The organism is Roseateles sp. P1_C1_2, assembly GCF_056406535.1.
On record NZ_JBFUAB010000004.1, the window covers coordinates 107,925 to 164,062 of the forward strand.

General features: G+C 69.7%; 48 protein-coding genes (2 of these 48 cut by a window edge). 26 read left to right on the plus strand and 22 right to left on the minus strand.

Features of this window, described 5'->3' with window-relative positions:
* The 3 genes from AC1D2H_RS05140 to AC1D2H_RS05150 form a co-directional block, all read right to left on the minus strand.
* On the minus strand, positions 1-756 hold the 5' portion of the coding sequence (locus AC1D2H_RS05140) for an ABC transporter ATP-binding protein (RefSeq protein WP_478010136.1). Its footprint begins 132 nt before the window's first position; 756 of the gene's 888 nt are visible here — the first part of the coding sequence; its start codon is at positions 754-756; the stop codon falls past the left edge of the window.
* Entirely contained in the window at positions 753-1,142 is a 390-nt protein-coding gene (locus tag AC1D2H_RS05145; protein WP_477927787.1) for a GntR family transcriptional regulator, read from the minus strand. Before AC1D2H_RS05145 ends, AC1D2H_RS05140 begins: the two co-directional genes overlap by 4 nt.
* Positions 1,143-1,243: 101 nt before the next feature.
* Positions 1,244-2,446 (minus strand): HD-GYP domain-containing protein, encoded by a 1,203-nt coding sequence (locus AC1D2H_RS05150; protein WP_478010137.1) that lies wholly within the window; start codon positions 2,444-2,446, stop codon positions 1,244-1,246.
* A 437-nt stretch (positions 2,447-2,883) separates the two neighbouring features.
* Here AC1D2H_RS05150 and metH point away from each other — a divergent pair, with 437 nt between their 5' ends.
* The 3 genes from metH (at position 2,884) to AC1D2H_RS05165 (ending at position 6,747) form a co-directional block, all read left to right on the plus strand.
* Positions 2,884-5,589, plus strand: coding sequence for a methionine synthase (metH, locus tag AC1D2H_RS05155; RefSeq protein ID WP_478010138.1), 2,706 nt, complete (start codon positions 2,884-2,886; stop codon positions 5,587-5,589).
* Positions 5,590-5,682: 93 nt separating this feature from the next.
* Positions 5,683-6,252: a glycine zipper 2TM domain-containing protein gene (locus AC1D2H_RS05160; RefSeq protein WP_477927792.1), complete on the plus strand. Its 570-nt coding sequence runs from the start codon at positions 5,683-5,685 to the stop codon at positions 6,250-6,252.
* Between the two features lie 45 nt (positions 6,253-6,297).
* Positions 6,298-6,747, plus strand: a complete 450-nt coding sequence (locus tag AC1D2H_RS05165) for a glycine zipper 2TM domain-containing protein (protein ID WP_477927794.1) — start codon at positions 6,298-6,300, stop codon at positions 6,745-6,747.
* A gap of 4 nt (positions 6,748-6,751) precedes the next feature.
* Here AC1D2H_RS05165 and AC1D2H_RS05170 read toward each other — a convergent pair whose 3' ends face one another.
* Genes AC1D2H_RS05170 through AC1D2H_RS05195 form a run of 6 tightly spaced genes read right to left on the minus strand, consistent with a single transcriptional unit; the run spans position 6,752 to position 14,756 of the window.
* On the minus strand, positions 6,752-9,097 hold the full coding sequence (locus AC1D2H_RS05170) for a PAS domain-containing protein (RefSeq protein WP_478010139.1): 2,346 nt from the start codon (positions 9,095-9,097) through the stop codon (positions 6,752-6,754).
* 12 nt (positions 9,098-9,109) lie between these two features.
* Complete coding sequence (locus tag AC1D2H_RS05175; protein ID WP_478010140.1) at positions 9,110-10,087, minus strand: ABC transporter substrate-binding protein; 978 nt, start codon at positions 10,085-10,087, stop codon at positions 9,110-9,112.
* A gap of 7 nt (positions 10,088-10,094) precedes the next feature.
* The gene (locus tag AC1D2H_RS05180) at positions 10,095-11,069 is read right to left on the minus strand and encodes an ABC transporter substrate-binding protein (protein WP_478010141.1); all 975 of its coding nucleotides are present in this window, start codon (positions 11,067-11,069) and stop codon (positions 10,095-10,097) included.
* A gap of 2 nt (positions 11,070-11,071) precedes the next feature.
* Positions 11,072-12,586, minus strand: coding sequence for a YifB family Mg chelatase-like AAA ATPase (locus AC1D2H_RS05185; protein ID WP_478010142.1), 1,515 nt, complete (start codon positions 12,584-12,586; stop codon positions 11,072-11,074).
* Complete coding sequence (locus tag AC1D2H_RS05190) at positions 12,586-14,091, minus strand: S1 family peptidase (protein ID WP_478010143.1); 1,506 nt, start codon at positions 14,089-14,091, stop codon at positions 12,586-12,588. The genes AC1D2H_RS05185 and AC1D2H_RS05190 overlap by 1 nt, the downstream gene beginning before the upstream one ends.
* Entirely contained in the window at positions 14,088-14,756 is a 669-nt protein-coding gene (locus AC1D2H_RS05195) for a hypothetical protein (RefSeq protein ID WP_478010144.1), read from the minus strand. The genes AC1D2H_RS05190 and AC1D2H_RS05195 overlap by 4 nt, the downstream gene beginning before the upstream one ends.
* A gap of 250 nt (positions 14,757-15,006) precedes the next feature.
* Here AC1D2H_RS05195 and AC1D2H_RS05200 point away from each other — a divergent pair, with 250 nt between their 5' ends.
* From AC1D2H_RS05200 to AC1D2H_RS05235, 8 genes are all read left to right on the plus strand, one after another.
* Positions 15,007-15,738 carry a TorF family putative porin gene (locus AC1D2H_RS05200; protein WP_477927807.1) on the plus strand — a complete coding sequence of 244 codons (732 nt, stop codon included), beginning with the start codon at positions 15,007-15,009 and terminating at the stop codon, positions 15,736-15,738.
* A 15-nt stretch (positions 15,739-15,753) separates the two neighbouring features.
* On the plus strand, positions 15,754-16,092 hold the full coding sequence (gene glnK / locus AC1D2H_RS05205) for a P-II family nitrogen regulator (protein ID WP_056192325.1): 339 nt from the start codon (positions 15,754-15,756) through the stop codon (positions 16,090-16,092).
* 33 nt (positions 16,093-16,125) lie between these two features.
* The gene (gene amt / locus AC1D2H_RS05210; protein WP_478010145.1) at positions 16,126-17,658 is read left to right on the plus strand and encodes an ammonium transporter; all 1,533 of its coding nucleotides are present in this window, start codon (positions 16,126-16,128) and stop codon (positions 17,656-17,658) included.
* 81 nt (positions 17,659-17,739) lie between these two features.
* Positions 17,740-18,864, plus strand: a complete 1,125-nt coding sequence (locus tag AC1D2H_RS05215) for a GGDEF domain-containing protein (RefSeq protein ID WP_477927810.1) — start codon at positions 17,740-17,742, stop codon at positions 18,862-18,864.
* 55 nt (positions 18,865-18,919) lie between these two features.
* Positions 18,920-20,185, plus strand: coding sequence for a glutamate--cysteine ligase (gene gshA, locus AC1D2H_RS05220; RefSeq protein ID WP_477927812.1), 1,266 nt, complete (start codon positions 18,920-18,922; stop codon positions 20,183-20,185).
* 61 nt (positions 20,186-20,246) lie between these two features.
* The gene (locus tag AC1D2H_RS05225) at positions 20,247-22,253 is read left to right on the plus strand and encodes a M13 family metallopeptidase (protein WP_478010146.1); all 2,007 of its coding nucleotides are present in this window, start codon (positions 20,247-20,249) and stop codon (positions 22,251-22,253) included.
* Between the two features lie 159 nt (positions 22,254-22,412).
* Entirely contained in the window at positions 22,413-24,296 is a 1,884-nt protein-coding gene (locus AC1D2H_RS05230; RefSeq protein ID WP_478010147.1) for a potassium transporter Kup, read from the plus strand.
* Positions 24,293-25,615, plus strand: a complete 1,323-nt coding sequence (locus AC1D2H_RS05235) for an APC family permease (RefSeq protein ID WP_478010148.1) — start codon at positions 24,293-24,295, stop codon at positions 25,613-25,615. Before AC1D2H_RS05230 ends, AC1D2H_RS05235 begins: the two co-directional genes overlap by 4 nt.
* Here AC1D2H_RS05235 and AC1D2H_RS05240 read toward each other — a convergent pair.
* Positions 25,612-26,385 carry a class II glutamine amidotransferase gene (locus AC1D2H_RS05240; RefSeq protein ID WP_478010149.1) on the minus strand — a complete coding sequence of 258 codons (774 nt, stop codon included), beginning with the start codon at positions 26,383-26,385 and terminating at the stop codon, positions 25,612-25,614. The genes AC1D2H_RS05235 and AC1D2H_RS05240 overlap by 4 nt on opposite strands.
* Before the next feature lie 42 nt (positions 26,386-26,427).
* On the opposite strand from AC1D2H_RS05240, the gene AC1D2H_RS05245 reads away from it, so the two are divergent.
* From AC1D2H_RS05245 to AC1D2H_RS05265, 5 genes are all read left to right on the plus strand, one after another.
* The gene (locus AC1D2H_RS05245) at positions 26,428-27,606 is read left to right on the plus strand and encodes a benzoate/H(+) symporter BenE family transporter (RefSeq protein ID WP_478010150.1); all 1,179 of its coding nucleotides are present in this window, start codon (positions 26,428-26,430) and stop codon (positions 27,604-27,606) included.
* 149 nt (positions 27,607-27,755) lie between these two features.
* Complete coding sequence (locus AC1D2H_RS05250) at positions 27,756-28,709, plus strand: DUF535 family protein (protein ID WP_477927824.1); 954 nt, start codon at positions 27,756-27,758, stop codon at positions 28,707-28,709.
* Between the two features lie 49 nt (positions 28,710-28,758).
* Entirely contained in the window at positions 28,759-29,718 is a 960-nt protein-coding gene (gene gshB / locus AC1D2H_RS05255; RefSeq protein WP_478010151.1) for a glutathione synthase, read from the plus strand.
* A complete protein-coding gene (locus AC1D2H_RS05260; RefSeq protein ID WP_478010152.1) occupies positions 29,715-31,400 on the plus strand; it encodes a DUF885 domain-containing protein in 1,686 nt (561 codons plus the stop codon). Before gshB ends, AC1D2H_RS05260 begins: the two co-directional genes overlap by 4 nt.
* A 58-nt stretch (positions 31,401-31,458) precedes the next feature.
* Positions 31,459-31,914, plus strand: coding sequence for a DUF4124 domain-containing protein (locus tag AC1D2H_RS05265; protein WP_478010153.1), 456 nt, complete (start codon positions 31,459-31,461; stop codon positions 31,912-31,914).
* A gap of 14 nt (positions 31,915-31,928) precedes the next feature.
* On the opposite strand, the gene AC1D2H_RS05270 is transcribed toward AC1D2H_RS05265, so the two are convergent.
* Together AC1D2H_RS05270 and AC1D2H_RS05275 are read right to left on the minus strand one after the other, a co-directional pair.
* Positions 31,929-33,857, minus strand: a complete 1,929-nt coding sequence (locus AC1D2H_RS05270) for a hypothetical protein (protein ID WP_478010154.1) — start codon at positions 33,855-33,857, stop codon at positions 31,929-31,931.
* A 33-nt stretch (positions 33,858-33,890) separates the two neighbouring features.
* Positions 33,891-35,105 (minus strand): flavin-dependent oxidoreductase, encoded by a 1,215-nt coding sequence (locus tag AC1D2H_RS05275; RefSeq protein WP_478010155.1) that lies wholly within the window; start codon positions 35,103-35,105, stop codon positions 33,891-33,893.
* A gap of 55 nt (positions 35,106-35,160) precedes the next feature.
* On the opposite strand from AC1D2H_RS05275, the gene AC1D2H_RS05280 reads away from it, so the two are divergent.
* The 5 genes from AC1D2H_RS05280 to AC1D2H_RS05300 all read left to right on the plus strand — a co-directional run bounded on the left by AC1D2H_RS05280 (position 35,161) and on the right by AC1D2H_RS05300 (position 42,480).
* The gene (locus tag AC1D2H_RS05280) at positions 35,161-35,694 is read left to right on the plus strand and encodes a MarR family winged helix-turn-helix transcriptional regulator (protein ID WP_477927836.1); all 534 of its coding nucleotides are present in this window, start codon (positions 35,161-35,163) and stop codon (positions 35,692-35,694) included.
* Entirely contained in the window at positions 35,691-36,653 is a 963-nt protein-coding gene (locus tag AC1D2H_RS05285; RefSeq protein ID WP_478010156.1) for a Bug family tripartite tricarboxylate transporter substrate binding protein, read from the plus strand. Before AC1D2H_RS05280 ends, AC1D2H_RS05285 begins: the two co-directional genes overlap by 4 nt.
* A gap of 28 nt (positions 36,654-36,681) precedes the next feature.
* Positions 36,682-39,090 (plus strand): tetratricopeptide repeat protein, encoded by a 2,409-nt coding sequence (locus AC1D2H_RS05290; RefSeq protein WP_478010157.1) that lies wholly within the window; start codon positions 36,682-36,684, stop codon positions 39,088-39,090.
* Positions 39,087-41,216, plus strand: a complete 2,130-nt coding sequence (locus AC1D2H_RS05295) for an FUSC family protein (protein WP_478010158.1) — start codon at positions 39,087-39,089, stop codon at positions 41,214-41,216. The genes AC1D2H_RS05290 and AC1D2H_RS05295 overlap by 4 nt, the downstream gene beginning before the upstream one ends.
* Before the next feature lie 163 nt (positions 41,217-41,379).
* Complete coding sequence (locus AC1D2H_RS05300; protein WP_478010237.1) at positions 41,380-42,480, plus strand: S-(hydroxymethyl)glutathione dehydrogenase/class III alcohol dehydrogenase; 1,101 nt, start codon at positions 41,380-41,382, stop codon at positions 42,478-42,480.
* A gap of 538 nt (positions 42,481-43,018) precedes the next feature.
* On the opposite strand, the gene AC1D2H_RS05305 is transcribed toward AC1D2H_RS05300, so the two are convergent.
* Together AC1D2H_RS05305 and AC1D2H_RS05310 are read right to left on the minus strand one after the other, a co-directional pair.
* Positions 43,019-43,327, minus strand: a complete 309-nt coding sequence (locus AC1D2H_RS05305; RefSeq protein ID WP_478010159.1) for a DUF1272 domain-containing protein — start codon at positions 43,325-43,327, stop codon at positions 43,019-43,021.
* Positions 43,328-43,329: 2 nt separating this feature from the next.
* A complete protein-coding gene (locus AC1D2H_RS05310) occupies positions 43,330-44,010 on the minus strand; it encodes a glutathione S-transferase (protein ID WP_478010160.1) in 681 nt (226 codons plus the stop codon).
* A 163-nt stretch (positions 44,011-44,173) separates the two neighbouring features.
* Here AC1D2H_RS05310 and AC1D2H_RS05315 point away from each other — a divergent pair, with 163 nt between their 5' ends.
* A complete protein-coding gene (locus tag AC1D2H_RS05315) occupies positions 44,174-44,806 on the plus strand; it encodes a hypothetical protein (protein ID WP_478010161.1) in 633 nt (210 codons plus the stop codon).
* 64 nt (positions 44,807-44,870) lie between these two features.
* Here the strand turns inward: AC1D2H_RS05315 and AC1D2H_RS05320 are convergent, their stop codons facing one another.
* Both AC1D2H_RS05320 and AC1D2H_RS05325 read right to left on the minus strand, forming a co-directional pair.
* Positions 44,871-45,824, minus strand: coding sequence for a complex I NDUFA9 subunit family protein (locus AC1D2H_RS05320; RefSeq protein WP_478010162.1), 954 nt, complete (start codon positions 45,822-45,824; stop codon positions 44,871-44,873).
* The gene (locus AC1D2H_RS05325) at positions 45,821-47,803 is read right to left on the minus strand and encodes a lytic transglycosylase domain-containing protein (protein ID WP_478010163.1); all 1,983 of its coding nucleotides are present in this window, start codon (positions 47,801-47,803) and stop codon (positions 45,821-45,823) included. The genes AC1D2H_RS05320 and AC1D2H_RS05325 overlap by 4 nt, the downstream gene beginning before the upstream one ends.
* A 340-nt stretch (positions 47,804-48,143) precedes the next feature.
* Here AC1D2H_RS05325 and AC1D2H_RS05330 point away from each other — a divergent pair, with 340 nt between their 5' ends.
* On the plus strand, positions 48,144-48,617 hold the full coding sequence (locus AC1D2H_RS05330) for a PEP-CTERM sorting domain-containing protein (RefSeq protein ID WP_478010164.1): 474 nt from the start codon (positions 48,144-48,146) through the stop codon (positions 48,615-48,617).
* On the opposite strand, the gene AC1D2H_RS05335 is transcribed toward AC1D2H_RS05330, so the two are convergent.
* The gene (locus AC1D2H_RS05335) at positions 48,618-50,255 is read right to left on the minus strand and encodes an alpha/beta hydrolase (protein WP_478010165.1); all 1,638 of its coding nucleotides are present in this window, start codon (positions 50,253-50,255) and stop codon (positions 48,618-48,620) included. It lies immediately after the preceding gene.
* A gap of 123 nt (positions 50,256-50,378) precedes the next feature.
* Here AC1D2H_RS05335 and AC1D2H_RS05340 point away from each other — a divergent pair, with 123 nt between their 5' ends.
* Together AC1D2H_RS05340 and AC1D2H_RS05345 are read left to right on the plus strand one after the other, a co-directional pair.
* The gene (locus AC1D2H_RS05340; RefSeq protein ID WP_477927856.1) at positions 50,379-50,921 is read left to right on the plus strand and encodes a 5-formyltetrahydrofolate cyclo-ligase; all 543 of its coding nucleotides are present in this window, start codon (positions 50,379-50,381) and stop codon (positions 50,919-50,921) included.
* A 15-nt stretch (positions 50,922-50,936) separates the two neighbouring features.
* Positions 50,937-52,604, plus strand: a complete 1,668-nt coding sequence (locus AC1D2H_RS05345) for a cation:proton antiporter (protein ID WP_477927858.1) — start codon at positions 50,937-50,939, stop codon at positions 52,602-52,604.
* Here AC1D2H_RS05345 and AC1D2H_RS05350 read toward each other — a convergent pair.
* The 4 genes from AC1D2H_RS05350 to AC1D2H_RS05365 all read right to left on the minus strand — a co-directional run bounded on the left by AC1D2H_RS05350 (position 52,601) and on the right by AC1D2H_RS05365 (position 55,680).
* On the minus strand, positions 52,601-53,245 hold the full coding sequence (locus AC1D2H_RS05350) for a LysE family translocator (protein WP_478010166.1): 645 nt from the start codon (positions 53,243-53,245) through the stop codon (positions 52,601-52,603). The genes AC1D2H_RS05345 and AC1D2H_RS05350 overlap by 4 nt on opposite strands.
* A gap of 172 nt (positions 53,246-53,417) precedes the next feature.
* Positions 53,418-53,948 carry a DUF4199 domain-containing protein gene (locus tag AC1D2H_RS05355; RefSeq protein ID WP_478010167.1) on the minus strand — a complete coding sequence of 177 codons (531 nt, stop codon included), beginning with the start codon at positions 53,946-53,948 and terminating at the stop codon, positions 53,418-53,420.
* A 95-nt stretch (positions 53,949-54,043) separates the two neighbouring features.
* Positions 54,044-54,730, minus strand: coding sequence for a helix-turn-helix transcriptional regulator (locus AC1D2H_RS05360; RefSeq protein WP_478010168.1), 687 nt, complete (start codon positions 54,728-54,730; stop codon positions 54,044-54,046).
* Between the two features lie 2 nt (positions 54,731-54,732).
* Complete coding sequence (locus tag AC1D2H_RS05365) at positions 54,733-55,680, minus strand: LysR substrate-binding domain-containing protein (RefSeq protein ID WP_478010169.1); 948 nt, start codon at positions 55,678-55,680, stop codon at positions 54,733-54,735.
* Between the two features lie 90 nt (positions 55,681-55,770).
* On the opposite strand from AC1D2H_RS05365, the gene AC1D2H_RS05370 reads away from it, so the two are divergent.
* Positions 55,771-56,067, plus strand: coding sequence for a DUF2917 domain-containing protein (locus tag AC1D2H_RS05370; protein ID WP_477927869.1), 297 nt, complete (start codon positions 55,771-55,773; stop codon positions 56,065-56,067).
* Here the strand turns inward: AC1D2H_RS05370 and AC1D2H_RS05375 are convergent.
* Positions 56,017-56,138: the 3' portion of a TfoX/Sxy family protein gene (locus AC1D2H_RS05375; protein ID WP_478010170.1), read on the minus strand. The gene runs 406 nt beyond the window's last position; 122 of the gene's 528 nt are visible here — the last part of the coding sequence; the start codon falls outside the window, past its right edge — the gene reads right to left on this strand; the stop codon is at positions 56,017-56,019. The genes AC1D2H_RS05370 and AC1D2H_RS05375 overlap by 51 nt on opposite strands.

Genomic DNA, 56,138 nt, shown 5'->3' on the forward strand with positions numbered 1-56,138 from the left:
CGTGATGTTGGGACCGTCGACGTCGCGGTGGACGATCTCCGGCAGCTTCCAGTCCGGCAAACCGTCGGGCAACCTCAGCCGCAGCGTGCGCCAGCGTTCGAGGTAGTCCTCCTTGTTGTTCGACGCGACGACGCGGCCGCGGTCGATGAAGGTGATGCGGTCGGAGATGCGCTCGACGTCCAGCGTGTTGTGCGACGAGAACAGGATGGAGCGGCTGTCGTCGCGCAGCACGTCCATGAACTCGGTCAGCAGTTCGTGCCTTGCGACGGGGTCCATGCCCGAGGTGGGTTCGTCCAGCACCAGCAGGCGCGGGCGGCGAGCCAGGGCCAGCAGCAGCAGGGCCTTGGCCTGCTCGCCGGTGGACAGGTGCTTGGCCATCTGCCCCGCGTGCAGGCCGAAGCGCTTCAGCAGCCTGGCGGCATAGGCCGCGTCCCAGCCGGGGTAGAGGGACGCGACAAAGTCCATATGCCAGGCCAGCGTCGCCTGCGGCAGCAGCTTCATGTCGTCGCTGACGAAGCCGACGTCGGCCTTGGCCACGGCCTGCTGGCGTGGCATCTCCTGGCCGAGCAGGCGGATGCTGCCGGCGTCGGGCGTCAGCAGGCCCATCAGCAGCCGGATGGTGGTGCTCTTGCCGGCGCCGTTGGGGCCGACGAGGCCCATGATCTGGCCCTGCTCGAGGTCGAGGGACACGTCCTCCAGCGTGAAGAAGCGGAACGCCTTGCGCACGCCCTTCATGTCGATGGCTTTCGCGCTCATTGCGTGGGCTCCTGGGTGTTCAGCGCATCGCGCAGTCGGGCTATGAGGTCGGGCTCGGGCATGGCCAGCGAACGGGCGATCTCGCTGGCTGCGGCGAGGTGGGTGTCGAGCTGGGCCAGGCGCATGTCCTTGGCCAGTCCCTGCGCATCCGCCACGAAGGAGCCCTTGCCGTGGCGGGTGACGATGACGCCTTCGGACTCCAGGTCCAGGTAGGCGCGCTTCACGGTGATGACGCTGACGCGCAGGTCGGCGGCCAGCGCCCGGATGGAGGGCAGCTCCTGCCCCGCCGGCCAGTCGCCCGCGGCGACGCGCTGACGGATCTGCTCGACGATCTGCAGATACATCGGCCGGGCGTCCGTCTGGGAGATGAAGAGACTGCTGTGCATAATGTGTATACACAGAATATATGCACAGTCGGGCGAAAGCAAGCGTCTGAATGAAAAGAGCGGCCCGAGGGCCGCCCTTGCTGCGCGAAATCAACCGCCGGTTAAAGCTTCAACAGCGCTTCCAGATTCACCCGCAGCTTGAACTCCGCCGGCGCCAGGCTGGCCGTGATGGCCTGGGCCGCCAGGCGCGTGTCGCGCGGCACCGGGTTGCTCAGTGGGCTGCCGCTCTTGCCGATCAGCGCGGCCACCAGCGGCTCGTTGGCGCTGAAGCCGCGCTTGAAGACCAGGCCGACCTCGCCATTGGCCAGGCGCACGATGCTGCCGGGCGGGTAGAGGCCGACGGTCTTGATCAGGGCCGCGCCAGCCTCGTCGGGCTGGCCGAGTTCATCGAGGAAGACGGCGCGCGCCGCCGCGGCGCCGCTCATGGCCGCGCGGCTGCGGCGGGGCGACAGCCGCGCGCCGAAGAGGTCGATGCGGCGCAGCAGCCGCGCCAGCTTCTCGCCGTCGCTGCGGCTGCCGAGCGGGCCGGGGCCGGCTTCGTGATGCAGGCGCACGGCGGTCAGCCAGACGGGGTCGGTGACGCCGACCTGGGCCAGGCGCTGCGCGGCACGGTCGCCGTGGGCGGCCAGGGCCTGGCGCTGGGCGGGTGTGGCGGCGTCGACCTGGGCGGCCAGGCGGTCATGCGCGGGGCCGGCGCCGTAGTTCATCGTCAGCGCGGCGCCCTGCAGCGCGGCGCGCACCTCGGGCGGCAGCTGCATCTGCTGCGCGACGAGGTCGCAGAGCAGCAGCGTCAACAGGGCATGGCGGGCGCTGTAGTCGCCGAACTCCTGGCTGCTCTCGAAGACGAGCAGCATCAGCGTGGCATCCGGGTGGGCGTGCAGGCGCTTCAGCGCGGTGTCGCGCAGCAGCGTGAGGCGGGCTTGAAAGTCCGCCGGGTCGGCTTCGCGCAGCAGGCCATGGGTGTGCAGCAGCAGGTCGGACCAGGCCTCGCGCGGGCCCAGCTCGACCTTGCTCGGCACCAGGGTGTCCAGCCGGAAGCTGCCGTCGGCCTTGGCGATGTCGGACAGCGACACGTCCTGCATGACCATGGTGTCCAGGCGGTGGGCCAGGGCGCGCTGGTACTCCATCGTGTCCGAGGAGTTCACCCAGGCGCCGCCGTCGACGAGGCCGCGTACCAGTGGCGAGTCGCGCAGCACCTGGCCGCGCGCGAACAGCAGCTTGCCGTTGGCGTCGAAGAGGTCGTAGGGCAGGGTCATGCCCAGCCGCAGGGTGCGGGCGGGTAGAGGGATGAGTTCGGAGGCCATGGATTGCGGCATTCTCAACGGCCTTCGGCATGGAAGAGCCGATCTTGAGCGTTGGCGAAGGGGTGGCTGCGTAGAATTCCCGGCTCATCCGAGGAGCGCTGCGAGGGCTGGAGCCTGCTCAAGGCCTCTTCATGGTGCCCGCAAGGCATCCCAGGGCCGCAATCTAGGCGCGGTACGCCGCCCGCACTGATGTGCGGGCAAGTGACGCAACGACGAGTGCGGCCCTGGGATGCCTTGCCCTTCGGGTTGCCCCGCAAAATCAGCGGCTGCGGCGTTGCAAATCCTCGCCGGGTGTCCAACCCGGCTGCGGTTTGCGCCTTGCATCCACTGCCTTTGCGGGGCAACGGGCGCCGTGAAGAGGCCTTGAACAGGCTCCCTCCCCCAGGCTCGGATCGTTTTCCAACGGCGCTCATCGATTTCCCGCGCGAAACGCATCGATGACCACCCCGCCTCCCCTCAAGCTCTCCGGCCTCGAGCCCGTCGCCATCGACGCAGGCAGCCTGTTCGTCAACATCGGCGAGCGCACCAACGTCACCGGCTCCAAGGCCTTCGCCCGCATGATCCTCGCGGGCCAGTTCGAGCAGGCCCTGGCCGTGGCGCGCCAGCAGGTCGAGAACGGCGCCCAGGTCATCGACATCAACATGGACGAGGCCATGCTGGACAGCCAGGCGGCCATGGTGCGCTTCCTGAACCTGATCGCCGGCGAGCCCGAGATCGCGCGCGTGCCCATCATGATCGACTCCTCCAAGTGGAGCGTCATCGAGGCCGGCCTGAAGTGCATCCAGGGCAAGGGCATCGTCAACTCCATCTCGCTGAAGGAAGGCGAGGCCGAGTTCCGGCGCCAGGCCAAGCTCGTCAAGCGCTATGGCGCGGCGGCCGTCGTGATGGCCTTCGACGAAAAGGGCCAGGCCGACACCTTCGCGCGCAAGACGGAGATCTGCGAGCGGGCCTACCGCTTCCTCGTCGACGAGGTGGACTTCCCGCCCGAGGACATCATCTTCGACCCCAATATCTTCGCGATCGCCACCGGCATCGAGGAGCACGACAACTACGCGGTGGACTTCATCGAGGCCACGCGCTGGATCAAGCAGAACCTGCCCGGCGCCAAGGTGTCGGGGGGCGTGTCCAACGTGTCCTTCAGCTTCCGCGGCAACGAGCCGGTGCGCGAGGCCATCCACACCGTCTTCCTGTACCACGCCATCCAGGCCGGCATGGACATGGGCATCGTCAACGCCGGCATGGTGGGCGTCTATGACGACCTCGATGCCGAACTGCGTGAACGCGTCGAAGACGTGGTGCTGAACCGCCGCCCGGATGCGGGCGAGCGCCTCATCGAGATCGCCGACCGAGCCAAGAGCGCCGGCAAGGACGATTCGGCGCGCCTGGCCTGGCGTGCCAACGACGTCAACGCGCGCCTGTCGCATGCGCTGGTGCATGGCATCACCGACTTCATCGACGCCGACACCGAGGAAGCCTGGCAGGCCATCCTGGCTGGCGGCGGCCGGCCGCTGCATGTCATCGAAGGCCCGTTGATGGCCGGCATGAACGTCGTCGGCGACCTGTTCGGCCAGGGCAAGATGTTCCTGCCTCAGGTGGTCAAGAGCGCCCGCGTGATGAAGCAGGCCGTGGCCCACCTGCTGCCCTATATCGAGGAAGAAAAGCGCCTGCTCATCGAAGGCGGCGGCGACGCCAAGCCCAAGGGGAAGATCGTCATGGCGACGGTCAAGGGCGATGTGCACGACATCGGCAAGAACATCGTCACGGTGGTCCTGCAGTGCAACAACTACGAAGTCGTCAACATGGGCGTCATGGTGCCGGCGCGCGACATCCTGCAGAAGGCCAAGGAAGAGGGCGCCGACATCATCGGCCTGTCGGGCCTCATCACGCCCAGCCTTGAAGAGATGCAGCATGTGGCGGCCGAGATGCAGCGCGACAGCTACTTCTCGTCACGCCACATGCCGCTGCTGATCGGCGGCGCCACCACCAGCCGCGTGCACACCGCCGTCAAGATCTCGCCGCACTACGAAGGCCCGGTCGTCTACGTGCCCGACGCGTCGCGCGCCGTGGGCGTGTGCACCGAGCTGCTCAGCGACGACCGCGCCGCCGCCTACATCGCCGAGCTGAAAGTCGACGCCGAGAAGACCCGCCAACTGCACGCCAACAAGAAGCAGACGCCGCTGGTGACGCTGGCCGCCGCACGCGCCAACAAGGCCGTGCTGGACCTGAGCCGCCTGCCGGTCGCGCCGAAGTTCACCGGCCGCCGCGTGCTGAAGAACCTCGACCTCGCCGAGCTGGCCCGCTATATCGACTGGGGGCCCTATTTCCAGACCTGGGACCTGGCCGGCCCCTACCCGGCCATCCTCGACGACGCCGTCGTCGGCAGCGAGGCGCGCAAGGTGTTCGCCGACGCCCAAGCCATGCTGAAGAAGATCATCGACGGCCGCTGGCTGCAGGCCCATGCCGTCTTCGGCCTCTACCCGGCCGCGCGCGTCAACGACGACGACATCGCGATCAAGAGCGAGCCGCCGATGACGTGGCATGGCCTGCGCATGCAGTCCGAGCGCCCCGTCGTCGAAGGCGTGAAGCGGCCCAACCGCTGCCTGTCCGACTTCGTCGCCCCGGAATCGACAGCGGGGGGCGACCACATCGGCATGTTCGCGGTCACGGCGGGCCTGGGTGTCGACAAGAAGGAGGCCGACTTCCTGGCCAGCCACGACGACTACTCGGCCATCATGCTCAAGGCCCTGGCCGACCGCCTCGCCGAGGCCGCGGCCGAGTGGCTGCACGAGCGCGTGCGCCGCGAGTTCTGGGGTTATGCGCCGGCCGAGGCGCTGAGCAATGCCGACCTCGTCGCCGAGAAGTACCAAGGCATCCGCCCCGCGCCCGGCTACCCGGCCTGCCCGGACCATCTCGCCAAGCGCGACATGTTCCGCGTGCTCGCCCCCGACGAGATCGGCATGGGCCTGACCGACAGCATGGCGATGACGCCGGCGGCCAGCGTCAGCGGCTTCTACCTGGCTCATCCCGATGCGGCCTACTTCAACGTCGGCCGCATAGCCGACGACCAGCTCGCCGACTGGGCCGCCCGCTGCGGCCTGAGCGAGGCCGACGCGCGCCGCGCGCTGGCGCCGCTGTTGGGTTAGGTCGACATCCCTAGGCCGAAGCGGCCTCGTCCTACAGGGCGGGCCGCCGGGGTTGGGCATCCTGCGGGTCATACCAACCACACCGGAGGCCCCATGTCGACCCCCACACATTCCGTCAAGTCCACCCAGATCGTCGCCGGCGTCGCCGTCGTGGCGGCACTGCTCGGCGGCGCCTATGCGGTGGGCAGGTCGCAGACCGTCAGCAGCGAGCCGATTGCCACGACGACGCAGCCGCAGACCAGCCCTGCGCCGCAGCGCCTGGCCAGCGCTGACCCGGTGCGCCAGGCCCAGCCGGCCCCGGTCGTTGAAACCCAGGCCCCGCCGGCGCTGTGCGACAGCTGTGGCCGCGTGACCGATGTGCATACCGAGGCCCGCAAGGGCAAGGGCAGTGGCGTGGGTGCCGTGGGCGGCGCCGTCGTCGGCGGCCTGCTGGGCAATATGGTGGGCGGCGGCAATGGCCGCAAGCTGGCCACCGTGGCGGGCGCCGTGGGTGGTGGCTATGCCGGCAACGAGATCGAGAAGAACCAGAAGACCCACAACGTCTGGATCGTGCAGGTGCGCGAGCGCGACGGCCGCCTGCGCCGCTTCGAGCGCAGCGCCGACCCCGGCCTGCGCGTCGGCGACGAGGTCCGCTTGACCGAGAACGGCTTCGTGCGCGCCTGAAGGCGCAACGAGGCGGCAAACAGGGCGGTTCCAAGGAGTGATGCAATGAAGTTGTTGATTGCCACCGCGGCCCTGGCCGCGACCCTTTCCGCCCCTGTGCGCGCCGATGACGGCCCGGCGCCGGTGCTGTCCATTCCAACCCAGGCCCAGCGCGACGCGCTCTGCAAGGGTTGCCTGTGGGTGCAGGAAATTCACACCGAAACCCGCGAGGGCAAGGGCAGCGGCCTGGGCGTGGTCGGCGGCGCCGTCATCGGCGGCCTGCTGGGCCACCAGATCGGCGGCGGCACGGGCAAGAAGCTGGCGACCGTCGGCGGTGCCGCGGCCGGCGGCTATGCCGGCAACGAGGTCGAGAAGAACGCCAAGAAGTCCACCGTCTGGGTCGCCCAGGTCGTCGACCGCAGCGGCCAGATGCGCCGCGTCGAGATGGGTGCCGACCCGATGCTGAGGGCCGGCGACATCGTGCGCGAGCGGGACGGCCAGCTCGTCCGACCCTGACGCACTAAGTCACGTGCATTCGCCATTGGTTGCGCCCCGCGCCCTTGGCGAGGTACAGCGCTTGGTCGGCCCGGCCGAGCAGTTCCTCGCCGCCGAGTTCGTCGCGCGGATGGATGGCGATGCCGATGCTGGTGCCGACCGACAACTCACCGGCTGAAGTCGCGAAGGGTCGGTTGATCGCCTCGATGATCTTGCCGGCCACGATCTCCGCCTCGGAAGCCGCGTGCAGGCCTTCCAGCACGACGACGAACTCGTCGCCCGCCAGCCGCCCGACGAAATCGGTGCTCCTGACCAGAGCCAGCAGCCGGCACGCGAACTCGCGCAGTACCTCGTCGCCGACGCCGTGGCCATGGTTGTCGTTGATGAGCTTGAACCTGTCGATGTCGAGGAAGAGCAGCGCGGTGAAGCTCTGCGCCCGGTGGGCGCGCTTGATCACGGCGGCCAATTGCTCGTTGAAGCTGTAGCGGTTGGGCAGGCCGGTGAGGGCATCGGTGCGGGCCAGTTCGGCGAGCCGGCGCTCGAGTTGGCGGCGCTCGGTCACGTCCGTGCTGAGGGCATAGAGGCCGCGAGTCGACCCGTCGGCGTCGACGTCGGGCAGGTAGAGGTTGTGCAGCGACCGTGAGACGCCGGCCGCCGTGGATTCGATGTGGAACTCGACCCGCTCGCCAGCGAGCGCTCGCGCAAGGGCCTCGCGGCGAGGCTCATAAAGCGCCGCCGGAACGGCTTCTGCCACCGTCTTGCCGATGTTGGCCCGGTGATCAAGCCCCGTCCATTTGCTGAAGGTCTCGTTCAGGAACAGCATGCGCTGGTCCTTGTCGATATAGGAAATCATCACCGGCAGGTTGTCGGCGATGTCGCGCAGCCGCTTCTCGCTTTCGGCCAGCCGCGCTTCGGCCTGGCGGCGTTCGGTGATGTCGAAGGAGACGGAATAGAAGCCCTGGATCCGGCCTTGCGCATCGAAGTCCGGCACGTACTTCTGGTCGAAGAAGCGCGTGCTGTCGCCGTGCTTCACGAAAGACTCGAACTGCTGGGGCTCGCCGCGCAGCACGCCCTCGATGTGAGGCCTGGCGATCTGCCAGACCGCGTCGCCGCGGATCTGCTGGAAGGTCAGGCCCATCAGCTCGCTCAAGGGCCGCCGCAGCACCTTCTCCGCGGCCAGGTTGCCGAAGTCCGCGCGCAGCGACTTGTCGAAATGCGAGACCACGGCCGGGATGTTGTCCGTGATGGCCTTGAGGCGGTGCTCCGAGGCCTGTACCGCCAGCTCGGCGGCCTTGCGTTCGGTGATGTCCATGGACACCGAATAGAAGCCGACGACGTCGCCCAGGGCGTCCCGCCGGGGCACATAGAGCTGCTGGAAATGGCGCTCCGCGTCACCGAGCATCTGGGAGCTGTCGAACTCGACCGCCTGGCCTCGCAGCACGGCCTCGATATGGGGGCGCAGCTGCCTGGCGCCGTCCTCGCCACGCACGTCGGCGATGTGCTTGCCGATGAGGGCGTCCGTCGTCACGTCGTAGACCCGCCCGACCGTCGCGTTGGCGAACACGATGCGGGCGTCGGCATCGAACTCTGTGATGAGCACGGGGATGTTGTCCGTGATCTCGCGCATGCGCCGCTCGGCCTCAAGCACTTCGTCGGTGCGGCGTTGCAGGGCCAGGGTCATGGCGTCGAAGCGGCGCTTGAGCGTGCCCAGTTCATCCTGGGTCGTGCTGCCGAACAGCGGCACCTGCTCGCCGCGTTCGAGAGCCTCCGCGGCCTCGGTCAGCCGTGCCAGTGGGCGCAGCACGCGGCGTACGCCGACGACCGCCAGGGCGGCCAGCAGCAGGCTGAAGCTGACGACCGCGGCCATGGTGACGTGCTCGTGCACGTCCTCCGCCTCGCCGCGCGCGTCGCCGGCATTGCGGGACCAGCGGAAGGCCGCGTCCGCCATGGCCTGGGTGTCGCCGAGCAGCAGCTCGAAGGCCTGGTCGCGGCGGCGGCGCTCGAAGTCGCTCGCCGGTGCGGCGGAGGTCTTCAGCGCCCGCTCGAAGAGCACCGGAAGGCGGGCTGCCGCGTCCTTCAGCAGCGCCAGCTCGGCCTCCGACGCCCCCTCGGGCTCCGCGCCTTCCAGCTCCCGGGCGATGTTGGCGTGCCAGCGCTTCCATTCCGACACCGAGAGCTCGTCGCGTTCGCGCTGGAAGACATAGGTCACCCCCACCAGGCCGGCGACGTCGCGTGCCACCTGCTCGGCGCGCTGCTGCTGGGCTTTCGCCCGGTCTTCCTGGCCGGTGGCCATCCCCATGGCGGTGATGGCCGACACGCCCACCAGCACGGCGGCTACGCCGGCAGCGATGAAGAGGGAACGGATCTTCATGGCGCCGGGGATTCAGCGGGCCAGGCCCACCGCGTTGGGCAGCACCGCGCGCAGCGGCCCCGCGTCGATCAGGTTGCGGTAGTCGACCGGCTTGCTGCCGCTCGCATAGCCCTCGCGCAAGGCCCAGTTCGCCTGCGACTGCAGCGTTCGCAACAGGGCCTCCTCCAGGGACAGCCCGACATGGGTGCGCTGCATAGCCCAGGCCGCGAAACTCGGCTCGACGCCCAGCCGGCTCACGAAGATCAATTCCGCCCGGCGCGGCTGGGCGCGGATGAATTCATTGGCCCGGTGCAGGGCCCTGAGGAAGCGCTCGATGTCGGCCCGCCTCGTCCTCAGGGCGCTGTTTTGCGCCACCAGGTTGAACGTCTGCTTGTAGTCCCCGGACTCGCTGAGCACGACGCCGTCCACGCGCGGGCTGTGGGCGGCCGCATAGGCAAAGGGCTGAAAGACTGCGACCGCGTCCACCTGGCCGGCAGCCAGGGTGTCCAGCGCAGCCTCAGGCTGTATGGCGACCTGGACGATGCCTTTCGGATCGACGTTGCTATTGAGCAGGAAGGTGTCCAGGAAGTATTGCGCCGAGGTGCCCTTGACGACGCCGACGCGCTTGCCCACGAGGTCCCCCGCGGCCTTGATGCCGGCCGCGCGGCGCGCCACCAGCTCGACGTCGCTGGACGTGCTGGAGAAGGTGGCGATGATGGAGAAGTCGGTGCGCTCGAAGGACTCGAAGGCGATGGCGGTTTCCGCGGCCGTGCCGAGGTCGGCCTGGCCCTCGGCCATCAGCTTGAGGCAGCGGCGGCCGCTGGGGGCTTCGATGGTCTTGACGGTCAGGCCTTCGGCCTCGAACAGGCCTTCGGCCAGGGCCACGAAAACCGGCAGCGAATGCGGCGACCGCGACACCGCGATGGTCAACGGTGCCGCAGCCGCCGTGCCCATCAGCCCGGCTGCGACCAGCATCAGCAACCAAAGCAACTTCGAGAAGTGGGAGTGCATGTGGGCCTCACCGGGTCAAGGTGACCGCGCTCGGGGCGAGCGACTGCAGCGGGCGCGCGTCGATCAGCTGCTGCAGGGACGGGGCCGGCTCCATCGGCTTGCCGTCCTGGCCCAGCTGCCAGCGGATCTGGCTGAGCATGGTCGTCGGCAGCGAGGTGTGCAAGGCGACGCGGTAGTCCTGCTCGGCCATCAGGCGCTGCGCGACGGGCGCGGCGACCTTGAGGCTGGCCGCGAGGATGGCTTGTGCATCGGCCGGCGAATCCGCGATGAAGCGCTGGGCGCGCAGCAGCGCGCGCAGCATCTTCTCGAAGCGCGGCCTGTCCCTTTCGATGGCCCGTGCCTGCGCGACGATGCAGAAGTGCTGGGTGTAGACATGGGCCGAGGGCAGGCGGACCGCGTCGTCGCCGAGCTTGTCCTCGATGCGGCCGGCCTCGGGCTCCCAGACGACGGCGGCGGCGGCCTTGCCATGCTGCACGAGGTCGCCCAGCGCACCGGGCTCGGCGAAGCTCAGCTTGACGCGCTCGGGGTCGATGCCCTGGTAGGTGAGCCAGCGGTCGAGGAAGTACTCGGCCGACGTGCCGGCCACCGTGGCAATGCGCTTGCCGGCCATGTCGGAGCCCTGGCGCACGCCCGCGCGGCGGCTGGCGATGAGCTTGAGCTGGGCCGTGGACTCGCCGATGGACGCGAGGATGGCGACCGCGGGCGTCTGCGCGGCGGTCATCGCGACGGCAAACTCGGCGCTCGCGGCGACATCGGCCGCGCCCGAGCGCAGCGCGGCCAGGCAGGCCCTGCCGCTGCTGCAGGGGATGCGCACCACGTCCAGGCCTTCGTCCTGGAACAGGCGCTTGTCTATGGCCACCAGCAGCGGCAGCGACACCGGGCCGCTGGGCATGGCAATGCTGATGGGCGCGGCCTGCGAAGGTGCCGCCAGCGCTGCCAGCAGCGCGGCGGCCAGGCCCAGGGCTCGCGAGACGGCGCGCATGGTCAGGCCGCCTGGCCGGGCAGGCCGCGGCGCAACTGGATGGCCTCGGCGACATGGGTGCTGCCTATCGACGCCGCCGCGGCCAGGTCGGCCACCGTGCGGGCCACGCGAAGCACCCGGTGAAAGCCGCGTGCCGACCAGCCCAGGCGCTCGGCCGAACGCTCCAGCAAGGCCTTGGCCGCGGGCTCCAGCACCGCATGTTCGGTCAGGTCCTGGGCCTGCAACTGGGCGTTGGCCATGCCCTGGCGGGCGACGGCCCGCTCGCGTGCCGCCGACACGCGCTCCGCGACGACGGCGCTGGACTCGCCCGGTGCCAGGTCCTGCAGCTCGCGCGGCGGGATGGCGGGCACTTCGATGAGCAGGTCAAGCCTATCGAGGAAGGGGCCGCTGAGCCTTCCCTGATAACGCGAGACCTGGTCGGGCGTGCAGCGGCAGGCCTTCAGGGGGCTGCCCAGATGACCACAGGGGCAGGGGTTCATCGCGGCGACGAGCTGGAAGCGGGCCGGGAACTCGGCCTGGCGCGCGGCGCGGGAGATCAGGATGCGGCCGGTCTCGAGCGGCTCGCGCAGGGCTTCCAGCGCAGCGCGCGGGAACTCGGGCAGTTCATCGAGGAAGAGCACGCCATGCTGGGCCAGCGAGATCTCGCCGGGCCGGGGCGGGGAGCCACCGCCCACCAGGGCCACGCTCGAGGCCGAGTGATGGGGTGAGCGCAGCGGCCGCTGGCCCCAGCGGGCGATGTCGAACTGGCCGGCCAGGCTGAGCACCGCGGCGGACTCGAGGGCGGCCTCGTCGTCCAGCGCGGGCAGCAGCCCGGCCAGGCGCTGGGCGAGCATGGACTTGCCCGTGCCCGGCGGGCCCACCATCAGCAGGCTGTGGCCGCCGGCCGCGGCGATCTCCAGCGCCCGCTTGGGGCCGGCCTGGCCCTTGATGTCGGCGATATCGGGCAGGCCGCGGGCGGCCTCGCGGGGCAGGGCGGTGGCGCGCGGCAGGGCGTCGCCGTCGGGCTGCAGGGCGGCGACGACATCGAGCAGATGACCAGCCTGCCTCACCACCAGGCCGTCGACCAGGGCCGCTTCGGCGGCGCTGGCCTCGGGCAGCAGCAGCTCGCGCCCGCTGCCGTCCTGGCGCATCGCCAGGGCCATGGCCAGGGCACCGCGCACGGCGCGCAGTTCGCCGGCCAGCGACAGCTCGCCCGCGCATTCGAAGCGCGCCAGCCTGGCGGCATCGATCTGGCCGTTCGCCGCCAGCAGGCCCAGCGCCATCGGCAAATCAAACCGGCCACCCTCCTTGGGCAGGTCGGCGGGTGCGAGGTTGACGGTGATGCGCTTGTTGGCCGGGAAGGACAGGCCGCTGTTCTGCAGCGCCGCCCTGACGCGCTCGCGCGCCTCCTTGACTTCGGTGTCCGCCAAGCCGACGACGGTGAACGACGGCAGGCCGTTGGCCAGGTGGACTTCCACCGTGACCGGCGCGGCGGCGAGGCCATCGAGGGCGCGGCTGTGGACGGTGGCGAGGGACATCAATAGCTGGGGAAGGTGGAGAGCTGGGTGGCCAGGACGAAGCGGGTCCAGGCGCGGCGATTGCGGAAGGCGTCGGCGCAGCCCGGGTATTGCGGGTTGAGCGTACAGGCTTGCCAGCGCGGATCGACCTGCTGGTTGAGGGTCGCCACGCCCAGGAAGATGCCCGAGCGTGCCACCAGGGTCTCGAAGGCATGACCCTGGGGCACCTGGTCGCCGTAGAACTGCGGCGCGCGCTTGAACAGCGACAAGGCCTTGCGGGCGAAGATGAGGCCGCCGTCGTGCATCTGCGAGCCCGGCATGGCCTGGCCGGTCACGGGATTCATCGCCATCGTCGTCAGTGTCGTGTCGAACTGGCTGGCGACGAAGCGCGGCATGCGCGGCGTCTGGATGGCGCTCTCGAACTCCAGCATGCGCGCGGTCGCATCCTGGTTGGTGAGGGCCAGCGCGGCCCAGACGAGTTGCTGCAGATTGCCGTCACCCGAGCGTGCCGCGCAGGCGCTGCCTTCCTGCTGCAGCGTGGCTTCGGCCGGCACCAGGGCGGTCGCGCCGCTGGGCGCGTGGACCCAGACGCGGAACTGCTCGCCGGCGAGCGTCGCGATGCTGTCGCCCGAGATGCTGATCAGGTAGATGACGCGCTGCATGTCGTCGGCGCTGCGCATCAGGTCGCTCAAGGTGCGCAGGCCCGAGTCGCTGAACTCCAGCGCGCCGCAACGCAGCTTGCGCCCCTGCTGGCGCGCCGCGAGCAGGGCCGACAGATCCGGCAGCGAGTAATAGGTGCTCGCCACCTTCACGGCGCGGTCGGTCGGTTCCGTCGAGTCCAGCAGGCGGCGCACGCCGTCACCCGGCCAGCCCCAGCTCGCCGGCGCCGCGCCGGCCTTCAGGCCACCGGCGACGACGCCGATGACCTCGCCGCTGGCATTGACGATGGGCCCACCGCTCATGCCCGGCTGCAGCGCGACGTTGAAGCGCAGCACCTCGCGCTCGGTGGCGATGGGGCTGCCGCTGTTGCGCAATTCGTCGGCAGCGGCCGGCGGCAGGATGTCGGTCAGCCGCGTGGCGCCGGTCGAGAAGCGCACCTCCTGGTCGCCCGCCGTCGGCATGCCCAGGGCATAGCCGAAGCCGAAGAAGATCTGGTCACGCGATGGGGCCAGGGTAGACATGCGCAGCGTCGGCACGCTGGGCGGCGCGTCGATCTGCAGCAGGCTGAGGTCGCCGGCGGCCAGCACCCGCACGATGCGGGCTTCGCGCCGCTTCGGTGCGGGCGGCTTGACGGCCTCGTAGCTGACCTGCACCGTGCGGCAGCCCCCCACGACGTGGTGGGCCGTGACGATGCGCCCCGGGGTTTCCAGGGCAAAGCCGCTGCCGCTGCGCGAGACGCCGTCGGCGCAGTCGCTGGCCGTCACCTGCACCAGGGTGCGCAGCACCTGCTGGCGAGTCTCGAAGCTGGGCGCCTGGGCCCAGACCGTGCCGGCGCCCAGCAGCGCGAGCGCGGCAAGGGCCTTCATGACGAGCACAGATACAGCGGCGCCGCCCGCAGCGCGGCGGCCCGTTCGGCCTCGGGCAGGGCCTGGATGGCGCGGCCGGCGCGTTGGGCCGCGTCGCCGCCGCTCTTCAGATGCAGCAGCACGTCGCTGGCCGCAGCGTTTTCGCCGACAAGGCGGCGCAAGGGGCCGCAGAAGCTGGCCGGTTCGGCATAGAGCAGGGGCAGGCCGGCCGCGACGGCCAGCTTGGCAGCCTCGCCGTCCTTGCCGGCCGCCTGGGTGCCCGCTGGCAGCAGGCCGTAGCGCAGGAAGCGCAGCATCTGCTTCTGTTCGGCGGGGTCGGTGATCTCGATCTCGACCAGTTGGCGGCGCAACTCGGCCACATCGGGCGCCAGCCAGCGGGTACGCAGCTGCAGGCCCAGCAGCACCGCGACGACGGCGGCCAGCCCGAAGGCGGTCAGCCGGTGCGCGCCCGTGCGCGACAGCCCCAGGGGCAGTTTGTCCGACAGGCCGAACATGGCCGCCAGCAGGGCGACCAGCCCGGTGACGACGGCCGACACGACAGGCTCGGCCGACAGGCCCACCAGCAGCCCCAGCAGCAGACCGAGAGCGCCTCCGGCGGCCCAGTCGATGGCCGTCGGCGCCGGGTTCGGCGCGGCAGCGGGCGGGGCGGCGGACGTCTCCGGCATCGGGGGGGCTCCCAGGGTGGCAGGCCAGTCTAGCCGCCGGTCTGGGGCGAGTCGGCCCGGGGCTTCTCCCAAGAATGCACCATCCAGGTGCTGTGATGATGAGGCGTCGTTCCAGTTTGGTGCGAATGCCTGAGTTGAGGGCGCCCTCCGCCCAGATCCGTGCGGCGTGACAAGGCGTGACGCTTGGCACGGAAGCTGCAAATACCCCGCCGGACCGTATCCCACCCACTATTGACTCAGGAGCTCCGCCATGAAGTTGTCCCCTTCGCTGATCGCACTCGCGCTGTCCGCGGTCGCCCTGCCCGCGTTCGCCGATGAACCGGCGCCGGACCCGCTGTCGTTCAATGTCGGCGCTGTCAGCGAATATCGCTACCGCGGCATCTCTCAGTCGCGCCTGAAGCCGGCCCTGCAAGGCGGCCTGGATTACGCCTCGCCGAGCGGTTTCTACGTCGGCGCCTGGGCGTCGACGATCAAGTGGATCAAGGACGCGGGTGGTGACGGCCAGGTCGAGATTGACCTGTACGGTGGCTACAAGGCCGAAGTCGCCAAGGGCCTGACGCTGGACCTCGGCGTGCTGCAGTACTACTACCCCAGCAACAAGCTGCCCACCAGTGCCAACACCTTCGAAATCTACGGCGCACTCAGCTACGGCCCCGTGACGGCGAAGTACTCCAACACCAACAGCACCAACCTGTTCGGCGTGCCGGGCACCAAGTACAGCGGCTACTTCGACGTGTCGGCCAATTTCGACCTGGGCGATGGCATGACGCTGACGCCGCACATCGGCCATCAGACGATGCGCCACGTACCCGCCGGCTCCTACTCCGACTACTCGCTGACGTTGGCCAAGGATTTCTCCGGCCTGGTATTGAGTGGCGCCGTGATCGGCACCGATGCCGACAAGAGCTTCTACGCCAGTCCCGCCAACGGCAAGTTCATGGGCAAGACCTCGCTGGTCGTCGGCCTGAAGAAGACCTTCTGATTACTGGAGAGCGACATGAAATTGATCACTGCCGTCATCAAGCCCTTCAAGCTCGACGAGGTGCGTGAGGCCCTGAGCGCCATCGGCGTGCAGGGGCTGACGGTCACCGAGGTCAAGGGCTTCGGCCGCCAGAAGGGCCACACCGAGCTGTACCGCGGCGCCGAGTACGTCGTCGACTTCCTGCCCAAGGTCAAGATCGAAGCCGCCGTCAACGACGACGTCGTCGAGCGCGTCATCGAGGCCATCGAGTCCTCGGCCCGCACCGGCAAGATCGGCGACGGCAAGATTTTCGTGTCGCCGCTGGATCAGGTCGTCCGCATCCGCACCGGCGAAACCGGCAACGACGCGCTCTGACGCGTCCATAACAACCTGTTGGAGATCCCTCAAATGAAGAAACTCCTTGCCGGTCTCGCGCTTGCCGCCGGCCTGCTTGCGCCGGCCGCCTGGGCCCAGGACCCGGCCTCGGCGCCCGCCTCTGCCGTGGCCGCTGCCGCAACCGTCGCCGCTCCGGCGGCTTCCGCGGCTGACGCTGCCGCTTCCGCGCCCGCCGAAGCGGCCTCCGCGCCGGCCCCGGTGCCCAACAAGGGCGACACCGCCTGGATGATGCTGTCCACGCTGCTCGTCATCCTGATGACGGTGCCCGGCCTCGCGCTGTTCTACGGCGGCCTGGTGCGCAGCAAGAACATGCTGTCGGTGCTGATGCAGGTCATGGTCGGCTTCTCGCTGATCGTCGTGCTGTGGTTCCTCTATGGCTACAGCTTCGCGTTCACCGAGGGCGGTGCCAGCACGGGCAAGTTCATCGGCGGCACGGACCGACTCTTCATGAAGGGCATCTGGGACAACGTGGCCGGCACCTTCGCCACCGGCGCCACCTTCAGCAAGGGTGTGCCGATGTACGAGATGGTGTTCGCCGCCTTCCAGGCCACCTTCGCCGGCATCACCGCCTGCCTGATCATTGGCGCCTTCGCCGAGCGCATCAAGTTCTCGGCCGTGCTCGCCTTCCTGACACTGTGGTTCACGTTCAGCTACCTGCCGATCGCCCACATGGTCTGGTTCTGGATGGGCCCGGATGCCTACGCCGCCAAGGAAGTCGTTGACGCGATGAACGCCAAGGCCGGCATGCTCTGGCAGTGGGGCGCGCTGGACTTCGCCGGCGGTACCGTCGTGCACATCAACGCCGCCGTCGCTGGCCTGGTGGGTGCCTACATGGTCGGCAAGCGCGTCGGCTACGGCAAGGAGCAGTTCACGCCTCACAGCCTGACGCTGACCATGGTCGGTGCCTCGCTGCTGTGGGTGGGCTGGTTCGGCTTCAACGCCGGCTCCGCGCTGGAAGCCAACGGCTTCGCCGCCCTGGCCTTCATCAACACCTTCGGCGCCACGGCCGCTGCCGTGCTGGCCTGGTGCGTGGGTGAAGCGCTGCTCAAGGGCAAGGCCTCGATGCTGGGTGCTGCTTCGGGTGCCGTCGCCGGCCTCGTCGCCATCACCCCCGCTGCCGGCAACGTCGGCATCGGTGGCGCCCTGGTCATCGGCATCGTCGCCGGCTTCGCCTGCCTGTGGGGTGTGTCCGGCCTGAAGAAGCTGCTGCGTGCCGACGACTCGCTGGACGTCTTCGGCGTCCACGGCATCGGCGGTATCGTCGGCGCCCTGCTGACCGGCGTGTTCGCTTCGCCCAACCTCGGCGGCCCGAGCGCCATGGGCGACTGGGTCACCGCGACCATGGTCACGCCGGCCGACTTCTCCATCGCCGGCCAGGTCTGGATCCAGACCAAGGCAGTGATCGTGACCATCCTCTGGTCGGGCGTCGTCTCCATCGTGGCCTTCAAGCTGGTGGATCTGACCATCGGCCTGCGCGTCACGGAAGAGGAAGAGCGCGAAGGCCTGGACATCTCGTCGCACGGCGAGACCGCGTATCACAAGTGATCCACTGCAGCCGCAGTGCCGAGCCGCCCTTCGGGGCGGCTTTTTTATTGGCGCGCTGACCGCCCGTTATGCTGACCCGCCATGGATGTGATCACCCTCCTCGGGGCGGTGCTGGTCAATGCGCTGCTGATGAGCCTGGCGCTGGCCGTCGGCGTCGGCCTGCGCACGCGCAGCGGCCTGCAGGCCTGGCAGTTCATGCTGCTCGGCCAGGCCCTGGGCTTCGGCCTGTTGATCGGCGCCACCCTCGGCGCGCCGCGCCTGCTGGCGACATTGGGGGTCATGGCGCTGAGCGGCTCGGCCTCGGCCACCGTGATCACGGCCTGCCGCTTCCTCGGGCTGACGGCGCGACGCGGCTGGCTGCTGGGGGCGCCGCTGGGCCTGGGCGTCGTGCACGCCCTCGTCTTCGGCGATCTGGGCGTTGCCACCGGCGTGACCAACCTGACCATAGGCGCCCAGATCATCTGGGCCAGCGTGCTGCTGCTGCGCGGCGCTGCCGGCGTGCGCTGGCGCTGGCTGTGCGGCGGCGCGGCGCTGGCCAATGGCGTCATGACGCTGGCGCGCGGCTGCCTGGTGCTGGGCTGGCCCGAGATCTACCCGCGCTTCCTGACCCCCAATCCCCTCAACATCGGTTCGATGATGCTGCTCAATGCCAGCCTGGTGCTGGGCACCATGGGCTTCCTGCTGGCCCACCGCGACGCGGCCGAGCAGGCGCTGGTGAGGCTGGCGTCGCTGGACACCCTGACCGGCCTGCTGAACCGCCGCGAATGGATGAGCCGGGCCGCCAGCGCCCTGGGCGGCGGCGGCCAGTCCAGCGTGCTGCTGATGCTGGACCTGGACCACTTCAAGCGCATCAACGACGAGCGCGGCCATCCGGTCGGCGACGAGGTGCTCAAGCTGACCGGCGAGGTGCTGCGCGGCGAACTGCGTGCCAGCGACCTGGTGGGCCGCTACGGCGGCGAGGAGTTCTGCCTGCTGGTGCGCCAATGCGACGCCGAGGCCTTCGGGCGGCTGGACAGCCGCCTGCACCAGGCGCTGCGGCGGCGCTGCGAAGCCAGCCTGGGCTTCATCGCCGACTTCAGCGCCGGCGCCGTCCGCGTGCAGGCCGGCGAGACGCTGGCGGCCGCCATCAAGCGGGCCGATGATCAGCTCTACCGCGCCAAGCACGCCGGCCGGGGCCGGACCGCCTGCGCCGACGGCGTCTTGTGATTCAACCGGTCGTCCCCATGTGGGCCGACCCTCCCGAGTTTGAGATCATTCGGCCATGGTTCCCCATCTGATCACCGCCCTGAACGGCCCCATCAACGAGCTGGAGGCCCGCATCCTGGAATCCATGCCGGCCACCGAACGCTGGTTCAGGCTGGAATGGATGGAGCACACGCCGACCTTCTACGCCTCGGTGGACCTGCGCAACGCCGGCTTCAAGCTGGCGCCGGTCGACACCAACCTGTTCCCCGGCGGCTTCAACCACCTCACGCCGCAGATGCTGCCGCAGGCCGTGCAGGCAGCCATGGCGGCCATCGAGAAGATCTGCCCCGAGGCGCGCAACCTGCTGGTCATCCCCGAGACCGGTGCACGCTGCAGCTTCTACCTGGACAACCTCGCCACCCTGGCGCGCATCTTCACGCAGGCTGGTCTGAACGTGCGCTTCGGCACGCTGGACACCAGCGTCACCGAACCGACGGAACTCAGGATCGCCAATGGCGGCAGCATCACCGTCGAGCCGCTGGTGCGCAAGCGCGGCCGCCTGATGCTCAAGGGCTTCGACCCCTGCACCATCCTGCTCAACAACGACCTCTCCGCCGGCACGCCGCCGCAGCTGATGGGCCTGCACGAGCAATACCTGCTGCCACCGCTGCACGCCGGCTGGACGGTGCGGCGCAAGAGCCAGCATTTCCGCGCCTACGAGGAAGTCGCCAAGCGCTTCGGCAAGCTGCTGGGCATGGACCCCTGGCTCATCACGCCGATGTTCACGAGCGTCGACCTGCACGGCAAGAAGGGCCTGGAGGCGCTGCAGACGGCCGCCGACGCCCAGCTCACCAAGGTGCGCCGCAAGTACAAGGAATACGGCATCAACGAGAAGCCCTTCGTCATCATCAAGAGCGACGTCGGCAGCTATGGCCGTGGTGTCCTGACGGTGCGCGACGCCAAGGACATCGAGACCCTGGCTTCGGCGCTGCCCGACAACCTCGGCCAGGAAGTCATCGTGCAGGAGGGTGTGCCCACCCACGAGCGCGTGCACGAGGCCGTGGCCGAGCCGGTCGTCTACATGATGGACCGCTACGTGGTGGGCGGTTACTACCGCGTGCATGCCCACCGCGGCATCGACGAGAACCTCAACGCCCCCGGCGCCAGCTATGTGCCGCTGGCCTTCGCCGAATCGCCCCATCTGCCCCGGCCCGGCGAAAAGCCCGGCGCCAGTGCGCCCAATCGCTTCTATATGTACGGCGTCATCGGCCGGCTGGCCATGCTGGCGGCCAGCTACGAGCTGGAAGCGACCGATCCGCAGGCGGAAGCGGAAGCGGCCTGAACTTTCGGCAGGGCGGCCGCCTTGGCCTAGGCTGCGAGGTTTCGAGCTTCGCAGCCCCATGATGAAAATGCCCCGCCTGGCCGCCCTGGCCCTGCTGCTGTCCGTTGCTGGCCTGGCCGGCGCCGCCCCACATTCCGGCCTCGATCTCGCCGGCATCGACCGCGCCACGCGCCCGCAGGACGACCTGTTCCGCGCCGGCAACGGCCACTGGCTGGCCACCACCGAGATCCCGGCCGACAAGTCCTCCTTCGGCATGGTGGCCCAGTTGCGCGACCTGTCCGACCAGCGCGTGCGCGCCCTCGTCGAAGGCCTGGCCAAGGCCAAACCCGGCTCGGCCGAGCACAAGATCGGCGCCTACTACGCCAGCTTCATGGACACGGCGGCCATCGACCGCGCTGGCCTCGCGCCGATGCAGCCGCTGCTGGATGGCATCGCCGCGCTGCAGACCCGCGAGCAGCTCGCCGCCTGGCTGGGCCGCCAGGTCGGTGTCATCGACATGCCGGTGGTGCTGAGCGTCGAGGCCGATTTCAAGCAGCCCGGCATCAACCGCGTCATTGCCAACCAGGGCGGCCTGGGCCTGCCCAACCGCGACTACTACCTGAAGGACGACGCCCGTTTCGCGAAGGCGCGCGCGGACTACCAGACCTACCTGGAAGCGCTGGCCCGCGCCGCCGGCCAGGCCAATCCCACTGACGCGGCCCGGCGCGTGCTCGCACTGGAGCGCCAGCTGGCCGAGGCCCAGTGGGCGGCCGAAGAAAACCGCGACCCGCAGAAGATCTACAACGCCATGACGCCGGCCGAGCTGGCGAGCCGGGCTCCCGGCCTGGATTGGGCCGGCCTGCTCGCGGCGGCCCAGCTTCCGGCTCAGGACAAGCTCATCATTTCCCAGCCCAGCTATGTGACGGCCGCGGCCAGGTTGCTGGCCGAAGCGCCGCTGGACGATGTGCGGCTCTACCTGACGATGCGCGTGCTGGACGGCCATGCCGACGTGCTGCCGCTAGCCCTGCGTGAAGCGCGCTTCGCCTTCCGCGGCACCGCGCTCAGCGGCGCCAGCAGCGAGCAGCCGCGCTGGCAGCAGGCCGTGGCCGACCTGAACCAGGCCCTGGGCGAGTCCGTCGGCGAGGCCTATGTGAAGCGCAACTTCCAGGCTGCCGACAAGGCGCGCATGCTCAAGCTCGTCAACAACCTGCTGGCGGCCTATGGCGAGTCCATCGATGGCCTGGCCTGGATGACACCGCCCACCAAGGCCAAGGCGCGGGACAAGCTGTCCAAATACCTCGTCAAGATCGGCTATCCCGACGTCTGGCGCAGCTATGCCGCCCTGGAGGTGAAGGCCGGCGACCCGGCCGGCAACCGCCAGCGCGCGGCGCGCTTCGAATGGCTGCGTCAGGCCGCCCACGCAGGCAAGCCGGTCGACAAGCGCGAATGGGGCATGACGCCGCAGACCGTCAACGCCTACTACAACCCCAGCTTCAACGAGATCGTCTTCCCGGCCGCCGTGCTGCAGCCGCCGCTCTACAACACCCGGGCCGACGATGCGGTGAACTACGGCGCCATCGGTGCCGTCATCGGCCATGAGATCAGCCACGGCTTCGACGACGAGGGCAGCCAGTTCGACGGCGACGGGGCGCTGGCCAACTGGTGGACGGATGCCGACCGCCAGGCCTTCGAGAAGGTCGGCGAGCGGCTGGTGGCCCAGTACGAGGCCTACGAGCCCATCCCCGGCAAGCATGTGAACGGCAAGCTGACGCTGGGCGAGAACATCGCCGACCTGTCCGGCCTGCAGATCGCCTACAAGGCCTATTTGCGGTCGCTCGGCGGCAAGCCGGCGCCCGTCATCGACGGCCTCACCGGCCCGCAGCGCTTCTTCATGGGCTGGTCTCAGGCCTGGCGCGAGAAGATGCGCGAGCCGCGCCGCCTGCAGCAGCTGACGGCCGACCCGCATTCGCCGGCGGAATTCCGCGCCAATGGCGCCGCCGTCAACCACGACGGCTTCCACGAGGCCTTCAAGACCCAGGCCGGTGACAGGATGTTCAAGCCCGCCGCGGACCGCATCCGCATCTGGTGAGGCGGCCTTCCTCGTCGCCAGGGCCCGCGTCTACGCCTGCCCCCGGGTAGGCGTCAACCCGGGCTTGTGTGGTTTTGCTGCACTGCACAAAACCCCAAAAGCGGGCGCAGAATCCCCACTTTCGAACAAACGCCACCCCAAGCCGGTGGTCTTCGCGAAGTGAGTTCTTCTCATGCGGCCCGCAGCCCCTCGGCGCTGGCGGGTCTGACCCTCGGGGCTCTCGGAGTGGTCTATGGCGACATCGGCACCAGCCCGTTGTACGCCCTCAAAGAGGTTTTCCACGGCGGCCATGTCGCCACCACGCCAGACAACATCCTCGGCGTGCTGTCCCTGCTGTTCTGGACGCTGACCGTCGTCGTCTCGATCAAGTATGTGCTGCTGATCCTGCGCGCCGACAACAACGGCGAGGGCGGCCTGATCGCCATGCTGGCGCTGGCCACCAACGCCGTGAACGACAAGCCGCCGCTGCGCCGCACGCTGATGCTGGTGGGCCTGTTCGGCACCGCCATCTTCTTCGGCGACGCCGTCATCACGCCGGCCATGACGGTGCTGGGTGCCGTCGAGGGCATCGACGTCTACGAGCCCCAGCTGCACGATGCCATCCTGCCGATCACGCTGATCGTCATGGTCGGCCTGTTCGCCGTGCAGCGCTTCGGCACCGGCGGCATCGGCAAGGCCTTCGGGCCCATCATGATGCTGTGGTTCCTGACGCTGGTGGCCCTGGGCCTGCCGCACATCTTCGACAACCCGCGCGTGCTGGCGGCCGTCAACCCGGCGTATGCGCTGCACTTCTGCCTTGAATACCGCTGGGTGGCCTTCGTCGCACTGGGCGCCGTCGTCCTCGTCGTCACGGGTGGCGAGGCGCTGTATGCGGACCTCGGCCATTTCGGCAAGAAGCCCATCCGCATCGCCTGGTATGGCGTTGTCATGCCGTCCTTGGTGATCAACTACTTCGGCCAGGGCGCCATGCTGCTGGACAACCCCGAAGGCGTGAAGAACCCCTTCTTCCTGCTGGCGCCGGGCTGGGCCGAGATCCCCCTCTTCCTGCTGGCCACGGCCGCCGCCATCGTTGCGTCCCAGGCCCTGATCACGGCCGCCTTCTCGGTCACCAAGCAGGCCATCCAGCTCGGCATCCTGCCGCGGCTGCGCGTGCTGCACACCAGCGTGCGTGACACCGGCCAGATCTATGTGCCCTTCATCAACTGGGGCCTGTTCGCCCTGGTCGTCGTCGCCGTCGTCTTCTTCGGGTCGTCCACCAAGCTGGCGGGCGCCTACGGCGTGGCCGTCACCATCGACATGACGATCACGACGGTGATGACCTTCTTCGTCATCCGCTACGGCTGGAAATACCCGCTGGCGCTGTGCATTGCCGCCACAGGCGTCTTCTTCCTCATCGACGTGACCTTCCTGGCTTCCAATCTGCTGAAGATCGCCGCCGGCGGCTGGTTCCCGCTCTTGATCGGCATCGGCATGTTCACGCTGATGCTGACCTGGAAGCAGGGCCGCAAGCAGCTGTCCGACAAGCTGCGCGAGGACGCCATCGAGCTGGACACCTTCCTCGAGGCCGTCTTCATCAATCCGCCGACGCGCGTCGCCGGCACGGCCGTCTTCCTGTCGTCCGAGAAGGGCTCCACGCCCAATGCGCTGCTGCACAACCTCAAGCACAACAAGGTGCTGCACGAGCAGAACGTCTTCGTCACCGTCAAGCACCACGAAGTGCCGTGGGTCGGTTTCGAGAAGCGCTGCGAGGTCGAGGCCCTGGGCCACTGCTGCTGGCAGGTGGCCCTGCACTTCGGCTTCAAGAACGAGCCCGACGTGCCCGAGGCCCTGGCCTTGTTGAAGAAGCATGGCGTGCAGCTCGACGAGATGGAGACCAGCTACTTCCTCAGCCGCGACATCGTCATCCCGACCATCGGTTCGGGCATGGCGCTGTGGCGCGAGAAGCTGTTCGCCAGCATGCACCGCAACGCGGCCGCGGCCGCCGACTTCCTGCACCTGCCGACCAACCGCATCGTCGAGTTGGGTTCCAAGGTCGAGATTTGAGCCTGGCCACGCCGGAGCGCCGCCTGGGTGCCCGGCACGCGGGCGCGCTGTGCGTCGGCATGGTCGTCGGCGCCGGCATCTTCAAGACCTCGCCCATGGTGGCGCAGTCCCTGCCCGATGCCGGCCAGCTCTATCTCGCCTGGGCCCTGGGCGGCGTGCTGTCCTTCGTCGGCGCGCTGTGCTTTGCCGAGCTGGCTGCGGCCTTTCCGGACGCCGGCGGCGACTACCACTTCCTCAGCCGCGCCTATGGCCGGCGCCTGGGCTTCTTGTTCGCGTGGTCGCGCTTCGGCGTCATCCACACCGGCTCGATGGCGCTGCTGGGCTTTGTCTTCGGGGACTATCTCGGCCAGGTGGTGGACCTGAGCCCCTGGCTGGGGTCCCATGCCAGCGCGCTGCTGGCAGCGGTGCTGATCGTGTTGCTGACCGGGCTCAACCTGCTGGGCGTGCGCGTCGGCCTGGGCACGCAGCTCGGCCTGACGACCTTGGTGATGGTCGGCCTGCTGCTGCTCGGCCTGGCTGGCGGTGCTCACCAGCTCGGCGGCCTGCCGCCGGCCAGCGTGGGCGCGGCGACGGCGGGCACCGACTGGGGCGTGGCCATGGTCTTCGTCTTCCTGGCCTATGGCGGCTGGAGCGATGCGGCGACGCTGTCGGCCGAGATGCGCGACGAGAAGCGCGGCATCGTCCGCGCGCTGTTGCTGGGGCTGGGCGTGGTGATGGCCCTCTATCTGCTGGCCAACTGGGCCTATGTGAGCGTGCTGGGTCTGCCCGGCCTGGCGCGCAGCGAGGCGCCGGCAGCCGAGCTGATGCGCATCGCCTTCGGCCGTGGCGCTGAACTGCTGATGGTGGGCGTCGTCACGCTGACGGCGCTGTCGGTGATGAACGCCATCCTCATCGCCGGCCCGCGCACCACCTATGCCGCCGCGCGCGACCTTGCATCCGAATGGCGGCTTGCGCACTGGAATGCACGCCGCGGCACGCCCAGCGCGGCCGTCGTCGCGACTGCCCTCGTGGCCCTGCTGCTGGTGGCCCTGGGCGACGTCACGCGCGGCGGCTTCTCGACCATGGTGGACTATCTGTCGCCGGTCTACTGGTTCTTCCTGGTGCTCAGCGGCGGGGCGCTGATCGTGCTGCGCCGCCGCGAGCCCGAGCGGCCGCGGCCGTTTCGCGTGCCGCTGTATCCGTGGCTGCCACTGCTGTTCAGCGCCTGCAGTGCCTATCTTTTGTGGGCCAGCCTGGTCTATGTGAAAGCAGGCGCCGTCGTCGGCGTGGCCGTGCTGGCCACCGGGGCCCTGCTGCTGGTCTTCATCGGCAGGCGTTAACTGCCGCAGAGCAGCCGGCGCTCGATGCGCCCGTCGTGCACATGCACGAGCTCGCCCTTGGCCAGCGGCTGCCAGGCCTCGGCGTCGTCGCCCAGCGGCTCCGAAGCGATCGCCCAGCCGCCCGGCTGGGGCTTGAGGTAGAGGCTGGGCGGCTTGTCATCGCTGGCCCAGCGCACGGCCCACAGCTGCTCGCCATCCGCGAGGGCCGCGGAGAAGCGCAGCGGCGTCGTGATGCCGCGCTCCTGCATCGCCGCCACCGTGTCCAGCAAGACCTGGCGCGTCGCGGCTTCGACCGTCGCGCCGGCCTGCACGCCGCCCATGATGAGCAGGAAGAGCAGCTCCGAATCCGTGGCGCCGCGCTTCAGGTCATAGAGCTCGTCGGAGAGCTGCGCCTCCATGCCGCGGCGCAGGCGCGGGAAGTCGCCGATCTGGCCGTTGTGGATGAAGAGAAAGCGCCCGAGATGGAAGGGGTGGCAGTTCTGCCGGGACACGCCGCCGCCGGTCGCCGCCCGCACATGGGCCATGAAGAGATGCGAGCGCACATTCGCGCACAGGGCCATCAGGTTGTCGTCGCTCCAGGCCGGCATCACCTCGCGGTAGACGCCCGGCGTGTCGCGCTCGCCATACCAGCCGATGCCGAAGCCGTCGCCATTGGTCACCGACTTGGCTTCCGAAGCCTGCAGGCTCTGGCGCACCAGCGAATGGCGCGGTTTGCAGACCAGGTCTTCCAGAAAGATCGCATCGCCCGAGTAGGCGAGGAAACGGCACATCCGCAGGCCTGTCGTTGATGAAGTGGTGGCTATGCTGGCCGCATGACACGCTTGCTGCAAGACTTTTCGCCGTCCACTGTCGTTGCCGGCTTCGTGGCGGTGCTGGTGGGCTACACCAGCTCGGTGGCCATCATCTTCCAGGCCACCGTCGCCCTCGGCGCCACGCCGGCCCAGACCGCCTCCTGGCTGTGGGCCCTGGGCCTGGGCATGGGCGTCACCAGCCTGGCCCTGAGCCTGTGGACGCGCCAGCCCGTGCTGACGGCCTGGTCCACGCCGGGCGCGGCCCTGCTGGCCTCGACCTCGGGCGTCGAGATGCCCGAAGCCATCGGCGCCTTCATCGTGTGCGGCCTGCTGATCGCCTGGGCCGGCGCCAGCGGCTGGTTCGAGAAGCTGATGGACCGCATCCCCGTGGCCATCGCCTCGGCCCTGCTGGCCGGCGTGCTGGCGCGCTTCGGCCTCGAGGCGGTGACGAGCACGAAAACGGCGCCCGAGCTCGTCCTCGCCATGGCGGCGGCCTATCTGGCCGGCCGGCGGCTGTGGCCGCGCTATGCGGTGCCGGGTGTGTTGATCGCCGGCGTCATCGTGGCCCTGGCCCAGGGGCGCTTGAGCTTTGCCGGTGTCGACACCTCCCAGGTCTTCGCGCTGCCGCTCTGGACGGCGCCGCAGTTCAGCTGGCATGCCGCCATCGGCGTGGCCCTGCCGCTCTTCATCGTCACCATGGCCTCGCAGAACCTGCCCGGCGTCGCGGCCCAGCGCGCCAGTGGCTACCAGACGCCCGTGTCTGCCAGCATCGCCATCACGGGCGCGGCGACGACGCTGCTGGCGCCCTTCGGCGGCTATGCCTTCAACCTGGCCGCCATCACGGCCGCCATCTGCATGGGCCGCGAGGCGCATGAGGACCCGGCACGGCGCTACACGGCCAGCGTCGCGGCGGGCCTGTTCTATGTGCTGCTCGGCCTGGCCGGCGGCGCCGTCGCCATTCTGCTGTCGGCCTTCCCGCGCGAGCTCGTCGCGGCCATCGCGGGCCTGGCCCTGCTGGGCACCATCGCCGGTGCGCTGGCCGGCGCGTTGAAGGACGAGGGCCATCGCGACGCGGCCATCCTGACCTTCCTCGTCTGCCTGTCCGGCATCAGCGTTTTCGGCATCGGCGCGGCCTTCTGGGGCGTGGTGGCGGGCGGTGTCGCCACCGTCGTCGCGGCCTGGCGTCGCCCCGCCGTGTAAGCGGCGCGCCTTAAGTCACGCAAGTCACGCCCGGGACTTCCCCGCCCTCGGATCGAGGGGCGCGGCGGCGCTTTCATGTCCGCTATCTGTCGATAATCTGTCTCGAAGCTGTCAATGTAGGGCCGCCCCGGCGGCTTTTCCTTCGAGTCGTGACCCCCACCACCGCGCCAGATTGGCCCAGCCCCGTGCCGCCCAGCGGCCTGCAGTTGCTGAGCCGCGTGGCCGGCAATGCCTGGCGGCGGGCCCGCGCCCAGGGCCTGCCCGATGGCCTGCGCGTGCTGCTCGGCGGCGGCCGCATGCTTGGCGAGCGCGAGGGCCTCGCCCGGCTCTTCGCCATTCCCGCGTTCGCGCGGCTGATGGCCGCCCAGCCCCAGGCCGACGCCTTCTTCTTCATCAGCCACCGCCACTTCCTGTCGCGCGGCTTCGGCAGCACCGAGCGCCTGGCCTGCGTGCTCGACCATTTCCAGTTCGAGCAGACCCACTTCCTGCCGGCCCTGCTGCCGGCCCTGCATGGCGACGGCCTGTTGCTGTGGCGAAACCTGGCGGGCTACGACGTCCGCCTGCGGGCCAACGCGGCCACCCGCCACGAGGGCCCGCTCAGCCTCGTGCTGCGCCACCGCGGCGAGACCCTGCATGAGCTGTCTTTCGCCTGGATCGACGCCAGCCGCCTCGGGCCCGACGCCGGTGGTGGCCCGGTGCTGTTCGCCACGCGCAACCAGTCCCTGCGCTCGGAAGAGCCGGCGCTGGCGCGCTTTCGCGCCGAGTTCCCGCAGAACTCGCCCGCCTATTTCGCGTTTGCCGCGCTGAACGGCCTCACCCGCGCCCTCGGGCAGACGCGCGTCGTTGGCGTGCGCGACACGCAGCAGATCGCCTTCGAGTCCTGCTACGCGGCCGGCTTCAGGCGCTCCTACGACGACTTCTGGCTCGGCTTTGGTGGCCTGCCCCTGGCCCGGCACGGCGTGGAGATCCGGGTGCCCGTCTCTGTCGCGGCCATGTCCGAGCTGAAGGCCAAGCACCGCACCCGGGCCCGCCAGCGGCGCGAGCACTGGCGCAGCATTGCCGCCGCCGCCGAGGCGGCGCTGAGTCCCTACGTCAGAGGCTGAGGGCGGCCCTGTGCAACACTGGCTGACGCCCTAATCGCATCGCCAGACCATGAAGCTGCTCTTCGTCGCCGACCCACTCGACACCTTCAAGACCTACAAGGACTCCACCTTTGCCATGATGCGCGAGGCCACCCGGCGCGGCCACAGCATCGTTGCCTGCGAGGTCGGCCAGCTCGTCTGGCTGCGCGGCGGCCGCGTGACGGCGCGCGGTGCGCGCCACATCACGCTGACCGGTCAGAATCAGAAAGACGGGCACGACTGGTTCAAGGTCGAAGCCACCGCCGATGTCGCGCTGGCCGACGTCGATGCGGTGCTGATGCGCAAGGACCCGCCCTTCGACAGCGAGTTCTTCTACGCCACCCATCTGCTCAGCCAGGCCGAGCGCGAAGGCGCCAAGGTCTTCAACCGCGCCAGCGCGCTGCGCGAGCACCCCGAGAAGCTCGCCATCCTCGAGTTCCCGCAGTTCATCTCGCCGACCCTGGTCACGCGCGACCCGGCCGAGATCCGCGCCTTCCATGCCGAGCAGCGCGACATCATCCTGAAGCCCCTGGACGGCATGGGCGGCATGGGCATCTTCCGCGTCAAGGACGACGGCCTGAACCTCGGCAGCATCATCGAGACGCTGAACAAGGAAGGTACGCAGACGGTCATGGTGCAGCGCTTCATCCCGGCCATCACCGAGGGCGACAAGCGCATCCTCATCATCGGCGGCAAGCCGGTGCCACATTGCCTGGCGCGCATCCCGCAGGGCAATGAAGTGCGCGGCAACCTGGCGGCCGGCGGCAAGGGCGTGGCACGCGAGCTGACCGCTCGCGACCGCGAGATCGCCGAATACCTCGGCCCCATCCTGGCCACGCGCGGCCTGCTGCTGGTGGGCCTGGACGTCATCGGCGAGAACGTCACCGAGATCAACGTGACCAGCCCGACCTGCTTCCAGGAGATCACCGACCAGAGCGGCTTCGACGTCGCGAAGATGTTCGTCGACGCGCTCGAGGAGGCCATGGCATGAAGCGCCGCGACTTCACGGCCCTGGGCCTGGCCGCCTTCGCCGTTCCGGCCATGGCCGAAGACAGCTTCATCGGCATGCAGAGCGAGCGCTTCCTCGAAGCCCTGTGGAAGCTCGACCCCGACGCCGCGGTGATGGCCGGCCGCTTCGAGTTCGCAGGCCGCGTGACCCTGCCCAGCGATGCGCAGCGCCAGCGCATGCGGACCTTCCTGACGGAGCGTTTGGGCGTTTTCGAAACCGTGCCCGACGCGCGTTTGAGCACCAGTGACCGCATGGATCGCGCCTTGCTGGTCGGCAAGCTCCAGAGCGACCTCTGGCGCCTGGACACGCTGCGCGAATGGTCGTGGAACCCGTCCGAGCACAACCCGGCGGCGCCGCTGGACCTGCTGCTGAACACCGACTACGCGCCGCTGCCCGCGCGGCTGAAGGCGCTCAAGCCGCGCATCGCGGCGCTGCCGGCCTATTACCGCGCGGCCCAGGCCAGCTTGGCCGGCGTCACGCGCGAGCACACGGAGCTGGCCATCCAGCAGGCGCCGGGCGTGCTCGGCGTGCTGGACGACATCGCCAAGCGTGCCGCCGAGGCGGGCCAGGCGGCCGCCCTCAAGGCGCCGCTGGCCCAGGCCCGCGCCGCGGTGAACGGCTATGTGGCCCACCTGAAGCGGCTCAAGCCGGTGCGGGGCTTTCGCCTCGGCGCCGAGCTCTACGAGCCCAAGTTCGCCCACGACATCCAGTCCGCCCGCACGGCCAAGGAGACCTACGAGCTGGCCCTGCAGCGCCGCGAGGAGGTGCTGGCCAGCATGCTCACGCAAGCCACCGCGCTGTGGCCGACCGTCATCGGCAGCGAGACGCCGCCCGCCGACCGCTTCGCGCTGATCGGCCGCGTCATCGCCAAGTTGAGCGAGCGCCATGTGGCGCGCGAACGCTTCGTCGACGAGATCCGCGCGCAGATCCCGCAGCTCGAAGCCTGGGTGCGCGAGAAGGACCTGCTGAGCCAGGACGCCAGCAAGCCGCTGGCGGTGCGCGAGACGCCCGAGTACCAGCGCGGCGTGGCCGGCGCCAGCATCGAGGCGCCCGGCGCCTACCGGCCGCAGGACCGCACCTATTACAACGTCACGCCGCTGGACGACCTGACGCCCGAGCAGGCCGAGAGCAGCCTGCGCGAATACAACCACTGGATCCTGCAGATCCTCAACATCCACGAAGCCATCCCGGGCCACTACACCCAGCTCGTGCACGCCAACCGCGCGCCGAGCAAGGTCAAGGCCCTGTTCGGCAACGGCGCGATGGTGGAGGGCTGGGCCGTCTACGGCGAGCGCATGATGATCGAGAGCGGCTACGGCGCCTCGCCCGAAATGACGTTGATGTACGGCAAATGGCATCTGCGCTCGGTCACCAACACCGTGCTCGACTACAGCGTGCACGTGCTCGGCATGAGCGAGGCCGACGCGGTGGACCTGCTGACCCGCCAGGCCTTCCAGACCCAGCGCGAGGCGACCGAGAAGTGGCGCCGCGTGCAGCTGAGCTCCGTGCAGCTGACCAGCTATTTCAGCGGCTACAGCGAGATTTTTGCGCTGCGCGAGGCCTTGAAGGCCAAGCCGGGGTTCAGCCTCAAGGCCTTCCACGAGCAGTTCCTCAGCTATGGCAATGCGCCGGTGCGGCTCATCGCAGCGGAAATGCTGAAGTGAGCTGGACCCTGCGATAGGGCGTCAGAGGCCGAAGCTGTTGCCAACCGCGAGGCGATCCATGCGCATCCACCTGCACCGCATTCCTTTCCCGCTTCTGGCGCTACTGCTGGGGGCGGCCTTGTCGGCGCCTGCGAATGCGCAGGTCTACAAGTGCACCGACGTTGCGGGCAAGACGGCCTACCAGTCGAAACCTTGCCCGGACTCGGCACGCAGCGTGCCGATCGAGGGGCGGGCGCTCCCGTCGCTGCCGGCCTTGCCGGCCAATGCGTCGATGGCGGAGATGCGCCAGATCGTCGCGGCCCAGTGCGTGGCCCAGGGCCCGCGCAGCTCGCCGGACGTCGCTCGCATCGCGGCCGGGCAGCCGCGCAAGTTCCGCGACTTCTGCGAATGCTCGGCGGACAACACCGTGGCCCAGCTCGGGAAGGTCAAGGAGATCCTGGACGGTGGCGACAAGGCCGGGATCGAGCGTTTGGGCACACAGGTCGGGCTGGCCTGCGCCTCGCACCTGCAGTAGGCCCGGCCCGCGTTTCAAAGCCTGAAGCGGTCATGCACCCGCGGCGCCGTTGCCGCGGCGTCGTCATTGCGCCAGACCGGCCCGGGCTGGCTTGAACGCCGCCAGCGCCGCGGCACGCGGTCGATGGCGATGAACCAGGCCTGCAGCCCACCATCCGGCGCGATGCGAAAACGCAGGAATCCCTTGTGGTCCTGCCCATCCAGCGCCGAGTAGCCGTTGTTGGTCAGCAGGCCCAGCCGGCACATCAGCGCCAGATAGCCGCCGAACAGCGCCGAGCCCAGCACGGCGCCGCCGGCGAACACGCCCGCGCCGACGAGCAGCGAATGCAGGATCAGCCCCAGCGACTGGTCGCGGCTGCCCAGGCCCGCCCACAGGCTGACGGCCTGGTGCATGAAGAACTCCAGGCTGAACACGGCCACCACGTGCACCGCGGCATGCACGGCGCCCATGCCCCAGGTGGCGGCCCAGCGCGTCGTGCGGCCGTCGTCGGGCGACAGCTCGTCCACGGCCTCGCGGCCCATGGCCATGCAGCCGAAGGCCATCAGCAGGTTGATCAGGAAACCCAGCGGGCTGAACACCATGGCCTTGAGCCACAGGCCCAGCACGTCGACGTACTCGCCCGGCCCGTAGACCCAGAGCGGCTGGAAGCCGTCGGCCCGGAAGGACCAGGAGAAGGGGCTGGAGTTCAGATAGGCGTTGAACCAGTACAGCGCGCCGAGCAGCACGGCGAAGCCGACATTGCCATTGCCGCCTTCGCGCTGATTCCAAAGCTTGGGCAGGAAGGCGAACAGGTTGCGCCAGGCGCGGCCCCGCGATGCGGCCGCCGCCGGGTAGACGGTGGCCTCCTGGCGTTCGAAGCGCTCGCCGCGGCTGCGCCGGCCCGTCAGGCCGATCTTCAGCGCCGGCGTCTCGGTGCGCGGTTCGGGCGGGATGCAGTCCTCGGTGTCGAAGGCCTGCAGCCGCACCGGCCGCGTCGTCGTCCGGGTGTGGGTCGGGTGGGTGAAGGCGCCGCCGCAGCCGCAGGTGACGAGGTGGCCGTCGCGCGCCGTGTCCGCCGCATCCCAGCGCATGTAGTGGTGCAAATCGCCCGCCAGCCGCAGCCGGATGCGGCCGCGCAGCAGGCCCTCCAGGCGCTGGTAGCGCTTGGGATGGCTCTCGTCGGCGCCGTCGCCGATGGGGCGGGTCCAGTAGGGCTCGGGGTAGATCAGCATGACCTTGTCGTCGGGGCCTATGACCGGCGGCTTGCCATGGCCACCGATGGCCAGCATCTCGAACTGTTCGTACTGGTCGCGGTCGATGTCGTGGGTCAGCGCGAAATCCAGCGCCAGTGCCCACCAGCCGCCGGGCAGCTTCACGCAGAAATAGGACTGGCGCTGCGGGATGTCGGCGCCCAGCAGCGGCGCCGAGTCGTAGCCGCGCACGAAATAGCGGCTGAAGGTGGAGGCCGAGTCCATCCAGTCGTGGTTCTGCGGCACGGCCGCCAGCGTCAGCCGCCGGCCGCGCACCAGGGTGTCGGCAAAGTCGTTGCGCACGGCCTCGAACATCTCGACGAAGCGGTAGCGGTAGTCCTCGGTGCTGGCCGCCGGGTAGGCGAGGTCGCCGCCGAAGAGCAGCACCTGGCCACGCGGCAAGGTCTCGCCGCCGACGCTCAGCTCAGGCGCCAGTGCGGCGCTGGCCACCGCATAGCTGGCGTTGCCGCCATCGCCGGTGTCGGCGATGAAGTCGAACCAGAACTCGCTCTTGAAGCCGCCATCGGTCTCCGGCTGGCTGCGATCGATGATGACCAGCGGTTGGGTCTGGCTCTCGCGGCCATCGCGGTTGCGCAACTGGTCCAGCGACGACAGCACCTGGCGGGCCGCCGTCCACAGGACCTCGGGCTGGTACCAGGCAACCGGGTGGCGGTCGTGGGGCGGGACCGAGCGGCCGAGCTTGAGTTGGGGCATGGGCCGCGATGATCGTCGCGGGCCGGGGCGGGATCAAGCGGCGTTTGTGCGATGGCCGGCGGCGGCCTTGTAGGCGTTGATCTCGGCGGCGACCTCGGCCGGGTCGATGACGTCTTCCAAGCGCGCAAAGCCCTCTGGCGCCAGCGCCTCGACCCGGTCCAGGATGGCATCCAGCCCCTCGCGGCGGTTCATCTCGACGATGCGGGCGCACAAGGGGCGGCGCTCGTCCTCGTAGGCCGCCAGCGCGGCGTCGAGGTCGGCGTGGTTGGACAGCGCGTCGGCCAGGGCCTTCGCGTCCATGATGGCCTGCGTCGCGCCGTTGGAGCCGATGGGGTACATGGGGTGGGCCGCATCGCCCAGCAGCGTCGAGGCCCCAAGCCGCCAGCGCGGCAGCGGGTCGCGGTCCACCATGGGCCATTCCAGCATCTGCTCGGCGCGCGTGATGAGGCCGGGCACGTCCAGCCAGTCGAAGTGCCAGCTGCCGAAGGTGGGCAGCAGGTCGTCCAGCTTGCCGGCGCGGCTCCAGTCGGCGCGGTCGGGGGCCGTCAGGCCCGGCGTGGCTTCATGCACGCGGCGGTCGGCAATCCAGTTGATGAGCTGCAGCCCATCCGCTCGCGGCGCGCCAATCGGGTAGACGACGAACTTGGCCTGGCTGTGGCCGGCCTGCACCATGGTGCGGCCGTCGAGAAAGGGCGGCGCCCAGGACGTGCCGCGCCACATCATGATGCCGCGCCAGCAGGGGGCGCCTTCATCGGGGGCCAGGCGCCGGCGCAGGGCGGAGTGGATGCCGTCGGCGCCGACGATGAGGTCGGCGGCCAGCTCGCGCGGGCCGTCTGCCGTCTCGATCAGCGCGATATTGCCGTCGCGCACGCCGACGACGCGCTGGCCGCTCAGGACCGTGACCTTGGCCGAGGCCTCGTTCCAAAGCCGCATCTGCAACTCGCCGCGGTGGATGCTGAACTGCGGATGGCTGTAGCCGCCAGCGAGGCCGCGCGGGTCGCGGTAGATGGCCTGGCCATGGCGGTTGGCGAACACCAGCGCCGAGGTCTCGATCGCCATGCCGCGCAGGGTCGGCAGCAGGCCCAGTTCGTCCAGCACGCCGACCGCATGCGGCAGCAGGTTGATGCCCACGCCCAGCGGCCTGGGCTCGCGCACCGACTCCAGCACCGTGACCTCGTGGCCGCGCGCCTGCAGCGCCAACGCGGCGGTCAGCCCGCCGATGCCTCCACCCGCAATGACGATGTTCATGTCCTTCAGGGTAAGCGAGATAGTTGCGTACTGCAACAAAAACTAAGCTGATGCTGTGAGCAAGACTGACAGCCTCGATGCCGTAACGCCCGAAGGCCTGATGCTGCCCGTGCCCGGCGTGGACTACGGTTCGCTGGACGGCCTGCTCGGCTATGCGCTGCGCCGCGCGCAGAACGCCCTCTATCTCGACTTCTACCGGGCCACCGCCGAGTGGGATGTCAGCCCGCAGCGCTATGCCGCGCTGGTGCTGATTGCGCGCAACCCCGGCCTGCGCCAGGGCCTGCTGGGCCAGGCCATGGGCCTGCACCGCAGCGGCGCGCTGCGCCTGACGGACTGGCTCACCGCCCAGGGCTGGGCCGAGCGCCGCGATGCACCCGATGACGCGCGCGCCTGGGGCCTCTACCTCACGCCCAATGGCAGGCGCCGGCTGGTCAAGCTGGAAGCCGCCGTCGCCGAACATGACCGCACCCTGCTGGCCGCCCTCGGCGAGCAGGGCGCCGCACTCAAGGCCGGCCTGGAGCGCCTCGCCTGGGTCGCCACCGCGCAATCCGCCGCCCCCGACAACAAACCCAGGAGACAGAAACCATGATGGACAGACGCCACCTTCTTGCCGCGCTCGCGGCCGCCCCCTTTGCTGCCCGCGCCCAGGGCCAGCCGCCGCGCATCCTCGTCGGCTTCCCGGCCGGCGGCTCGGTGGACACGACGGCCCGCCGCATCGCCGAGTTCGGCCGCGGCAAGCTGGCCGAGACGGTCCTTGTCGAGCAGAAGGTGGGGGCCGGCGGCCGCATTGCCATCGCCGCGCTGAAGGACGCAGCGCCCGACGGCCAGACGCTGCTGATCAGCCCGTCGTCGATGTTCACCATCTACCCGCATGCCTACCGCAAGCTGGCCTACAACCCGGCGACGGACGTCATCGCCGTCGCGCCGCTGGCCCTGTCCACCTGCGGCTTCGGGGTCGGCCCCATGGTGCCGGCCACGGTGAAGACGCTGGCCCAGTTCGCCGACTGGGCCAAGGCCAACCCGGACAAGGCCGCCTACGCCTCGCCCGCCGCGGGCGCCATGCCCCACTTCCTGGGCAACCAGTTCGAGCATGCCGCCGGGCTGAAGCTCACCCATGCACCCTACCGCGGCGCCGCACCCGGCATGCAAGACCTGATGGGCGGCCAGATCGCCTCGGGCTGCTTCTCCATCGGCGACTTCCTGCCCCACCTCGCCTCGGGCCGCGTGCGCCTGCTCGGCGTGACGGACAAGGCCCGCTCGCGCTTCGTGCCCGACGCACCGACCTTCGAGGAGCAGGGCTTCAAGGGCATCGTCGGCGTCGAGACCTATGGCCTCTTCGTGCCGGCCAAGACGCCGCAGGCCATCGTCGACAAGCTGGCCGAACTGGCCCGCAACGCCGTGCGCGAGCCCAGCGTCATCGAGGCCCTGGGCAAGCTCGGTTTCGAGCCCTTGTCGCTGCCGCCCGCCGACTACACCAGGCGCCTGGCCGCCGAGCGCGACTACTGGGGGCCGGTCGTCAAGGCGTCCGGCTTCTCCTCGGACGATTAGCATGCCGGCTCCACTACATGGAGCCTGAATGCCCTGGCGTCGATTGGCCCTTGGCCTTGCTGTTGGCCTGACCCTGAGTGCCGCGCAGGCGGCAACCGATACCGGCCGCCTGCAGACGCTGCTGACCGAGCAGCAGTACGCGACGGCGCAGACGGACCTGGACGCGCTGTTGCGCGTCCAGCAGCCCGATGCGGCCGAGCGTGGCGTCATCTACCAATGGCTGTTCGCCCGTGATGATGGCGCCGCCGTTGACCGCCGCACGCGCGGCGCGTTGACGGACGCCAAGGCGGAGGCCATCGACCTGCTCGCGGCCGGCCGCCTCGCGTTGGACCGGCGCGACTTCGAGCGCGCCAAGGCCTGCTTCGAGCGCGCACTGGAGAAAGCCACGCGGCCGCTCGACAAGGCGCAAGCCCTGCGCGGCCTGGGTCAGCGCCACTATCAGCTGCGCGAGTTCGATGCCTCGCTGGCCAAGCTTGAACAGGGCATCGCCGAACTTCGCACTGCCGACGGCCTGGCAGCGCTTGCAGACACGCTGATCCGCCTCGGTCGCACCGAGGACGCGATTGCCGCGGCCGAAGGCGCCGTCGCGCTGAACCGCCATCACGAGGCCGCCCACTATCTGCTCGGCAACGGCTATGTGCGCGAGAACTACACCCAACTCGCGGCGCGCCTGGGCGACGGTTTCGCGCCGCTTCTGCTCGATGTGAAGCGGGCCTCCGATGCCTTCGAGAAGGGCGATTTCGACGCTGCCGTGCAGATCAGCCTCGCGGTCCTGCAGCGCTGCCCCCAGCTGGGCCGCGCCCATGCCATCGCGGCTCGCGCCCTGGAGTCGCAACGCTTTCGCATCGACGTCCACCGCGCCGATTACGAGCGCCGCTTTGCCGCTACACCCATGCCCAAGGTGCCCGGCATCGAGCGCTATGTGCTGAACTGGAAGGACCTCTCGCCCCGCCACCAGAAGCGCGTGGCGCTGTCCGTCGCGCCGTGGAAGGCCTTCATCCCGGTGCTGGTGGAGGGCGGCGCCACCCACTTCATCAAGCCGATGTGGATGCGCCTGTCCGAGACGCCGCAGGCCCATGCGCTGAAGGATGCCCGCATCGACTACGACTCGCGGCTGTGGGACGACGTGCGCGGCATGGGCGGCCACTTCACCGTCACCGGCATCGAGGACGTCGAGCGCAGCATCTTCGACAAATACAACACCGTGCTGCACGAGCTGACCCACCAGGTCCACGGCGTGCTGACGGCAGACCAGGCGCGTGGCATCGAGGCCCTCTACCAGCAGGCCAAGGCGCGCGATGCCAAGACCCGCAATGGCTTCCTGTCGCGCTATGCCGGCGGCTCGGTGTGGGAGTACTTCGCCGAGGGCGCCAATGCCGAGGCCTCGCCCCGGCGCGATGCCTATGACGGCCGCGAGATCGTGCGCGAGCGCCTCGTCCAGATGGACCCGGCCCTGCGCGCCGCCATCCAGCGCTTCTATGCCCAGCGCGACACGCGCGCCAGCCTGCCCGTGGCCCTGGTCAATGCCGGCAACCAGAAGCTGGAAGACGGCAAGCTGGCCGAGGCCCGGCCGCTGTTCGCGCGGGCGCTCAAGCTCGCGCCCACCGACGAGCGGGCGCTGACTGCCCAGCTCAATGCGCTGGCCATCGAAGGCGATGGCGCTGCCGTCGGCGAGCTGGCCGCGCGAGCCCTGGCCGCCCATCCACGCAGCGGCGCGCTGCGCGCCGGCGTGGCCGACGCCCTCTGGCACGGCGGACGACCGCTGGCTGGCGAGGTCGTGCCCGGCCTGGCGCGTGATGTCGAGGCACTGAAGGGCGAGGACCGCTTCCGCGTCGACCTGGCGCTGGCCGACTACCACCGACGCCTCGGCGATGTGCCGCGCGCGCTGGCCGCCTACGAAGCCGTGCTGGCCTACCAGGGCGACCAGCCCGAAGCCCTCTGGGGCCGCGCCGCCACGCTGGCCCTGGACGGCCGCTGGGACGAAGCCTTTGTGAAATACGAGGCCGTGCTGCGCCTGCGCACCGGCCTCGTGCCGCTGCGCCGCGACTATGCGCTGGACCTGCTGCGCGCCGGCCGCCGCGATGCCGCGAGAGCCCAGATCAAGGAGACCCTCCTCCTCGACCCGGCCGACCCCGACACCTTGGCCCTCAAGGGCTGGCTGGCCCTGGCCGACGGCGACGCCGCGGCCGCGCGGCTCGCTGCCGAGCAAGCATTGCAGCTGGGCCCCTGGAGCGATCTCGGCGTCATCGTGCAGGCGGCTGCGCTGCAGGCCTTGGGGCAGAGCGAGGCCGCGCAGACGGCGCTGGCGCCGCTGAAGCAGCGCGTCGCCAGCAACGCGCCGCCGCAATACGTCTACCGTCCGGAAAAGTCGGGCTGGTTCTCCGTGCATGAGCTGCCGGCCAGCGAGCGCAAGGTGATGGAGCTCCTCGTCAAGTGAGATTCCTGAAGCGGCTGGAAGCCGCCCATCTGAACGGCCTCAGCGTCGCCCTCGGCGTCGCGGCCACGCATGTTCTCGTCGGCGCGCTGTTCGGCGAGACGGCCGGCCTCGCGGCCGTCGGCGGCGCCGTCTGCGCCAGCCTGACCGATGTGCCCAACCCGCCCCAGCGCGTGCTGCCGCGCGTGTTGCCGGCGGCGGCGGCGGCGGCCGTCGTGACGCTGCTCGTCGGCCTGGCCGACAACTCGCTCACGCTGACCGTGGCGCTGGTCGCGGCCGTCACCTTCCTGTCGCTGATGGCCCTGGCCTGGGGCCTGCGCGCCGGGCCGCTGTCGTTCGCGCCGGTGCTGGCCATGGTCTTCGCGATGGCCTGGGACCGCACCGCCGGCGCCGCCTCGCCCTTGGAGCATGCGCTGTGGGTGGGCCTGGGCGGCTGCGTCTACGCCGGCTGGGCGCGGGCCAGCGCCGTCGTGCTGCGCCACCGCCTGCGTGAGCTGGCGCTGGCGCATGCGCTGCGCGCCACCGAGAAGCGGCTGCGTTCGCGCGCCGAGCGCATCGCGGGTGCGGTGGGCGGGGCCGAGGCGCGCATCCGGGCCTCCATCGCCGATGACGTGCTGCTGGCCGACGCGCTGCAGGCCGCGCGCGACCAGGTCTTCGCCGCGCGCCGCTCGCCGCGCAGCCGCCGCCAGACCGACCTCGTGCTCGGCCTCATCGAGTTGCGCGACCTGTTGCTGGCCAGCCGGCTGGACACCGAGCTGCTGGGCCAGGACTTCCCCGGCCGCCAATGGCGGGCCGCGCTGGCCGACGCGCTGCGCCACCTCGCCGACGTGCTCGCCGCGCTGGCCGACACGCTGGCCTACGGCGCGCCGCTGCCTGAGGTGTCGGCCGAGGCCTGGGCGAAGCAGCTCGCCGCACGGCTGGCCGATGTCAACGCACCGGCGGGCGACTCGCGCAGCCACCTCGTGTCGGCCCTGCAGTCGCGCGTGGGCCATATGCTGGACGACGTCGGCGCCATGGTGGCGCGCCAGGCCGCTCCCGACCAGCCCGACAGCCCGTGGACGCCCGAACGGCTCGCGCCCTTCGTGTCGCCCGAGGGCTGGCCGCTGGCGGCCCTCAAGCCCCACCTCAACCTGCAATCCGGCGTCATGCGCCATGCGCTGCGCTCGGCGCTCGCGCTGTCGTTCGCCTATGCGCTGGGCGCGGCACTGCCCTGGGCCGCCCACCCCTTCTGGCTGATGTTGAGCGTCGCCGTCGTGCTGCGTGGCAACCTGGAGCAGACGCTGTCGCGCCGCAACGAACGCATCATCGGCACGGTGCAGGGCTGCCTGCTCGTGCTGCTGCTCGCGCATGTGCACTGGACGCCGCTGCTGAGCCTGTGCTTCATCGCCGCCGTCGGCACGGCGCATGCCTATGTGAACCGGCGCTACCGCGTCGCCGCCACGGCCGCCACGCTGATGGCCCTGCTGCAGCCGCTGATGCTGGCGCCGGGCAGCAGCCCCTTCATCGGCGAGCGCCTAGCCGACACCGTCATCGGTGCGGGCCTGGCCTGGCTGTTCAGCTTCGTGCTGCCGTCCTGGGAGCGCGCCGCCGCGCCGCGGCTGGGCGCGCAGCTGCGCGGCGCGCTGGCCCGCCATGCGGCCAATATGCTGCGCTGGATGCCGAGCGCCGAAGAGCAGACCGCCCAGCGCCTGAGCCGCCAGCAGGCCTACACGGCACTGGCTGCGCTGGCCGCCACCGCCCAGCGCACGCGCGTCGAACCCGAAAGCGTGCGCCTGCCCGAGGCCGAGATCGAGTCGGCGCTGAGCCACGGCTACCGGCTGATGGCCCTGCTCGGCGCCGTGCAGCATCAGGTGCAGCGACGCACCGAGCGCCTGGATGCCGCCAAGGCTGAGGTCGCACTGCCGCTGGCCCGCACGGCCTGCGTGGATATCCTCAAGGGCGAACCGGCGACGGGAACGGACCCGGCCGAGATTCCCGACGGCGATGCCGGTGCCTGGCCCGAGCATCTGGGCCAGCAGGACCTGACACCCTGGCTGCTGCGGCGCTTGCGCCTGTGCCGCCACGAGGCGCGCGAACTCGTCGCGGCGCTGGACCGGCTGCCTGCCCCTCGCTCAGGCTCGCCGCGCTGAACGCGGGCGACCCTGGTCGGTCCCCCGAGGGGACGGCGATGCTCACGGCATTGAGCCGCGAGCACATCGCCCGCGGTCCGGCTAGGGGCGGCCCGGCGCTCGGCCCGCGGTTTAATGCGCGGTGAGTCATATCGCGTAGCGCTAAGGAGCAATTGACGTGAGCATCCAAACCCGAGCCGCCGTTGCCTGGAAGGCCGGCCAGCCGCTGACCATCGAGACCCTGGACCTGGAGGGCCCCAAGGACGGCGAGGTGCTGGTCGAGGTCAAGGCCACCGGCATCTGCCACACCGACGACTTCACGCTGTCGGGTGCGGATCCCGAAGGCCTGTTCCCGGCCGTGCTCGGCCACGAGGGCGCGGGCGTCGTGCTGGAGAGCAAGGTGCCCTGGCTGAAGGCGGGTGACCACGTCATTCCCCTCTACACGCCGGAATGCCGCGAGTGCAAGTTCTGCCTGAGCCGCAAGACCAACCTCTGCCAGGCGATCCGCTCCACGCAGGGCAAGGGGCTGATGCCCAACGGCACCTCGCGCTTCTCGCTGAACGGCGAGCCCATCTTCCACTACATGGGCACCAGCACGTTCTCGAATCACATCGTCGTGCCCGGCATTGCGCTGGCCAAGATCCGGCCGGACGCGCCCTTCGACAAGGTCTGCTACATCGGCTGCGGCGTGACGACGGGCGTGGGCGCGGTGCTGTTCACGGCCAAGGTGGAGGCGGGCGCCAATGTGGTGGTCTTCGGCCTCGGCGGCATCGGTCTGAACGTCATCCAGGGCGCCAAGATGGTGGGCGCCAACAAGATCATCGGCGTGGACATCAACCCGGCGCGCGAGGCGATGGCGCGGCAGTTCGGCATGACTGACTTCGTCAATCCGAAGGACGTGGGCAATGTCGTCGACCACCTCGTGCAACTGACCGACGGTGGCGCCGACTATTCCTTCGAATGCGTCGGCAATGTGCAGCTGATGCGCCAGGCGCTGGAGTGCACGCACAAGGGCTGGGGCCGCAGCATCATCATCGGCGTGGCGCCGGCGGGGGCGGAGATCAGCACGCGGCCGTTCCAGCTGGTGACGGGGCGGCATTGGGAAGGATCGGCGTTTGGTGGCGCGAGGGGCCGGACCGATGTGCCCAAGATCGTCGATTGGTATATGGACGGGAAGGTGAAGATCGACGAGCTGATCACGCACAAGTTGCCGCTGGAGAGGATCAACGAGGGGTTTGAGTTGATGCGGCGGGGGGAGTCGATTCGGTCGGTGGTGGAGTTTTGAGGAGGTCTTTGCCCAAGGCTTCATGACTCGGTGCAGTGAGCCGGGAATCCGCCCCGGCAGGGCGGGTAACTTTTCTCTGACGCGCCAGAGAAAAGTCACCAAAACAGGAGCGCTAACGCAATCCGCACTCGAGCGGGATCAAGCGCTCGCTTTGCTCGGAACTGGACGGCGCCGTCACGCGACCCGCTTCGCTCTCGCTGCTGTCCCTGTGACGAGCACCGTCCATCGCCCCTTCATGCCGCTTAACGCCGGCGGCACGCCGGGCTCATCAAGAAATACCGAACAGCCGCGCGTTAAGAGGTGCAGTGCGGCGACCAGCGCCGACGGTGACAAGTCAGACGCGAGAGCGCAGCGGTTCGCTTCTTCAAGAAATGGAACTGAGCGTTTTCGCGCGCCGTTCAAGGCGGCATGGTGCTCGAGTGCGGTTCAGGGCCTCTTCTTTGGTGACTTTCTTCTGGCCCCGCAGAAGAAAGTTACCCGGCCGCCGGGACGGACTCCCGGCAATGCATCGATCAGTGGCGCTCTTCGCAAAAGCGTCCTACCGCTTCTCTGGCGGCAACCCCTGCAGCGACTCCACGAGCCGCGCGTGCGCCTCCAGATCCACCGGCCTCAACTTCGGCACCGTCCTCGCCGGATGGTCCCCCAGATAGTTGCTGCCTTTCCAATTGCGGACCGGCCTCACCGGCCTCGGCACAAACCCGCCACCGCAATTCGGACAGACATTGCTCAGCAAGCCCTCCGCGCAGTCCGAACAGAACGTGCACTCGAAGCTGCAGATGCGCGCCGCCGCCGATTCCGGCGGCAGGGCGACATCGCAATGTTCACAGCTGGGACGCAGCTCCAACATGATCAGCGGCTCTTGCGGTAAGGCTCGTCCTCGACGATGAAGTCCTGCTCGCGCATCGAGTCCGCGATCCAGTCCTCGACCGCCGGATGGGCCAGCAGCGCGTCACGGTAGGCCGCAGCGGCCTCCGACACCGGCAGGCCGAAGCGGCTCAGCCGCACGGCCACCGGCGCGAAGTAGGCGTCCGCCGCGCTGAAGGCGCCGAAGAGGAAGGGCCCGCCGCTGGTCTGCAGCGCATCACTCCAAGCCGCATCCAGCCGCGCCACGTCGGCGCGCAGCGCTTCGTCCTCGGCCCAGAGCCTGGCGCCGACGTCGGGGAAGAAGACCTCGATATTCATCGGGCAGACGGTGCGCAGCCGCATGAAGCCGGCATGCATCTCGGCGCACAGGCTGCGCGCGCGGGCACGGGCCTTGGCGTCGCGCGGCCAGATGGCGTGCTCGGGGTGGCGGTCGGCGATGTACTCGGCAATCGCCAAGGTGTCCCAGACCGTGAAGCCGTCGTCCTCGACGACGACGGGCACGCGCTGGGTCGGCGTGACGCCGGCGATGACGCGGGTCCATTCGGAGTCCGGCGTGAAGTCGAAGCGCAGCTTGACCTCTTCAAACCGAATGCCGAAGGCCGCCAGCAGCACGCCGCTGCGCATGGACCAGGACGAGTAGTTCTTGTTGCCGATATAGAGCTTCATGACACCTTTCGCGTTGCAGCCGGCGAGCTTATGCAGGATACGGTCCGAGCGGGATGAGCATTGCGCAAGGGATTGATGCGTGGGGAGATCTCTGGGGATGCCCGGCGCATGCGGCGCATGGCAGCATGTGCCGAGGACAACAGCACAACGACAGGGAGGCCACTTGGGCATGCATTACGGTTTCGTCGCGGTACCCGCGGCTGTCGAAGCACTGGTGCGTGAGTTCGCCGCGGTCTGGCCCCGCTACCGGGTGACCGATCGGGCCGAGCTGGCGTCACTGGACGACTGGTTCGACTGGAAGCGCCGCAATGAGCGCTTTGTGGCCGCAAGAGACTGGACGCCGGAGAACCCTGGCGTGGAGGTTCTCGGCTTCCTGCAGGACGGTGAGTGGGCGATCCTGCTGGACACCAGCCATGTGCTGACGACCGATGCCGAGGCGCTGATGCGGCTCAGCGAATCTTTCGGGCGCTGCCTGGCCTTCGTCATCGAGACGGCGGGAGGCTGTGCGAGCTTCACGGCCTACCGGCAAGGGCAGCTCGAGCGCAGCATCGACAACACGGACGGCGTGGTGCGCGCACAGGGTGAGCCGTTGCCGGAGGAAGCCGGTCTGGACATTGGCGACTACTACATGGACGAGACCGAGGCGCTGCAGCAGCGCTTTGGGTTGCGCGCCTTCACCACTGTGCCGCCGGCTGGCGTCCTTGCGATGGCCACGGTGGACAGCACGGACTACAGCGAGCAACTGCGGCAGATCGCGGCGCTGCCGGGCAAGAAGCCTTGGTGGAAGCTGTGGTGAAAGCGGGCCAGAGCCGTCTCAGGCCAGCCGAACACAGCGCGGCCGCCAGACTGGGGCGAAAGACCTACCTCCTGGCGCGCCAGGCATCCAGCCGCGCGACGCCGCCGTCGCGCGACAGATAGGTCGGCAGCACCGCCTCCAGCGAGGCCGGCGTGATGCCGAGTTCGGCCAGCCCGGGCAGCTTGCCGGTCGGCACATTGGGCACGCTCAGCGACGCGAGGTTGTCGCGCGACAGCAGGGGCTCGCCGGGCAGGCATTCCATGACCAGAGCCTGCAGCGTCGCCAGCGCATGGGGCAGGCGCAGGATCGGCCGTTCATGGCCTGTCACGCGGCCCGCCAGTCGCACCAGGTCGGCCAGCGTCAGTTCGCGCGTGCCGGCGATCTCATAGGTCTGGCCGATGGATTCGCGACGCAGCAGCGCCTCGACCAGGGCCCGGGCCAGGTCCTGCACCCACACCGGTTGCAGGCGCGCGTCCGCCCCGCCCAGGGGCATAAAAGGGAACAGCGCCTGCAGCCGCGCGAACAGGTTGACGCTCTTGTCGCCGTCGCCAAAGACCAGCGATGGGCGCAGCAGCGTCAACTCCAGCGGGTGGGTCTGCGTGGCCACCTGCAGCACGGCCTCGCCGGCGGCCTTGCTGCGCAGATAGCGCGACGGTGCATGCTCGGCCACGCCCAGGGCGCTGACATGCACGAGGCGCTTCGCGCCGGCGTGGCTCATGGCATGGGCGATGCGCCGGGGCAGTTCCACATGCACATGCTCGAAGGCGGCCGCGCTGCCCTGCAGGATGGCGACGAGGTTGACGATGGCGTCATGACCCGGCAGCAGCTGAGGCAGGTCCTTGAAGACATCGGCCTGGATGACGGTGACACCGGGCAGGCTCTGCACGCTTTGCGCATGAGGCAGGCGGCGCGTGGGCACCGTGATGCGCACGTCGGCACCGAGGCGCCGCAGCAGTTGCTCGCACAGCGCGCGGCCGACAAAGCCGCTGCCGCCCAGGACCAGGACGTTCAGGCTCATGACTTGCCATCCCCCACCGCCGCCGGCGGCACATCGCTGACGTCCGCGGCGCGCGCGCCGGCCGGGCCGACGCTGGCGCCCAGGCGCTCGCGCAGCTTGGTGGCCGGCAGGCCCAGCACCTGGGCATAGACCGCGCCGCCGAGCAGCACCTTGCGCACATAGTCGCGCGTTTCGTTGAACGGGATGTTCTCGGCCCAGATGGCCGCGTCGATGACAGGGCCGTCGCGCCAGCGCGCGGGCCGACCGGGGCCGGCGTTGTAGGCCGCCGCGGCCAGGGCCTGGGCGCCTTCGAAGCGGTCCAGCACCAGCTTCAGGTATTGGGTGCCGATGCGCAGGTTGAAGTCGCGGTCGTGCATGCGCTCGGCGTTGTAGTCGATGCCGGCCTTCTTGGCCGTCCACTTGGCCGTCGCGGGCATGACCTGCATCAACCCGGCCGCGCCGACGTGGGAGCGCGCGTCCAGCACGAAGCGCGACTCCTGGCGGATCAGGCCGTAGACATAGGCCGGGTCGATGCCGCTGGCCTGGGCCTCGCGCTGCAGCTCGGCGCGGTGCGGCGTGGGGTAGCGCTGGGCGATGTCGATCTCGGTCTTGGTGCGCTCGCTGGTGTTGATGCAGCGGTCCCAGACCTCGCGGTCGCAGGCCTCCTGGGCCGCGGCGAGCAGGGCGCGGTCGCCCATGCCGCGCAGCGAGAAATTCCATTCGCGCACGCCTTCGCTGCGCAGGCCGAGGTCGATGAGGGACAGCGCGCGCGTCAGGCCCGCATGGCTGCGCGCGCTGCGGCGTTCCTCGGCCGTCAGCGGCGCGGGCGTGGGCGGCAGCGGGGTGGGCAGGCCGAGGTCTTCGGCGGCGAGGCGGCCGAAGTAGTTCAGCGGCGTCGAGGAGAGTGTGGTGAGCTGCACGCGGGCGCCGTGGGCGTCGCCTTGCTGCCGTGTCGCGCGGGCCTTCCAGTAGGCCCAGGCCGGGTCGCGCTGCTCGTTGGCGCTCATGCGCTCGATGGCGCGCAAGGCCAGGGCGGGTTGCTTGGCGCGCAGGGCCGCGCGGGCGGCCCAGGCGGCGGCGTCATCACTCCAGGCCAGCTCGGGCGCCAGCTTGTCGGCGCGCTCGAAGGCGGCCAGGGCACCATCCTGCAGGCGCAGGGCCGACTGGCGGCCGATCTGCACCCACAGCCAGGCCTGCAGCTCGGGCGGCAGCTTGCTCCATTTGTCGCGCAGCAGGCCGGCGGCCTGGTCGGGGTCGTTGGCGGCGACGCGGGCCAGGGCCAGGGCCGTCAACTCGGCCTCGGGGCGTGGCGAGGTGCGGGCCTGGCGCGTCAGGTAGCGGCCGGCGTTGTCCTGCAGTTCGGCGAGCTTCTGGTCGAGCGGCTTGGTGGCCAGCAGGGCGACGGCCTGGCGCGCGGCGCGCGGGCGGCTCTGTTCGGTGGCCTGGCGCGCCTTGGCCCAGACGGTGTCGGGCTTGAAGGTGCCGGCTTCGACCATGGCAATGGCGAGCTGCTGGCAGCCGTCGTCGCCGTCTTTCTGAGCCATCCAGGCGGCCTTTGCAGCGTCTGCATCGATCTTGGTGCCGGCGAGATGGTCGGCCAGCAGCCCATAGCAGGCCACCTCGCGGTCGTCGCGCATCTGGTAGCTCGCATGGTCGCGGCGGAAATTGAGCCAGTCGCGGCGGCGGCCCAGTTCCAGCAGCCAGTCGTTGCGCAGCCTGTCCTCGACATAGCTGCCGGGGTAGCGCGCATAGAAGGCGTCCATTTCCGGCTGGCGCACCTCAGCCAGCCGCGCATTGAGGTCGAAGTACTCGACCCAGCCTGCCAGCGGGTGGTTCTGGCTGCGGGCGGCCTCGGCGAAGGTGGCCAGGCGCTTGCGGTCGCGCTTGACCCAGGCATCGCGGGCTTGCACGGCGAGGTCGGCATCGGCGGGTGGCGTCGGCGGGGCGGCGTCGGCGCTCAGGGCTACCGACAGCAGCAGGGCGAGTGCCCCACGGCTCATGTGTTTCAAGACTCGACCACCCATCTGACTCATGCGCTTCACGCCCCGCGACTGCTTCACTTGGCGTGCGCTCCGGCCAGCTGGCCGAGCGCCGCGCCTGGTGTCTGAATTTAACCCAGGGAAACCCGTGGCTTCGCGCTTTACGCAGGCGGGCGCTCTGCCCACGAGTTAGGGGCTGGAGATAGCGCTATCTCTTCCGTAATCTTGGCCGCCAGTCAGCCAGGAGACCGTTGATGAAGACCGCCGCACGACGCCTGTTGATGGGGCTTCGGCCACGCTGCTGAGCCTGGTCGCCCAGGCCAACCCGGACATCTACCCCACGCCCGGCACCCCGGCGCCGGTGAGCAGCTTCACGGCGGGCGCCAGCGGCCTGCTGGTGGCTTACTACACCGGCGAGGCCGGCGGCTTCACCAACCTCATCGGCGCACGCATCAATGGCATCGACGGCGCGGCCGGGCTCAGCAACCACGGCAGCGCCTATGGCCAGACCTTTGTGCTCGGCAAGGTGACGGCCGGCGACAGCCTGGTGTTCTTCATCGACGCCAACAGCGGCGCGGCGCGTTACTACAGCGACGTCAGCCTGAACGGCGACGGCGTCAACCATGCCTGGGCAGCACCTTTCGCCGGCGATGCCCAGGTACCGGCCGGCACCAACATTGCCTTCGAGGACCTGCCCAGCGGCGGCGACTTCAACTACCGCGACCACAGCTTCGTCTACCAGATCACGGCCGTGCCCGAGCCGGCGAGCTGGGCGCTGCTGCTGGGCGGCGTGGCGGGCCTGACCTGGCTGCGCCGCCGGCAACTGCGCCGCTGATCAGTCCGCCGCGTCCGGGTTCCAGCCCTCGATCTCGAAGCGCAGCCGGCCGCGGATGCCGGGGTTGGTGGGCTTCATCTTGCCGTTGGTGGCGACGGCGCTGCTGTCGAAGGGCACGCTGACCTCGATGCGGCCCGACTTGAGCTGCTTGGCCGCGATCTCGGTGTCGGCCATGGACACGCCGGCGTCCTGCCAGGCGTACTTGACCTTCCAGGCATCGCCTTCATTGGCCGGCGGCACCATCTCCAGGATCAGCGCGTTGCGGAACAGATAGCCGCCCTCGAAGTGCTCGTTGAGCCAGAGCCGCTTCTCGATCTCGTAGTCGGGCACGCGCACGCCCAGCGTCATGCCGTAGGCGAGCGACTTGCGGCGCGGGTTGACCTTGGCCCGGTTGGCGAGGAAGACACTGCTGAGGTAGAGGCTCGAGTTCTCCTTCCAGTTGGCATGCGCCACGCAGGCGACGGAGTCTTCCTCCGTCGTGCGCCGCGTCAGATACCAGAGCTTGCCGCGCGGCGAGGCCACCACCTCGATCTGGTAGAGCGCGTTGACGGCGCGGCCGGCGTCGGCTTCCTCCTGCACCTTGTCGGGCAGGCGGATGTCGTCGATCTCCAGCCACAGGTCCACGCGCACGTCGCCGAACAGGAAACGGGCCAGGTTCTGGTAGCCCTCCTCGCTGTTGACGATGCCGAAATAGCCCGAGTGCGCGCGGTAGACGACGGCCTTGGCGCACTGGTCGGTGATGTTGCCCTTGGCATCCAGGCCGCACAGCGTCGCGTTCTCGATCTTGACCAGGCCGTCGCTGCCATGGCCGACGAAGCTGCGAGACATGCCGGCCGCGGCTTCATAGTCCAGCCGGTTGCTGCCGATCAGCGTGAACACGCGCCGCGACGGGAAGCGTGCCTCGGGGATGAGGTCCACGCGCTTGTGCTTCTTGGCTGCGGCCGCCAGGTCGAGGTAGGCCGGCATGCGCTTGTCGCGGTCGAAATTGGAGATGTCGTTGACGCTCAGCCAGGACGGGATGTTCTGGCCCAGCACGTCGATGCCGTTGTGCGGCGTCGCGTAGGTGAAGAACTTGTCGACGTGCTGGGCGACCTTCTCGGTGTCCAGCGCCACGTTCTGCAGGAAGGCGCGGCAGACCAGGCCGCCCATGGAGTGGGCGACGAGATAGCAGCGGAAATCGGCCTCTGCGATCTTGTTCTCTGCGTTCTTGCAGACCAGCTCGCGCACGCGGGCCACGAGCTTGGACAGGCCCTTGGCGAAGTCCTCGATCTCCGGTGTCTTGCTGTTGCCGAGGTAGGAGGACGCGGCGTCGTAATAGCGGTAGATGACGATGCAGCGGCTGCCCAGCTTGTTGTCGGTCGGCTTGCCCAGGGAGTCGGCCTCCCACTCGGGGTCGACGATGTCGTAGCCGTCCTCGTAGACATCCTGGTAGCCGTACTCCGAGGCCAGCCGCACGACGGGTGACTCGAACACGTATTTGCGCGGCCTGTCGGTCTTGTTCGGCACGGCGCGGTACATCGTCGAGCCGAGGTTGAAGCCGCAGAAGGGGTCGGCCGTGGTCTCGTCGATCTCGCCGCGCGACATCGCGTAGCCGCGCACATAGATGATGGGGTGGTAGGGGGTGTGGGGCGTGGACATGGCGGCTTCGCGGGGTGAAGACGACGGCGACCATAGCGCCGGGCAGCTCCTGTGGACCATCCCGCGCATGGCCCGCATCCTCAGGGCTGAGGAGCGACATGAGCCCTGGGTTTTAATAGACCGATGAGTGCTGCCCACCCCGACCGCCCTTCACTGCGCCGCGAACTGCTGGCCGCGCGCCGCGACTTCGCGGCCGGCCCGGCCTTCCAGACCGCCCAGGCGGCGCTCGGCGCGCCTCTGCGCGAGCTGCTGGATCAGCTGGAGCCGGAGCTGGTGGGCGTCTACTGGCCGCTGCCGGGCGAGTTCGATCCCGGCGCCTTGCCCTGGCCCCGGGCGCTGCCGTTTGCGCGCCGCGAGCCGGCGGAAATGGTCTATCGCCGTTGGGACGGCGGCCCCACGACGGCCCAGGACGAATGCGGCATCGCCACGTCGACCGGCGCGGTTGCCGTGCCCGACGTGGTGCTGGTGCCCTGCGTCGGCTTCACGCGCGAGGGTTTTCGCCTTGGCTATGGCGGTGGCTATTTCGACCGCTGGCTGGCGCTGCACCCTGGCGTGACCACCATCGGCCTGGCCTGGTCGGCGGCCGAAACACATTTCCCGGTCGAGGCGCACGACCGCGCCTTGACCCTCATCCTGACCGAGCGCGAGCTCATTTCCCCCGATTGAGAGGACCCCCGCAAGATGCATGACGGCATGACCCTGATCTCGACGCTGGCCGCCGCCTTTGGCCTGGCCCTGGTGCTGGGCCTGCTCGCCCAATGGGCGCGGCTGCCCGCGCTGGTGGGCTATCTGCTGGCCGGCGTGCTGATCGGGCCGCACACGCCGGGTTTCGTCGGCGACGTGCATCTGGCCCAGCAGCTGTCCGAGGTCGGCGTCATGTTGCTGATGTTCGGCGTGGGCCTGCACTTCTCGGTCGGCGACCTGATGTCGGTCAAGGGCATCGCCCTGCCGGGTGCGCTGGTGCAGATGGCCGCGGCCACCGGCATGGGCGCGGCGCTGGCGCACTGGTGGTGGGGCTGGGCGCTGGCGGCGTCGCTCATCTTCGGCCTGGCGCTGTCGGTGGCCAGCACGGTGGTGCTGCTGCGCGCGCTGGAGTCGCGCGAGCTGCTGCATACCGGCAATGGCCGCATCGCCGTGGGCTGGCTCGTGGTCGAGGACCTGGCCATGGTGCTGGCGCTGGTGCTGATCCCGGTGCTCGGCCCTGAAGATGGCCAGGGCGGTGCCGGCGGCAGCGCGCTGTGGCTGACCATAGGCAAGACGCTGCTGGCCGTCGTGGTGTTCGTCGCGGTGATGCTGGTGGCCGGGCGGCGCCTGCTGCCGTGGATGCTGTGGCAGGTCAACCGCACCGGCTCGCGCGAGCTGTTCACGCTGGCCACCGTGGCCGCCGCCATCGGCCTGGCCGTGGGTGCGGCGGCGCTGTTCGGCGTCAGCGTGGCGCTGGGCGCCTTCTTCGCCGGCCTGGTGCTGCGCGAATCGGCCTTCAGCGAGCGCGCGGCGCACGAGAGCCTGCCGCTGCGCGATGCCTTCGCCGTGCTGTTCTTCGTCGCCGTGGGCATGCTGTTCGACCCGCGCATCCTCATCGACCAACCGCTGGCCGTGCTGGCGACGGTGGCCGTCATCCTGGTCGGCAAGACGATTGCCGCCGGGGCGCTAGTGCTGCTGCTGCGCTACCCGCTGTCCACCGCGCTGACGGTGGCGGTGAGCCTGGCGCAGATCGGCGAGTTCAGCTTCATCCTGCTCGGCCTGGGCCAGAGCCTGCACCTCGTGCCGCCCGAGGCGACCAGCCTGATCGTGGCCGGCGCCATCGTGTCCATCGCGCTGAACCCGGTGCTGTTCTCCGGCGTGGAGCCGCTGCGCCGCTGGGTGCTTAAGCGCTCGGCCTGGGCCCGCCAGCTGGAGGCTCGCGACGACCCGCTGGCGGAACTGCCGCCCGACACGCCGCAGAGCGCGCTGGCCGGCCAGGTCGTGCTGGTGGGGCATGGCTCGCTGGGCACGGCCCTGCATGACGAACTGGGCAGCCGCCCGCTGGTCGTCATCGACCACGACCGGGAGGTTGTCGAGAAGCTGCGCGCCGCCGGCCATGCGGCCGTGCTGGGCGAGGCCGGCGAGGCCATGACGCTGGTGCAGGCCCATATCGCCCAGGCCGCCTGGCTGGTCGTGGCCGTCAGCGATGTGCGCGTGGTGCCGGCCATGCTGACGCTGGCGCGTCAGCTCAACCCCGAACTGCGCTGCGCCGTCGTCGCCCACACCCAGGAAGAGGCGCAGTGGCTGAAGGATGCCGGCGTCAACGAAGTGCTGCGCGCGCAGCAGGCCATGGCGCAGGCGCTGGCGAGGGTGGTGGCGGCCTAAGCCTTCTGCTTGGTGCCGCCGAAAGCCGCGTAGAGCCCCAGCGCGAAATACACCAGCGCCGACACCCAGCGCCCGCTGCCGGCCGCGCCGCGCAGCAGCGGCTTCATCCAGCCGGCCAGCAGCGCGTAAAGGCTGTCGGTGACGGCGGCCACGGCGACGAAGAGGATGCTGAGCGAGAGCGCCTGTACGGCCTGCGCCGCCTGCGAGCCCTCGGGGTGCAGGAACTGCGGGATGAAGGCGGCGAAGAACAGCGTCGTCTTGGGGTTGAGCAGCGCGACGAAGAAGCCGTCGCGGAAGAGCTGGCGCGGCGCGGCCGGCGTGGGGGGCGCGCCGTTGGCCGTCGCGGCGGGCTGGCGCAGGGCCTGGATGCCCAGCCAGATCAGATAGGCCGCACCTGCCCAGCGCACCGCCGTGAAGGCCAGCGACGACACGGCGAACAGGGCCGCCAGGCCGATGGACGCGCCGACCGCATTCGTCAAATTGCCCAGGGCCACGCCGGCGACCGACGCCAGGCCCGCCGTGCGCCCCTGTGCCAGCGTGCGCGCGACGATGAAGACGACGCCAGGCCCGGGTGTCAGCGCGAGTACGAGCGTGGCGATCAGGAAGGCGTAGAGGGCGGCGCCGGTGGGCAGCAGGTTCATGTCAGTTCTCCATTCGCATTCGTGGTGCCGGGGTGTTCCGGGCCGAGCGCCGGGCCGCCCCTAGCCGGCCCGCGCTGGCGATGCTTGCCGGTCGAGCCGGCAAGCATCGCCGTCCCCTCGGGGGACCGACCAGGCTCGCCCGCGTTCAGCGGCGCGGGACTGGGCGAGGGGCTCACTTCCTTGCGGCCATGAAGCGCGGATTGCGCAGCAGCGCCGCTGAGACGAGAGATACCAGCAGGCCGACCGGCACGATCTCGGCCATGGTCATGGGGAAGCGGAACAGCGGGTTGGCGTAGTTGCGCTTGAACTCGTCCATCTCGGCGGCCAGCTTGGCGAGCTCCGCTTCGGGCAGGCCCTTGGCCTTGTTCTCGGCCATGTACATCTTGACCCACTCGGTGCCGAAGTCCAGCTTGGTGACGGCCAGCGTCACTTCCCAGGCGGCCGCATAGACGACGCCCGCCACGAGGCTGATGGCCAGGCCGAGCAGGAAGGCCGGCCAGAAGCGGATGACGCCGCCGAGCTCGTCGTCACGGCGGCGCTTGATGGCGACGAAGACCAGGCTCAGCGCGACCAGCATCAGCGTGTAGCCGATGACCATGCCGTGAGCCGGCGGCGCGCCCCGATTCAGGATCAGCAGCGCGAACAGCGGGATGCCGGCAGCCAGGCCGGCGACGGCACCGAAAGACAGGATGGTTTTCAGCATTGGGACCTCATGGCGGATTGGAAGAGCCGCCATGGAACGATGTTCGGGCCGCGGGGGCCATCGGACAAATGGGTGATTTCGCTGAAATCAGCCCTTCAGCGCAACAAACCGAGCTCTCTCGCCTTCAGGATGGCCTCGGTGCGGCGTCGCGCGTCGAGCTTTTCAAACAGCTTCGCCACATGCGTCTTGACCGTGTGCGGCGACACATGCAGCTTGTCGGCGATCTCCTTGTTGCTCAGACCGGCGGCGAGCAGTTCCAGCACCTCGCGCTCACGCGGGCTGATGCCAGGGAGCGTGGGTGGCAGAGATTCCGGCTCGCGTTGAGCCTGCAAGGGGGGCGAGGCAAGGCGCGGCGTGCAGCCCGGGCTGGCCGCCCGGGCAAGCGGCGCAACGCTGAATCGCCCCCCTTGCGGGCTCAACCCTTCGGGCCGGGGCGATTTGCGGGGCCATCCTGCGTTGCCGACTCGTTGTTGGGCCCCGCCCAACGCCTCGTCTGCGCCTTGGCTGCCCCCGCAACTCGCCCCGGCGTGATCCGGAATCTCTGCCACCCACGCTCCCACCGCCTGTGCCTGCGGGTTGCCGTCGAAAGCCTGGGCCGGCGGCGCGCGGCGGCCAAGCAGCTTGACGCCGGCCCAGGCGCCCAAGGCCAGGAAGGCCGCCGCGATCACCGCGATGTAGACCGTCTCGGACTGGGCGCGGACGAAATGGCGGTAGTCCAGCCATTGCAGCAGCGCCGTGCCGGCCGCCAGGGCCAGGCCGTAGACAGCCGCGCGCTTCCACATGGCTAGACGCCCACCAGTTGTTCGCGCGTGATGGCGGCCTGCTCGCGCACCCAGTCCGCAAACTGCTGCACCTCGGGCCGGCGCGCGGCGTTCGGGCCCAGCATCATCCAGTAGCTGAAGGGGCTGCCCAGGCGGCCGGTCTTGCCGAAGGGCTCGACCAGCTCGCCGCGCGTCAGGTGCTCGTGCACCAGCGGCAGCCGGGCCAGCGCCACGCCCTGGCCAGTCAGCGCGGCCTGCACCTGCTGGTAGGTGAAGTTCAGGTAGAGCCAGCGGCGCGGCTGCAACTCGTGCTCGCCCTGCTCGGTCAGCCAGCGCCGCCAGCTCAGGTACTCGGCGCTGGGGCGGGGGTCGTCTTCCTCGGCCAATGCGTGGCCGGCGAGGTCGGCGGCGCGCTTCAACGGCGCGGGCGGGTTCTGCAAGTACCAGGGGCTGACGCAGGGCGACAGCAGCTCCTCGAAGAGTTGCTCGGCGTCGGGCGTCACCGAGGGGCGGTCGTCATAGCGCAGGGCCAGGTCGCTCTCGCCATCCTCGAGGTCGACCTTGCGGTCATAGGCCGACACGCGGATGTCGATGTCGGCATGCTCGCGCTGGAAGGCCTCCATGCGTGGGATCAGCCACAGCGACGCGAACGACGCGAAGGTGCTGACATTGACGACGCGCCGGCCGCGCGAGCGGCGGATCTGGCGCACGGTCTGGTCCAGGCGCGACAACACGGCCACGGCGGTGGGCAGCAGCACCGCGCCGTCGCTGGACAGCTCCACCTTGCGCGTGCCGCGCAGGAAGAGAGTGCAGCCGATCTCCTCCTCCAGCGACTGGATCTGCCGGCTGATGGCCGACTGCGTCAGGCTCAGCTCCTCGGCCGCCGCGCGGAAGGACAGCAGCCGGGCCACGGCCTCGAAGGCGCGCAGGGGACCGACCGAGAGTGGGCGTTGGCGTATCGGCTGATTCATGCGTGAATGGTATCAATCGACGCCGCGGAGTCATTGGACCGTCTTGGGCAATCTAAGCAGAATCCCTGACATCAACCGAGGAGTCTCATCATGAGCGACGCGCAATCTGTTTGGCATCTGGACGGTGGCCGGGCCATGACCCTGGCCGGTGGCGCCGAGGCGCGCCGCCTGGCGGTGGCCCGCGGCCGTGTGTGGCTGACGCTGTCGGGCACCACCGACCAGCCGGCCGAAGACAAGTGGCTGGAGGCCGGCGAGGCGCTGGCCCTGGCACCCGGCCAGACGGCCGTGCTGGAAGGCTGGCCTGCGGCCGACTTCGAGCTGCTGGTGCCGCCGGTCTCAGCCACGGCGAACCGCGGCTTTCTTGGCCGCCGGTTTTTTGGCGGCTGATTGAGAAACCGCAGGCTTGGCCGCCCGCTTCGCGATGGCGGCTGAGTCAGGAAGCGCAGGCTTGGCCGCCC

What these genes read in the sequence shown, in the direction of transcription:
- AC1D2H_RS05320 (WP_478010162.1), bottom strand. Translation starts at nt 45,824, where the DNA reads ATGAGCCTGAACGTCCTGGTCCTGGGCGGCAGCGGCTTTGTCGGCCGC.
- AC1D2H_RS05225 (WP_478010146.1), top strand. Translation starts at nt 20,247, where the DNA reads ATGAAAATGCCCCGCCTGGCCGCCCTGGCCCTGCTGCTGTCCGTTGCT.
- glnK (WP_056192325.1), top strand. Translation starts at nt 15,754, where the DNA reads ATGAAATTGATCACTGCCGTCATCAAGCCCTTCAAGCTCGACGAGGTG.
- AC1D2H_RS05245 (WP_478010150.1), top strand. Translation starts at nt 26,428, where the DNA reads ATGACACGCTTGCTGCAAGACTTTTCGCCGTCCACTGTCGTTGCCGGC.
- amt (WP_478010145.1), top strand. Translation starts at nt 16,126, where the DNA reads ATGAAGAAACTCCTTGCCGGTCTCGCGCTTGCCGCCGGCCTGCTTGCG.
- AC1D2H_RS05345 (WP_477927858.1), top strand. Translation starts at nt 50,937, where the DNA reads ATGCATGACGGCATGACCCTGATCTCGACGCTGGCCGCCGCCTTTGGC.
- AC1D2H_RS05200 (WP_477927807.1), top strand. Translation starts at nt 15,007, where the DNA reads ATGAAGTTGTCCCCTTCGCTGATCGCACTCGCGCTGTCCGCGGTCGCC.
- AC1D2H_RS05195 (WP_478010144.1), bottom strand. Translation starts at nt 14,756, where the DNA reads ATGCCGGAGACGTCCGCCGCCCCGCCCGCTGCCGCGCCGAACCCGGCG.
- metH (WP_478010138.1), top strand. Translation starts at nt 2,884, where the DNA reads ATGACCACCCCGCCTCCCCTCAAGCTCTCCGGCCTCGAGCCCGTCGCC.
- AC1D2H_RS05265 (WP_478010153.1), top strand. Translation starts at nt 31,459, where the DNA reads ATGCGCATCCACCTGCACCGCATTCCTTTCCCGCTTCTGGCGCTACTG.
- AC1D2H_RS05350 (WP_478010166.1), bottom strand. Translation starts at nt 53,245, where the DNA reads ATGAACCTGCTGCCCACCGGCGCCGCCCTCTACGCCTTCCTGATCGCC.
- AC1D2H_RS05170 (WP_478010139.1), bottom strand. Translation starts at nt 9,097, where the DNA reads ATGAAGATCCGTTCCCTCTTCATCGCTGCCGGCGTAGCCGCCGTGCTG.
- AC1D2H_RS05175 (WP_478010140.1), bottom strand. Translation starts at nt 10,087, where the DNA reads ATGCACTCCCACTTCTCGAAGTTGCTTTGGTTGCTGATGCTGGTCGCA.
- AC1D2H_RS05160 (WP_477927792.1), top strand. Translation starts at nt 5,683, where the DNA reads ATGTCGACCCCCACACATTCCGTCAAGTCCACCCAGATCGTCGCCGGC.
- AC1D2H_RS05290 (WP_478010157.1), top strand. Translation starts at nt 36,682, where the DNA reads ATGCCCTGGCGTCGATTGGCCCTTGGCCTTGCTGTTGGCCTGACCCTG.
- AC1D2H_RS05260 (WP_478010152.1), top strand. Translation starts at nt 29,715, where the DNA reads ATGAAGCGCCGCGACTTCACGGCCCTGGGCCTGGCCGCCTTCGCCGTT.
- AC1D2H_RS05165 (WP_477927794.1), top strand. Translation starts at nt 6,298, where the DNA reads ATGAAGTTGTTGATTGCCACCGCGGCCCTGGCCGCGACCCTTTCCGCC.
- AC1D2H_RS05285 (WP_478010156.1), top strand. Translation starts at nt 35,691, where the DNA reads ATGATGGACAGACGCCACCTTCTTGCCGCGCTCGCGGCCGCCCCCTTT.
- AC1D2H_RS05145 (WP_477927787.1), bottom strand. Translation starts at nt 1,142, where the DNA reads ATGCACAGCAGTCTCTTCATCTCCCAGACGGACGCCCGGCCGATGTAT.
- AC1D2H_RS05275 (WP_478010155.1), bottom strand. Translation starts at nt 35,105, where the DNA reads ATGAACATCGTCATTGCGGGTGGAGGCATCGGCGGGCTGACCGCCGCG.
- AC1D2H_RS05360 (WP_478010168.1), bottom strand. Translation starts at nt 54,730, where the DNA reads ATGTGGAAGCGCGCGGCTGTCTACGGCCTGGCCCTGGCGGCCGGCACG.
- AC1D2H_RS05305 (WP_478010159.1), bottom strand. Translation starts at nt 43,327, where the DNA reads ATGTTGGAGCTGCGTCCCAGCTGTGAACATTGCGATGTCGCCCTGCCG.
- AC1D2H_RS05370 (WP_477927869.1), top strand. Translation starts at nt 55,771, where the DNA reads ATGAGCGACGCGCAATCTGTTTGGCATCTGGACGGTGGCCGGGCCATG.
- AC1D2H_RS05185 (WP_478010142.1), bottom strand. Translation starts at nt 12,586, where the DNA reads ATGTCCCTCGCCACCGTCCACAGCCGCGCCCTCGATGGCCTCGCCGCC.
- AC1D2H_RS05355 (WP_478010167.1), bottom strand. Translation starts at nt 53,948, where the DNA reads ATGCTGAAAACCATCCTGTCTTTCGGTGCCGTCGCCGGCCTGGCTGCC.
- AC1D2H_RS05180 (WP_478010141.1), bottom strand. Translation starts at nt 11,069, where the DNA reads ATGCGCGCCGTCTCGCGAGCCCTGGGCCTGGCCGCCGCGCTGCTGGCA.
- AC1D2H_RS05340 (WP_477927856.1), top strand. Translation starts at nt 50,379, where the DNA reads ATGAGTGCTGCCCACCCCGACCGCCCTTCACTGCGCCGCGAACTGCTG.
- AC1D2H_RS05310 (WP_478010160.1), bottom strand. Translation starts at nt 44,010, where the DNA reads ATGAAGCTCTATATCGGCAACAAGAACTACTCGTCCTGGTCCATGCGC.
- AC1D2H_RS05325 (WP_478010163.1), bottom strand. Translation starts at nt 47,803, where the DNA reads ATGAGCCGTGGGGCACTCGCCCTGCTGCTGTCGGTAGCCCTGAGCGCC.
- AC1D2H_RS05215 (WP_477927810.1), top strand. Translation starts at nt 17,740, where the DNA reads ATGGATGTGATCACCCTCCTCGGGGCGGTGCTGGTCAATGCGCTGCTG.
- AC1D2H_RS05335 (WP_478010165.1), bottom strand. Translation starts at nt 50,255, where the DNA reads ATGTCCACGCCCCACACCCCCTACCACCCCATCATCTATGTGCGCGGC.
- AC1D2H_RS05150 (WP_478010137.1), bottom strand. Translation starts at nt 2,446, where the DNA reads ATGGCCTCCGAACTCATCCCTCTACCCGCCCGCACCCTGCGGCTGGGC.
- AC1D2H_RS05240 (WP_478010149.1), bottom strand. Translation starts at nt 26,385, where the DNA reads ATGTGCCGTTTCCTCGCCTACTCGGGCGATGCGATCTTTCTGGAAGAC.
- gshB (WP_478010151.1), top strand. Translation starts at nt 28,759, where the DNA reads ATGAAGCTGCTCTTCGTCGCCGACCCACTCGACACCTTCAAGACCTAC.
- gshA (WP_477927812.1), top strand. Translation starts at nt 18,920, where the DNA reads ATGGTTCCCCATCTGATCACCGCCCTGAACGGCCCCATCAACGAGCTG.
- AC1D2H_RS05270 (WP_478010154.1), bottom strand. Translation starts at nt 33,857, where the DNA reads ATGCCCCAACTCAAGCTCGGCCGCTCGGTCCCGCCCCACGACCGCCAC.
- AC1D2H_RS05365 (WP_478010169.1), bottom strand. Translation starts at nt 55,680, where the DNA reads ATGAATCAGCCGATACGCCAACGCCCACTCTCGGTCGGTCCCCTGCGC.
- AC1D2H_RS05190 (WP_478010143.1), bottom strand. Translation starts at nt 14,091, where the DNA reads ATGAAGGCCCTTGCCGCGCTCGCGCTGCTGGGCGCCGGCACGGTCTGG.